The organism is Pseudodesulfovibrio alkaliphilus, from assembly GCF_009729555.1.
Classification (GTDB): domain Bacteria; phylum Desulfobacterota; class Desulfovibrionia; order Desulfovibrionales; family Desulfovibrionaceae; genus Pseudodesulfovibrio; species Pseudodesulfovibrio alkaliphilus.
The window spans coordinates 1-57,671 of sequence record NZ_WODC01000009.1; the positions used below are offsets into that span (position 1 = coordinate 1).

Sequence of the window (57,671 nt, forward strand, 5' to 3'; positions counted from 1 at the left end):
GATACTTGCAGTCCCACCGAGTGTGACATAGGCTTGAATTGCACTTCATTTAAAGCCTCTCCTGTGCTCACTCTGAGCAGCTCACCAGGGGAGGCTTTAAACTATTCCCGCAAAAGTCAAACTTTACTGGTCCCCCAGCAAAGCTGGGGGGTTTCTCATCGGACTAATGATTCCTCGTCAGCAACAGCAACGACAACTGCGGACAATCGCCCGCAGTTGTCTTGGTATCATTGTTTTTGCCGAGGGCGTCATCGCGCCATGGATCAAGTCACACAAGGTGCGCCATGAACCGATTCAACGGTGATGCCACTTGGCATCAGCCCCTTTCTCGCCCCCCTAGAATCGGTAGGCGAACTCGAAGCCGTAAGTTCCAGGGTCCGCAGTAAAGGCCAGCTTGTTTCCGGTGCTGAAGTAGCCAAGATACCTGGCGCCCAGAATGTTTTTGCCGTACACATAGACATCAAACGACTCGGACTCCCAACCGACGCGCGCGTCAACGGTGGTTACCGGGTCCCGCTTGTATGTATTGGCCCCATCCCAGTAGATAGAACTCACATAATTGACATCACCCCGAGCGAAAAATCCCGAAGCGCCTCTGTATTGCAAGCCAACCCTGCCTGTATACTCGGGAGACATAACCATACGCTTGCCAACCCCGGATGTTCCCCCGGAGGAAGAGTCGTACTTATCGTACTTGGCCTTGGTATAGCCCATGTTGGCGTCGGCCTGAATCTCAGGGGTGACAAGATACACCATGTCCAATTCGACTCCATAGGCCGTGGCCTCTTTGCCTGGGTTGGACGCAGAGAATCCAACTCCATTCCAGAGCAACTCCTGAACATCATAATATTTTGAGTAAAATACGACAGGGTTGATGCGCAGCGTATCATCAAGCCACTGCGTCTTTGCACCCATCTCATAGTTCCACGCCGTCTGAGTATCGTACTTGACCTTCTCCGTTGGCGAAAATGGCAGATAGTTGAATCCGCCAGGAATCGCGCTGCGACTCACTCCGGCGTAAAGCATCTTGTCGTCATCAATGTCATAACTGAGATTGATCCGGGGAAGGAGCTCCGACCACGTTCCCTCTGGTTTGATGTGGACATCAACGCCCATGGCCGCTATTTCGTGGTTGAGTCTCGCTTCTCTATGAAGCGTGAACCATCGAAGTCCTGCGGTCAGGGTCCACGCATCGGCAAAAGGGTATTGCACTTGACCAAAGGGCGCCACCTCAGTCGAGTATATTCTCGCAGTCCCTTCTTCATACGCGAAGCCCATGTCAAAATACCCATCATACATGTGCCAGTCGGTATAGCTTCCGTAAATACCTGTGAGCCAGCGCAGCCCCTCAGCGTCATCGTTCGAGCTGATTCTGAACTCCTGGGTTATTTCCGATCTGTCATTGGCCCTGCCAGACTCACCCATGCCGTTGATTGGTTGATAGTCCACAGTATATTTGTTGTTCTCGAAACGCTGTGTGGTAATCGTGTCAAAAGTGAAATCATCAAGAACAAAGTTTCCATTAAGGGCCAGGTTGAGTGCCTTGGTGTTTTCCTTATCGCTATCGGAAGCAAGGGAATTCATGGTGACAGTGGCTTCTGACACGCCGTATTGCGGACGGTTCATGTCCATTCGTGCGTAATCAAAATGCAGGGCCACATTCGATTTGTCGGAAGGAGTGAACAGCAATTGGCCTTTTGCCCGGTTATTCCATTTGTTTTCCCGCTTTGTATCCCCTTCTGTCCTTAGGTATCCCTTGTCGTACTCATGGGACAAGGTCAGAGAATAGAGCAGACGGTCCTCGACAATCGGCCCGCTGACTGTCCCGCCCGCATCGTACCCGCCACGAATATCCGCTCCGGCAAAAGTCTTGCCAGTTAACTCGTTGCTGGGTTTTTTCGTAATGATGCGAATGATGCCGGCAAAGGCATTCTTCCCGTAGATGACGCCTTGGGCACCTTTCAATATTTCTATGCGTTCAATGTTGGCGAGGTTGACGTCTATTGCCTGGAACGACTCCATTGGCACATCGTCAACATAGAAAACTATGGGGTTGGTTTCGGTGCTTACCGAAGAATGCACACCGCGGTACGTCATAAACGCGGCACCGCCAAGAAACTGCGTCGAAACCACAAGGTTCGGAATCCGCTTGAAGACATCATCAATGGTCTTGATGCCCGCGTCTTCAATATCCTGGGCAGTAATGACGTCCATCGTCATCGGAGTCTTTTGGGCGTCCATTTCCCTTTTTTCGGCTGTCACCTCTACAGTCGGCAACATAAAGTCTTTACTTTGACTTTCTTCATCAGCAGTGGCCTTGCTCGCCAGGAACGGCGCCACCAGAAGCGTTGCAAAGAGCGCGAAGCTGACGAATAGAACTTTTGATTGCGAAATTGACATGATAACCTCGGTTAATTTGAGCATCGCATGAAATTGATTTTCAACTTCGCTAGTCCGCAGCTCGCATTTGGACTACCCGGTTTCGTTTCGAAAATATCCAGTTTAGCTCAAAAGTCGGAATTCCCGAGCAATATGCGCAACGGCGCATCATATCAAAAACAAATACAAAAAATTTCAATACAGCCACCCTTGGACGACAAAACCTTGCCAAACCTCACGTGCGGCGAGGCATGAGCTGTATCCTCCTACTGGAGTGAGCAAATTCTGACAGCCGGGCGATCGCCTTTGGTTCCGGACAGGGTCAGTTGGTTTGGATCATTTTTTAATCGAATTCGAAAAGCATGCCCTGAGGAGTTGCCGTATGCTCGCAAATCTTCAACAGGCAGAAGCTGCTTCCAGCACTGGCAGGGGCTGAGTGCACCCCCGGCAGGTAGAAGACCAAACAAAAAGACATCAGGGAGCGAGGATGAAGGCCTTAGCGACTGTAAGAAAGATTCTCTCCAACGATAGACATGCGACCAGACTCCTTGTCAGAGCGCTGGTCTGCGCCTCCCTGGGCTCACTGATGCTGCCAATTCCCATCGTTGTGATATGGAAGATGTTCACCCTGTTTCATGCAGGTGAAACCGCCCAGTCCTTCCTTGGACTGGGAGGGGTGGCCTTTGCAGCCATCGTCGCCTATTCGGTTCTCACCGTTGGGGCCTCGGCCAATGCCCACAGGGCGGCGTTCGGCCTCTCCACCACCATAAGCACAGCTCTCGTCGAGCACATCGGCCGCGTCCCGCTGCACTGGCTGGCCAACATCAGCAACGGCGAGCTGAAGAAAAGGATGAGCCACGATGTCAACCAGATCGAGAACTTCATAGCACACAACCTGACCGACCTTGTGGCTGCCGTGACCCTCCCCTCGGTCACGATACCCATCCTTTTTTTCGTCAACTGGCAGTTGGCCCTCATCATGCTGCTCATCATCGTGGCGGCAAGTTTCGTTCAGTTTCGCGCCATGACGGCCATGCACAAGAGCAACCTGATGCAGGAATATTTCAGCGCCATGGGCACACTCCACGGCGATGCCGTGGAATACGTGCAGGGCATGCCCGACATCAAGATATTCAACAGGTCCGAGGAATCCCTCTCCCGCATGCAGGTCTCAATCAACAGGTTCAAGGAAATACAGACAAAAGGCAGGAAGCTGACCTTGCGCCCGTGGACGATCTTCACCACAGCCCTCTCCATGCCCTTTGCCGTGCTCGCTGTAGCCGGAGCCTATCTGCACAAGTACCACCAACTGCCGTTTGAGGATGTCATCCTCTTCATCGTTCTCGGCGTGGTCACCTTTGTTCCCTTCAAACGCCTGATGCGCTTCGTCACCTTTCTCTGGCGCGCGAGCACCGGCTACTCCAGCGTGAACCAGCTTCTGGCAGTGGACGTGGACCAGGTCGGGGACAGGCACCGCTCCGAAGTGCTGTCCGCAGACCTTGCCGTCAACGGGCTCAATGTCAGCTACGGGGATAAACAGGTGCTGCACGATATCAGCTTCACCGCCAAGGAAGGCACGGTCACGGCCATTGTCGGCCCGAGCGGCGCAGGCAAAAGCACTCTGGCTGCAGCCATAGCAGGTCTTGAACGGATTCAGGGCGGCACGGTCACGGTCGGGGGTATTCCATTGCGCGATTTTGCTCCGGGCGAACTGTCCAAGGTGATGTCGGTCGTCTACCAGAAGCCCTTCGTCTTTTCCGGCACGGTCCGGGAAAACATCTGCCTCGGGTCGGAGAGCTCCTCGGATGAGGCCATGCGCGAAGCGGCCGCAATGGTCCAGTGCGACACGCTCATCAACAGCTTCCCCGATGGATACGAGACACGGATCGGAGCCGGGGGATCGGTCTATCTGAGCGGCGGACAGACGCAGAGGCTGGCCCTTGCCCGCATGGCGCTGCGCAATGCCCCGGTCGTGCTGCTGGATGAGGCGACCGCCTTTGCCGACCCGGAAAGCGAAGCAACCATACAAAAGGGACTCTCCAATTTCCTCTCGGACAAGACGGTCCTGGTCATCGCCCATCGACTGCCGTCAATTGCCAGGGCTGACAATATCCTGGTCCTCGACAACGGCCGGATCGTCGAATCGGGAACTCACGAAACCCTCATGGCAAAGGGCGCACTTTATTCAAGCATGTGGAACGCCTACCACACCGCCCGCAGCTGGATGCTCACGACGGATACCGCCTCGGATATCCCCCATCACAACAATCAAGGACGCCCCGAATGCTGAAGACACTTCGCCTGACCGTGGATTCCGTATCCGCATTCATCGGCCCCACGGCTCTGAGCTTTTTTGCGCAGTTCTCACAGGGATTGGCCTATCTGGCATGCTTCTTCCTCCTTGCCTCGGTGCTGGACGGACAATTCTCCGACATGGAACTCACCCTGTACAGCGCTCTTCTGCTCCTGGCTGTCATCTCATTCTATTGTACCTTCTACGCTTTTTCTTCGCTGTCGCTGAAGCAAGGCTACGCGCTGGCAGCCGCCCTGCGCGACAAGCTGGCCAAACACATGAAAACCCTCCCGCTCGCTTCTTTCAGGAAGCACGACACCGCCACCCTCAGCGGCAACTTTCTCCACGACATGATGGAAACGGAGCTTGTCTACAGCACTTACATCTACGACATCGTCGCCACGGCCAGCATCATCGTGATCTTCGGCGGTGCCTTCCTCGGCGTTGACACCACCCTCGGGCTCGTGGTGCTGGGCACATCCCTCGCGGCATTCCCCGTTCTCCTCTATTCCATTCGCCAGGTCGAGCGCGACTCGAAAACCATGGTGCAAGGCCGCGCCCTGGCGGACAAGACCTTGCTCGAATACCTAAACGGAATAGGGGAGCTGAAGGCCACCGGGATGACCGGGACACGCTTCACTCCGTGGGTAAAGGCCAACGACAGATACAAGACGTTCAACCTCGCGGCGGAGATCAGGTTCGGGAAGCTGGGCTACTGCTATCTGGCCCTTCTCGAATTCTCGTTCGTCATCACGATGCTGGCGGCCGCCTACCTGTACATCGAATCCTCAATCAGTCTGACCGTCTTTCTGTTTTTCATGCTGCTTTGCGGACGATACTACGAACCCATGCTTGAAATCAGCATGCTGCTGTCCGAAGTCCGATATTGCTTTGCCTCGGTCAAACGAATCGCATCCACATTGGACGAAAAGCCCCTCCCCTATGCGCCGGGGTTCGCTGAGCCCAGGTCGCATGAGGTATCCTTTGACAGCGTCCACTTTGCCTACGGAGAAAGAGAGGTCCTGCACGATATTTCCTTCACCATGCCCGAAGGGACCGTGACCGCCCTGGTGGGAGAGTCCGGCAGCGGCAAGACCACGACCGCCAACCTCCTGCTCCGTTTCATGGACGTATGCTCCGGAAGCATCCGAATCGGCGGCACAGACGTTCGGACCTTTGCTCAGGAAGACCTCTACAAACGCTTCAGTGTAGTATTTCAGGACGTCTATCTGTTTAACGACACCATCATGAACAACATCCGCATCGCCAAACCAAGCGCCACAGACGAAGAGGTCATCGAGGCCGCAAAACAATCCTGCTGCCATGAGTTCATCATGGAGCTTGAGCGGCAATACGAAACCTGTGCGGGAGAAAAGGGCGCAAGACTGTCGGGAGGCGAGCGGCAACGCATAGCCATAGCCCGCGCAATTCTGAAGGATGCCCCCCTCCTCATCCTCGATGAGGCTACGGCGTCTGTGGACCCGCAGAACGAATTGCAGATACAGCAGGGGCTGACCAACCTCACCCGGGGGAAAACCTTGCTGGTCATCGCGCACAGGCTTTCAACCATCCAGAAGGCGCACCAGATACTGGTACTTAAAAGCGGCGCTGTCGCCGAAAGAGGAACGCACACAGAACTGCTGGCGCAACAAGGCATTTACGACAATTTGTGGAAGCAGCAAAACGAGCTTCGCTCATGGACACTTACCTGAGGCCGCCTTTCGCCCAGGGCGTCCGGCCCTAATCCCGGTCGCCTCATGCCGTGCCTCAAGGCAAAAGGCGCTCAATGGCGACATCGAAAAGGAGGAAGCGTGAAACAACTCATCGACTCAATGGGCGCTGCCCCAATGCCTGCGAATAGATGGATAACTCTGCCCGGGCGCAATGAGACAAAACTGCCACGCATCTACTGCTTTGCCAATGCAGGCGGCAACGCATGGGCGAAACCCTTATTTGAGTTTTCCAGGCCATGCAGCCCATGGCCGACCGATTCAAGACCAATAAGCATGCAGCCATACAGGCTCAGTTTTCGACGAGGCTAGCCCCGAACCACATCACCAAAGAGGAAGGGGTCTGTGCATCAGCCTTGCGCGCTATGAACAATAATCAAAATTAACAAGGGTGGCCTGCATGGCGATCACATCCATCCTGTCGCCTCTCGCCTTGGTGCGCCCTCCTCCCGGCTCAGGTGCGCCCCTTGGTTCTCAGGCGTGAAACGGCTTTAGGGGTTATCCCAAAATGTTTTTTGAACGCTGTGATGAAATGACTGGCATTGGAATAGCCCACTGCGAAGGTGCATTCGCTCACGTTGAGTTGCCGCTGCACCAGCACCGAGTAGGCATATGACATCTTGCACTGCTGAATGTACTGGGCTATCGAGATGGCATAGAGAGCCTTGAAAGCCTTGTTCGCCTTTGACAGGCTCATTCCGATCCCGGCGCAGAGATCAGCCACGGAACGGACGGAGCTGAAATCCTTCTCGATGGCCGACTTGAGTTCTGCCATGCGATGCCTGTCCGACTCACACAGCAAGACGGCAGGATGAGCCCCGACCTCGGCCATGTTGTGAAATAGCTTGGCAAACAGATCAAGGACCGTGCAGCGAAACCGAAGCAGGTCGCTCAAGCCCTCTCTTTGTATATCCAGTATGGATCTGGCGGTCGCGATCACATCCGGCCTTGCTATACCGGAAGCGGTATTCATGCCTCCGGGCTTTTCCTTCATGACCTTGCGCAGGCTGTTGTGCACATCACAACTCATCCCACGTCCGAAGTACTCCTCCAGCGCTGACTCCTGCGTCACGAATCCGACGAGGCTGCAACCCTTCTGGGGCGGCAAGATCACTTCAATATCCTGCCCGTACCACCTCCCCACGATGAACATGTTCTTCTCCATCGCGAAAGAAGCCCCGGTCTCCCCTTTCAGTGTATATGTGCAGGAACCCTCAAGAAAAATGACGGCAAGAACAACAGCAACGTCGCTATAGACAGTCCTTTTCAGAGATCTGTGCACAGGGGTCATCCCGCAGGCTCCGAAATGAAATCCTGGCAACGGGTTGAAGCACGTTGTGTCCCCACACCCATAATCCGTCAGAGGCTCATCAGAAATTTCATGCAAGGGATGCGGCATGAAAAATAACGGAAAATTCGAAAACGCCTCACGCTTTCCAGATGCCAGGTCAATGCCCACAACAGCCCTCACATTTTGTTGGCTTCACCTCTCATTAGGTTGAAAATGAAACTTAATATCAATTTTGCCCCTTGTAAAGGAGAAAGATATTCTCCTGCAATTACAATACTCAATCCCGTCGACAGAGGAGAATCTCGACCTGACAATTATTCTCTCAAGGCTGCGAGAACCTCCAGCCTGGCGGCCTTCCAGGCGGGATAGCCTCCGGCCAGCAGGCCGCAGATCAGGGAGAGCAGGCAGACGCCGACGGCAAGGGGGATGTTCAGGTATCCCGGAAGCAGACCCAGGGCAGCCACCGCCTGGGTCAGGGCCAGGGCCGCGACTACCCCCAGTGCTCCGCCCGCCCCGGCCATGAGCCCGGCTTCGAAGAGGAATTGCAGCAGGATGAGCCGCTTGGGAGCGCCAACCGCGCGGCGGATGCCTATTTCGGTTTTCCGGGCATGTACCATCAGGATCATGATGGAGAAAATCCCAAGCGACCCCACAAAGAAGGAAATGCCCGCCCCGATGAGACCCAGGGTGGTCATCAGTTCCGTGGCGTTGGTCACCATTTCATCCACCTGTCCGGCAAAGCTCATGCTGAAGTCGTTGCGGGCATCGCGCGTCAGACGGTGCCGTTGCCGCAGGAGCGCCTCAATGGATCGGCTGAGTACGGGAATTGCCTCCCTGCTTCGCATCTCAAGGAAGAGCCCGCTGACATGGTCCTGAGTGGAAAAACGCTGCATGGCGGTGCGCACCGGAACAAAGACCACCTCGTCCATGTTGGCACCCCCGCTGTCCGCCCCCCTCGGAGCCATGATGCCGAGCACGCGGACCGCGCTGCGGTGTATTCGGACATGGGCATCCAGCGCTGCGGCCGGGTCTCCGAAGATGCGCCGGGCAAGGGCGTCGCCAAGGACGCAGACAAGGGACGCAAGCCTCTCCTCCTCGTCATCGAAAAATCGGCCATGGGCCGGGGTTATGGCATGCAGACCGGGATAGTCCGGGGTCACGCCCATGATGGTGCAGCCGCTGGCTTCGCCGCCGTGTGAAATCCAGCCCTCGGAGACGATGAAGGGCACGCCCGCCGTGAAATACGGGATCTCGGTCATGACAACCTCAAGGTCGTCCGGCGTCAGCGTGGCGGCAGGGTCAAGGGGAGCGTATCTATCGTCTTGCCCTGCCAGGGCCGCGTCGCCAGCGGATTCTGTCCCGCTGACAAACCGGACATCCTCCCGGCGGCTGAAGGAGGGCCGCTCCGGCGTGATCGTGGCGATGTGGGAACCCAGGCTGCGCGCCTGCGCTTCCATGCTCAGGGAGATGGCGCCCAGGACGTGCGTGATGCCAACCAGGAGCAGGGCCCCCAGGAAAACCCCCAGCATCGCGAGCAGGGTGCGCAGCGGCTGGATCTTGAGAATGCGCAAGGCGGCCCGCAGACCAAAGCGCATGCCAGCTGCCCCGGACGGCGGGCGCAGGGATGCCGGTTCGCCTGCCTGCCGGGGGAAGGAGGCCCTCATGCCCCCCTCCTCAATGCCTGAACCGCGGGCATGGCCGCAGCGTTTCTGGCCGGGCGCAGGGCAAAGAAAAAGCCGATCCCGCACGCTCCGACAAAGGCCCATACGAATAGTTGCAGGGAAAGGGCAATGATCAGGAATCCGAACCGCTCAAGGATGTGGCTGATGAAAAGTCCGATCACAAGCCCAAGCGCCGCGCCCGCAATGCAGAGCAGCAGCGCCTCAAGCATGATCTGCAACAGGATGCTGAACCGATTGGCGCCAAGGGCCTTTTTCAGCCCGATCTCCTCCTGGCGCTCAGCCACGGAGAGATGAAACAGGTTGGCAAGGACAAATCCGCTGACCAGTATGGCGGCCAGCACCGTGATCCCGAGGAAGAGGACAACGCCGCCCTTGAGGATGGAGATGAACTGCAGCACATCGCCTGCCGTGTAGAGAATGAAGTCATCCACCTGGGTATCGCTCAGGCCGTGTGACTCGCGCAGCACGCTACGCACCGACTCCACACGCGACGGCATGGCCGATTCCGGGGTATGGGCCGGAAAGGTCACGCGGAGTTGAAAGAGGTGCTCGTGAGAAATGTTGAATCGTCCGGCCATGGTGGTGATGGGAACAGTGATGCGATTATCGACCTGCACTCCGTCGGAGGCCATGCCAAGGGGAGCATGCACGCCTTTGACCGTGAACGGGATGGAGTCCACCAGGACGGTTTCGCCGATGGGATCCTGGTCGCCGAAAAGCCCTTGCGCGGTGATGTCGCCGAGGAAGCAGACCCGCCTTGCAAGCCTGACATCGTCCACCGTGAAATCAAGCCCCTTGTGCAGCGGCCAGGACCAGTGCAGCCAGTGGTCCTCGCCGCTGCCGCTCAGGGAGTCCGCCACAAGCGTTTTTCCATTGGCCTGGACGATGGCGCCCACCCTGTACAGGTAGGGCGAGACGTGCTCCACATTGGGCAGATGGTCCTCCAAGGCCCGAACGTCGCTCCAGGTCAAGGTCATGGAGGACCGGCCCAGGCGCTGGCCGACGAAATCCGCCCCAAGCACGTTGACCGCCGTGGGGCCGAACATGACTGCCAGCTCATCGGCCTTGCGCTCGGCTCCCTCCATGGTGGCCACGATGATGGTCAGGGCCGTGATCGCAAGGGCAACCGCCGAAACGATGAGCACGCTCCGAAGCCTGAACCGCCACAGGGAGGAAATGGCCAGTTGCAGGGTGCGATATGCCAGGATAGGACGCATCCGCCCCGCTACCCCTGAACCGAAGCGCAGCCGGAGGCATCGTTCATGTCATCCGGCACCACAAGGCCGTCGTGAACCCGGATGCACCGCCTGGCGACCTGGGCGGTCTGGGGATCGTGGGTCACGACCACGATGCTGGTTCCCGAGGCGTTGATCTCCTGGAGCAGGGTCAATATCTCGGTGCTGGTGGCTGCGTCGAGCTGGCCGGTGGGCTCGTCAGCCAGGAGGAGGTCCGGGCCGTTGAACAAGGCCCTGGCCAGGGACACCCGTTGCTGTTGTCCCCCCGATAGCTGGGCCGGGGTGTGGTCCGCCCTGTCGGCCAGCCCCACCTGATCAAGCAGGGCCATGGCCCGCTTGCGCATGGAGGGCAGACCCTCGCCGGTATACATCCCGGGCAGCATGACGTTTTCAAGGGCCGATGCCTGGGGCATGAGGTAGAAACTCTGGAAAACGAACCCGATGAAGCGGCTGCGGACCAGGCTGGCCTCTTCGTCATCCAGCCCGGCGACATTGTGGCCGTTGAGATGGTAGGTTCCGGAATCGGGCTGGTCGAGAACGCCCAGAATGTGGAGCAGGGTGGATTTTCCCGACCCGGAGCTGCCCATCAGGGCGAGAAAGTCCCCGCGCTCCAGGGTGAGCGAGATGCCGCGCAGCACCGGAGTCTCCCGATCCGCCTGAACAAAGCTGCGGGTGATGCCGCGCAATTCGGCCAGGGGGGCGATGGGGCGCTCCTGCGTCATGGTGCGGGCTCCCATGCTCTTGGCAGGATGTCGGGCAATTCCGCCCTGGTGACGACAACCTCGCCTTCCTCCAGTCCCTCAAGCACTTCCGTGTTCGTCCGGCCCACCAGCCCGGTGACTGCCTCGCGTGGCCGGGGCTGGCCCTGCGAATCCGTCACCAGCAGGATGCGGCGCGGCCCGACCCATTTGAACGCCGCGTTGGGAACGAGCAGGGCGTTCTTCTTTTCGCCCACCACCATTTCGCAGTGGGCCGTCATCTCCGGTCGAAGCGCCCGGGCCGTGTCCGGCGTCAGGCGGACCAGCGCCCGGTAATAGACGATGTTGTTGCGGATCTCGGGGCCGGGGTGGATGAGGGCCACCTGCCCGGAGAACCATCTGTCAGGATAGGCGCCCACCCGGAAACGGACGGTATCGCCGAGCTTGACTTCGCCGATGTCGTTCTCGTCCACGTAGACGCGAAGCTCCAGGCGGGAAACATCGAGGACCGAGATCAGGTCCGCCACCTGCAACCCGGCCACCACGGTTTCCCCCTCCTGGGCGGTGATGCCACTGACCACCCCGTCGATGGGGCTGACGATGGTCGCATACGAGAGACGAATCAGCGCGGATTCGAGCTCTGCGGCCGCCACATTGATGGAATGCTCCAACCGGGCCCTTTCCAGTCCGTAGCTGGTCGCCAGCTTTTTCCGCGTCGTTTCCTGCACGACCTTGTTCTGCCTGGCCGTGATCCGATCCTTGGACTCCCTGTCCAGTTCCGCCTGGGCCACGCTTTTCGTTTTCGCCAGTTCCTCGATGCGATTGTATGTGACCTCGGCGTGCTCGACTTCGGCCCTGGCCTTGCTCACCCCGGCCACAGCCTCCTGCATCTTGAGCGGCTGCGTTTCATTCAGGAGCGCAAGTTCCATCTGCAATGCCCCCAGCTCCGACTCCAGCTTGCGGCATTCGGCCTCTTGTTCACGCTTGTCCATGACGGCGACGGTCTGGCCTTTGACCACCTCGTCGCCCAACTTCACATGCAGCGTCTCGATCACACCCGTCACGCGGGTGCCGGTTTTGACCTCGGCCCCCTCCTCGGGTTTGATGATGCCGGTGGCGGTGAGCACGCGCTCAAGGTTGCCGCGTGTGACCCGTCCTGTTTCCAGGACCTTGACCTCGTACGCCCCACTGCCGGCCATGCGGAAGCCGACCGCGAGGAAGAGCAGAATCGCCACGCCCGCCGCCAAGAGGACAAGGCGGCGCTGTCGAAGGGCCTGCCAGCGCGAAGCAACCCAGGACAACGTCGTGCCCGCATAGGCTTTCACTTTCATCATCACCTCAAGATCTTGAAGCAGCGCGGTCCAGCGGTGCCATGCCGATTTCCTTTCGCCCGCGTCAGGCATTGCTTTGGGCCGCCACGAGGTTCTCCACCGGCCCGGCCTTGCCCCAGAGCATCACGCGCATCCGCCATCCAAGCGCGGCAGTGGCGATGAAAAGGGCCACCGTGAGGGCGAGCCACCACCCGACAACCCCGAAATTCATCGGGATGGCCAGCCCGAGGGGAAGCGGCATGCCCGCAAGAACGTAGCCAAGCGGGATGCCGATGCCCCAATAGGCTATCGTCGTGTACAGGAAGGGAACCGAGACATCGCCGACCCCGCGCAGAACGCCGTTGAGGCAGACCTGCATGGAATCCGCGATCTGGAAGAAGGCGGCCACGTAAAGAATGGAAACGGCCAGCGGGATGACAAGAGCGTCACTTGTGAAGAGCGAGGCCAGTTCCTGGGCCTTGAAGATCATACCCGCCATCAGCAGGCAGCCGATCAGGGCGCTTAAGGACACGATGCCCGAAACGGCATGGCGCAGCTTCTCCTTGTCGCCGCCACCGAAGAGGTTGCCCACCCGGATGCAGGCGGCGCTTGAGAAGGCGGCGGCCATGCTGAAGAACAGGATCATGCAGTTGAAGGCAATCTGATGGGCCGCAGCCGCCACCGCACCCTCCTGGCTGATGAACATGACCATGACCGAAAAAATAAGGAACTCGGAAGTGAAGCACAGACCGATGGGCACCCCTTTCTTGGTGATTTCAAGGATGGAAGAAAAGTTGGGATGGTGCAGACGGCCAAAGAGGCGTTGTTTGGAGAACCGGGGTGCAAGGCTCACGTAGCCCACAAGCATGAGCAGGAAGGCCGTGTATTCGCAAATGGTCGCCAAACCGCACCCGGCGACACCCATGGCGGGCATTCCGAAGTTGCCGAACATGAACATGTAGTTGAATAGAATCTTGAACCCGACCGAAATGACGGCAATGATCGTGACCGGCATGACCGCCTTTTGCCCCTCGCAATAAAACCGCACGGCAAAGACCATGCAGGCCACTGGGATCGACCAGATGACCGCCTTGATGTATCGGCTCGCCGGTTCGGCAATCTCGGCCTCCACGCCGAACAGGGAAATGTTCGACGCGATCAGGTACAGAATCAGCGTGGTCAGGAGTCCCAGCGCCACCCCGAGATACATGCCCTGCTGCGTGGAGGCGTTGACGCTCTCGCTGTCCCCTGCCCCGAAAGCCTGGGAGACGAAAATGAGCAGGCCGTATAGCGTACCGAGGATAAAAGCGAAAAAAGGCACCCAGATGGCCGCCCCGACGGCGATGCTGGCCAGCTCCACGGTGCCCAGCGCTCCGGCCATGGCCGTATCGATGACGCCATTGGCGATGCCTGCGTATTGCGAGATCAGGATAGGCAGGAACAACGGCAGTATTATGGGCGTTTCCCTGCGCAGGGCACTTACGATGGACATGTCTTTCCCCGTCGGTTTCATGTTGTCAGATTTTTGTCCGAACCAATTTGGACTTTGGGCAAAAGTACATGAAACCAGTCATCGATTCTGCGTCCAATTCAGCAAAAAAATGCCCATGTTCGCTCTCCCCGCAAATAAGCCTGGCAAGGGTGCGTGCACACGGCCCGATGTGCCCCCCTTCGCAGGCACAAGAGAACGAGAGGCCAGCATGGCCATTCCCATGTGGCGCCGTGCGATAGTCATGAGTCCGCGAGGAGGAACGTGTCCGGCTATAAGGCGCCTTGCTGCTGCGCCTTCATGGTGAGGGCCGACTCTATAATGAGGTCCTCCTGGGTTCCGATGGGCTTGTACTTGAAAAGTTCCTTGCAAAGCTCAATGGGGTCCAGCTGAAACTCGCCCGCCACCTTCTTGATGTGCGCTGGCGAGCCCGGCATCCCGGCACATGGATTCGAAGCAGTGCAGGAAGTTCTCAGGAGCCGATTGGGCATCAAGCACAGCAAGTTTTTTCACGTTGCACCTCTCAAGGCCGCACACCCCATGGGCTTGCCCTCATTATCCGAATCAGAACGGGCTCACATTGCGATACCGTCCCCTGCATTCCCCCCCCCCCTGCGAGATGGGAAGCAAGCGGATAAAACACAACAGAAAGTCCGGGACATGACTGCCCGAGACATGCCATAAATTATCCGAAATCAATTTTCATTCTCAATATGTCGCCAGCTTGAACAGGGCGTCCCGGCAACGGCAACAGGCCCCCTCGGGGCAAAGCTGACCTTATGCGTCAACTCGGGGTCAGGGGCATGGAACCTGAAGTGCGCCTTTTGCGCACTGAAAAGGCAGAAATTCGGTCGATGAAAAAACCTTTGATGCGATTTCGACGAGAACCAAGGCCTCGCGGAAATATCTACTGCGGTCCATAAGGGCATTCTCGGCCAAGCCGGTGGCTTGGCTTGCCTGGCCTATACCCTGGCGCAGTTCTCCATGCCTTGAGTCAGAGGGACGTGAAGTCTGGTGACGGCCTTTGGCGTCAGGTTGTACGTTCTTTTAAACGACGTGATGAAATGGCTGATGTTGGAGTATCCAACTTCCATGGCGCATTCGGTCACATTGCACTCCCTGGCCACAAGTCTCGAATACGCATATGCCATTTTGCACCCGTGGATGTACTGGGCAATGGTGACACCATACTGGGACTTGAACAGATTATTGGCTTTGGAAAGGCTCATGCCGAATCGGGAATGCACGTCCCTGACCGTATCGACCTCCAAGAAGTTGGTATCGATGTATTCTTTCAATGCAGCTATTCGCTCCACGTCTGTCTGATTGGGCGGGTACGAGGCCAAGTTCGTCCCAAGGTGCGAAATAGCGTCCACGAGCTTGACAAAGCAATTCAGAGCGCCCCCACGCAAGGCCAGCAAGTCTGCAACCGAACCGTTCTGAATATCCACGATCGCCTTCTGGACATGGAGGACAGTATCTGAAAGGGCAGGACCGGCGACGATGTTTGCAGCATTGCCTTTCTTCCGTATGAGATCGCGAATCTGCTTGCTTGCCGCCTTGCCGAAGTATGCCTCCAGGACAGTTTGGGACACCAGGAATCCGATGTGGCTATAGGACTCCTGCTTGGGGTAAATTGTTCGCACCTCGGCGTCCTCCCAGCACCCGGCAATGACCATGTTCTTGCATAGAGAAACCGAGAACTCTTCCTTCCCTGCCACCGTGTATTTCGCCGAACCGTCGAGCACAAGCATCACCGCGAACGCATGCTCGTCAAAATACACACTTTGCAGCAGCGGGGATTCCACCCTCATTGGCCCGCACGAGCCAAAGAAAAATCCAGGAAGAGGTGCAAATAGCACCCCGCTGCCCTCCAGCACTTCACTTTTTTCGGACAGCCTCCCCATATTCTCGTTCAAGGCATTGGAATCGGCCATGCCCTGCAGCTCTGAAAAAGTTTTGCACTGATCGGTATTCACAATAGTCGTCATCGTATCCTCGCACTGCTGTAACATGCTACCATGCCATGGCCTTCTTGCCGCTACCGCCTCAACTGCCGCGAGCACATAATTCTTCCCCTCGGCACAGACTCCGGCTCAATACGTACATGCCATGGCGAGCATGGCAGATCGGAAACCGTTTGAAATATCAAGTCGCTTCATAGCCTCATGGGTATTTAAACTCAATGAACCTGATTGTCAAAATCAACAGCATTCTTCCTCGCCCCAAACTACTCGGTTCCATTCAAAAAATAGCCCATTCGTAGTCGCTCTATGAACCGAAGCAGAAAACGCTGCCAGGGGAAAACCACACTTCTGATCTTTGGCATAATGATTTGTCAGCCCGTCTTGCGAAGGTGGCCGGAAAAGGCGTCGTGGCCGAGACGGTCGGCGACCATCAGAGAGAGGCCGTTGATTGCCTTGCGCATGTCGGTGGAGCCAAGCACCAGCCAGACCCGGGTCTGCGAGCCCAGAAGGTTCATGCCAATCGCCCCAGCACCAGGAGAATCTTCTCCAGCGCTCCGGGGTGGAAGTCGTCGGGAATCTCCAGGCGAACGCCGTGCCAGGCATGGACGATGATCGGCTGATGCCCGGTTTTTGGCTCAAACGCATGGGGCATCGGCACGGCAACGACAGCCTGGACGCCGCTGGCACCCTGCTTCTGCTCAAGCCGCCGCTTCCAATAGCCAAACAATCTGCTGGAAAACCCGGCCTGCCTGCTGAACTCAGCTTGGCTCAACCCGTGGCTCGTCCGCTCCACTTTCAGCTTGCGCAAGCCATAAAACTAACATAAACATTAGTAAAAGCCTATTTGGCGAATGTATATATTAGCAATCGAGGTCCACATGGGAAACACATCACTCGCAAGCAAGGCATTGTCCATCGACGCCGCCAGGACGTTGAAACAGCTGGGTGCTGACATCAAGGAGGCGCGCGTGCGCCGGGGGATGACGCAGGTCGAGCTGGCCACACGGGCATCGACCAGCCATGCCACGTTGATCCGGTTGGAGCGCGGCGAGCCGTCTGTGGGCCTCGGCATCCTGGTGCAGGTGCTGGACGTGCTGGGCCTGGTGGAAGGGCTCGCCAGGGTGGCCGACCCGGACACGGACGAGGTGGGGAAGTCTCTCCAGCAGATGAAAAGCCCGAAACGGGTCCGCGCCAGGAAGCGTGACGACCTTGACTTCTAGGAGGCACCATGGCCACGGACAAGACCTACGTCTATCTCCACCTCGGCGGCGAGTTCGTCCCGGCAGGGCTGCTGACCATGCACCAGGATGGCCGGGAGGTGGTCTCCACCTTCGCCTATGGCCGCCGCTATCTGGAACGAAAGGATGCCGCGCCGGTTGATCCGCTCCAGTTGCCGCTGGGGCGGAACGAACACCACGCCAAGGGCGTTTTCCGGGCGTTTCAGGACGCCAGCCCGGATGGCTGGGGCCGCCATCTGCTGGATCGGGCTGCGGAACGGGACGGGGTTGTCCCCTCGGAATTCGACTACCTGACCGTCCTGAACCAGGCGGACCGCATCGGGGCCCTCGCCTTTGGCCCGGACCTGAATGGCCCGCGCCCGGCCACCCCTGCTTGGCGGCCCGAGGAAATCCCCGGCGACCGGCTCGACCTGGGCGAAATGCTCCGGGACGTGGATGCGGTCCTCAATCACGAGGACTTGCCCGCAGGTCAGCGGCGCTTCCTGATCCGAGGCTCGTCCTTGGGCGGCGCACAACCCAAGGCAGCCATCGAGTACGAGGGGCGGCCCTGGATCGCCAAGTTCTCACGCGAGTTGGAACAATGGCCGACCTGCCGCATCGAACTGGCGGCAATGCGGCTGGCCGAGAAGTGCGGCATCCGAGTTCCCGAGTGCCGGGTGGTGGACGTGGGCGGGCGGGACGTCTTCCTGACCGCACGATTCGACCGGGAAGGAGACCCGCCCATGCGCCGTCATTTCCTGTCGGCCATGACGCTCACCGGGGCAGACAGCCTGACAGACGGCACATACGGCGATATCGCCCTGGCCATCCGCCGTTTCGGGGTGGCGGACCACCTCAAGGCGGACCTTGGGGAGCTGTTCCGCCGCATGGTCTTCAACATCCTGTGCAACAACTGGGACGACCATCTCAAGAACCACGGTTTCCTGTATGATCCGGCAAGCGGCAAATGGCGACTCTCGCCCGCATACGACATAGTGCCCCAACCCCGGCGCGACGGCGACGACGCCAGCCGCCTGACCCTGGGCATCGGCAAACAGGGCCGGGTCGCCACCCTCGACAACGCGTTGTCACGGTGCGCCGATTTCGACCTCGATTTGCCCAAAGCCCGTGAGATATCCCACGGCATGGCGGCATTGGTGCGCGCAACCTGGCGGGAGCAGAACGATCGGGCGGGTGTGCCGGAGATGAAAAGTCGGTTGATCGAGGAGGCGTACCGGGACGCCATTTCAGGGCGCGAAGAGGATCTACCTTAATGGTCTGTCCAACGATATAACGCGAGCAGAGCCTGCCAATGACAAGTGCGGCATTGAAATGCCTGCCTCGATAGAGTAGAATAAGCATGGCAGAATATGTTCTCATGGCAAACATTCCTGCTTCACATTGTTTGGTTTTTTGTCTGCCTGGAGTGTCTCGCATTGAGCGTCGTCTCAACGAGGGATCTGTCGACTGAGGAGTTTTCACAACTTTGATGAAGAAGACGGTTCTTTCCTTCGCCCGAAAAACACTGACACTGACTGTGCCGGTGGTGGCTGTCTTTGCGCTTGTGCTTGGTATAACCGGAATCGCTCTTTACGACTATGGGGAGCGGCTTCTGGGGGAACCCCAATCGAGGCAGATCGAGGTGGAGGCGGCGCTCATCGCGTCCCGCCTGGAAGAGGCCGCCTCGGACATGCGTTTTCTGGCGCATAGCCACACCATGAACACCTGGCTGAATAACCCCACCTTCGATCAGTTGGAGTTGCTGGGTTTCGACTTCCTGCACCTGGTCCGAGACAAGGACCTGCTGCTTCAGGTCCGACTTCTCGGGATCAACGGGGATGAATTGATCCGGGCCGAGGTGGACGCGGCAGAGCGTGCTTTTTTGCGGCCAGTCCAAGATCTGCAGAACAAGGCGGGACGGACTTACTTTGGCTTGGCCATGGAACTGCCCCATGGCGCCCTCCATGTGTCCCGGTTTGACCTGAATATGGAAAACGGTCTCGTTGAGCGACCTTTTCGCCCCACAGTGCGTCTGTCCATGCCGCTTTTCGACGACGAGAACATCCGTCGTGGTGTACTGGTATTCAATCTGCGCGGGGCAGCCATCCTTGATTGGCTGAGTGAAATTTCCGGCCAAGAAGGCTGGCAATTTTTGGTGACCAATGACCAAGGGTATTGGTTGAAGGGGCCTGCCCCGGATCAGGAGTGGGGATTCATGCTCCCCCAAAGAGCATCTGAAAACATGGGCAACGCCTACCCGGATGCCTGGGAATCAATCAGCTGGAGTGAGTCGGGACGCATAGCCACCGAGGAAGGACTCTTTATTTTCACCAGCATCCTCCCCTCGCGGGCGATGCTTGGAATGAGGTCTCCACACCGGGGCTCCGCCGAACTGTCTGGAGTTGAATCAGGCGACACCCGGTGGGTTCTCGTTGCACATCTGCCACCCGGCGAATTGGCGAGACACACCGCTTCGCTGGGGAGTCCTCTCTTCATCTCCTTCGGTGTCGGAAGCATCATTATCATATTGTTCTCGCTACTGTTGGTCCGGGTGCACGAGCGACTGGTAAAAGCCAAAAACCATGAAGAAAACCAGTCCAAAGAGCTCGTGGAAAGCGTCATGAAGATGGGAGAGCTGGTCAAGGCCAACAGGCGTGTCATTTCCCAGCTTCACGAGGCCAACGCAAAGCTCGAAAGCGTGCTGCACGCCGCGACCCAAGTGGCCGTCATTGCCACCGATCCCCACGGGACCATAACCATGTTCAATGCCGGAGCCGAGAACCTGCTGGGCTATCCGGCCAAGGAAATGATCGGCTTGCATACGCCCGAAGCCTTTCACCTGCCCGAGGAAGTGAAGGAGCGTGGCCAAGAGTTGACCGAGGCCCTGGGCCGTGAGGTGGCAGGCTTTGAGGTGTTCGTGGAATCAGCCCGGCAGGGCGGGTTTGAAAGCCGTGAGTGGACCTTTGTGCGCAAAGACGGCTCACGGCTCGACATGGAGCTTGTGGTGACCCCGATCCGCAGTGGGATGACCACGACGGGGTATCTCGGCATCGCCGTGGACGTGACCCAGCGCAACAAGGCGCTTCGGCAGCTCGAATACAACCGGGCCAGACTCGACGGCATCGTGAGCGCTGCCGTGGACGGGATCTTCACTATGGACACCAGAGGATTCATCACCACGGCGAACAAGGCCGGGGCGGCGCTTTTTGGCTACGCGCCAGAAGAGATCGTGGGCCGCAAGGTGAACATGCTCATGGACGAGCCGCATCGAACCGAGCACGATAGGTATCTCGAAAAATACCTGACCAGCGGCGAACCCTCGGTCATCAACGTGGGCGGGCGAGAGGTGCCGGGGTGCCGCCGCGATGGCAGCATCTTTGCGTTGGAACTTGCCGTCAGCGAAGTGCGAACGGAAACCCAGCACTTCTTCACCGGCATCATGCGCGACATTACCGAGCGCAAAAAAGCCGAGAAGGCGTTGATGCAGGCCAACAAAGCCCTTGTCGAGAAACAGCGCATCCTTGACGAAGACATGGCCGCCGCGGCCCAGATTCAACTCAGTCTGCTCCCTAACAAGGCTCCCACGGCACGGGGGTTCTCCATGGACTGGCTCTTCCTGCCCAGCAATCACGTGGGCGGGGATGTCTTCAACATCCTGCCCCTGCCCGGCGGGCGGATCGGACTCTATCTCATTGACGTGAGCGGACACGGCCCGGCAGCGGCCATGGTCACGGTTTCCGTGTCCCAGATCATGCAGCCAGGGTCGGAATTCGTGCAGGACGAAAGGGGCCACCTTGAACCGGATGAGGTCCTGCGCAGGGTGGATCGGGCCATCCCCCTGGATCGTTTCGACCGCTTCTGCACCATGTTCTATATGATTTTCGACCCTGCGGTGCGTACCATTGTCTCCTCCGGTGCAGGCCACCCTCCGCCGATTCTGGCACGACCCGGACATCCCCCCATCCCGCTGTCGGCGGGTGGAACGGTGATAGGTTTGGGCGAGCCGGTGCCGTTCGTCTCGCAGCGAACCGAGGTCCGGAAGGGAGACGTGCTTCTCCTGTACACCGATGGTTGCACCGAGCACGCAAACTCCGCCGGGCAACAGTTCGGTCATACCCGACTGGAAAACGTGCTGACGGCCTCCCTCCATCTGGAACCGGACGCCATTCTGGAGCAACTGCGGCTGGAATTGGAGCGTTTCGGCGAAGGAGCCGAGCCGGAGGACGACATCTCGCTGATCTGCATCAAGTTCAACGACGACTGACCAAGGAGTAAGGAAATGGAAGAACGGACCATGGGCAATGCGGTGATCCTGCGACCCAGGGAGGAAAGGTTGGACGCAGCCAATTCCGGACTGCTCAAGAGTCGCTTTGTGGACATGGTCAACGACGGCCATCGTTCCTTCGTCATCGACCTTTCAGCAGTGGACTTCATGGACTCCACGGGGTTGGCGGCCCTCATGAGCTGTCTAAAAACTCTGGGCGGCCAGGGGGAGATCGTTCTGGCGTCGCTCACCGGGAAGGTGCGCAAGCTCTTTGCGCTGACCCGGCTCGATCAGGGCGTGTTCCGCCTCTTTGCCTCCACCGAGGAAGCCTTGGCTGCCTTGGATGGCAAAGGAGGCTGACATGCCCGGCATCTCTCTCTCCATTCCGAGCCGGGCCGATGCCGTGCGCTGGGCCTGTCTTGCAATTCGCGGTCTTTTGCAAGGTGTAACGTTGGATGACGAGGAGAAGTATCATGTGGAACTGGCCGTGAGCGAAGCGGCCACCAACTCCCTGCGTCACGCCTACAACGGCGAGCCGGGTCACGAGATCGGACTTCGGGTCTCCATTGATCGGGAAAAGGTGGTGGTTGAGATCGTCGACACCGGCAGGTCGCTTGATCCCTGCCTGCTGGAATGCGCCTGCCTTCCGCCGGAAACGGAAGCCCGTCAGGACTCCGGGGGGCGGGGCCTCTTTCTCATCCGCGAGGTCATGGACGAGGTCCGGGTCGGACGGGTGGACGGGCGCAACGTGCTGCGCATGACCAAAAGCCACAAAGGGTTGAAGTAGTCCGCTACAGGGTGCCGATGTAAAGCATGACCATTGTGTTGTAGTTGGAGAAGAGCCTGCCTTCCAGATCCTTTATGGCACGCAGATACAACGAGGCCGTCTCGTCGCCCAGCGCCGCCCGGAACAGGTCCAGATACAGCTCCGGTTCCATGGCCCGACGGAGCTCCTCAAGATCAAGGGTTTCGAATCCGGCCTTGGGCCGATCAAGGCATGCCTGTCGAAGCGTTTGGAGATAACGCATGTTTCCCCGCACGCGCTGGTCGATGTCGCCAAGGACCGTCTCTCGAAAGGCATGGTATTCCTCCGGTGTGTATTCGCCAAGACGCGAGAAGTACGCCGAGAGGTGACGCAGATAGATAAGCACACCGCGCTTGAGCAGCACGGAGTCCTTGATCACGCGCAGCAGAATGTTCTCCAGGGTTCTCATTCCACCAAGATCAATGGCGATTTCTCGACTGTCCACCTCAAAGAACACCCCGTATTTGTCCGGAGCACCACGTGTCAACTGGAGGCCGATTCTCTGCTCTTCGTCCCCGGGGTGCCACTGCTCACGAACCACCGAGCCGATGGTAAGGGTGTTGCCGTCCATGGAAAACGGTACATGCAGGTTGATCTCGTCGTCCATATGCAGCCGCTCGCGGCTGGCCAGCCAGCGGGGGATTGATATGCCCACGCCGCCCTGACTCACATCAACAAGCATATATTGGAATGGTTGAAAATCGCTGGTGCGCAACCCGATGAAGGGCAGCACCACTGAGGCGATGTCGAGTCGCTTGTACTGCCGGGAATCGGCTGCCTGGGTCATGACCGTTGCTCCCGGGCTGGCAGGTCAAGCGCATCAGAGCGAGGCGCGAATATCCCGACGAGGGGGCGCAACTTGGCCGGATCACTGCCGCTCGTAAGCCGCCAGTCGCGCTCCTTGTCCGCGTCGAACCAACAAAGCCCGGCCAATCCCCAGCTTCGGGCCGTATGCACGGCGTCCTTGATCCAGGCGGTCTTGTCGCCGCCCTGAGCAACGCTGGCAGTCTCGAAGACCACCACCGGCTTGTGCGGGGCCAGGGTGCGCAACTCCTCGTAGAGCGGGGAGAATATCTCGGCAAAGGCGGTGAACCGGCTGTTCCAGCCGTGCTCCTGCTCGGTAAAGGTCGTGCCCCAGTTGTAGCCATCCATGCCCAGCACGTCCACGGCGTCGTCCCCCGGATAGTAGGCGCTGGCAGTGTTCCAGTCCGCGCCGTCGCGCACGGGGTGCGGCAGGGATTCCGCATTGGGACAAAAGGCGAAGAGCACGTTGTCCGCTCCCTGAAGAAGAAATCGCTCGCGTATGTGGCGGAACATGGCGCGGTATCGGCCTGGACTTTGCGGGCCGTATTCGCTCCCGCTTCCGCCCCAGTGGTAACGGCTCAGGTTCATCTCGTGGGCAAAGCGCAGGATGATGCGCTCCCCGCTGTCCCTGGCCGACACGGCAAAGGCGTCGATATAGTCATTCCAATGGCCGTCAAGAATCTCGCTGGCGGCAACTGCGGTTTCCTTTCCTGATTCAACCGTCATGGGCTCCCAGGTGATGACGGGCACGGCTCCGGCGTCCCGGATGGTTTGTATGGCTTGGTCGGGGAACGCGGGCTGCCTGTCGGCTGGCCAGTGCACGAAGAAGACGACCAGGGAAACGGGCCACCCCAGCGTCTTGCGTACGCTGTCGATGGCCTCGTGTGAGGGCTCACCGTGCAGGGCCAAGCCAAACCCCGGAGGCGGAGACGACTGGCAGCCGGTGGTTATTGCAAGCAGCGCAAGCAGCGCAGCCAGGAAGCGGACACCATCCGCGCCACTGCGTCGCCTGACCGCGCTCATGAACGCTTCTCCTCCGGATAGTTGAACCAGAATATCGAGGAGAGCAACAGGAAGTGATAGAAGCACCAGAAGGCGTTGGTGAGCAGGGCCAGGGGGTTGTCTCCTTCGTACCACAGCCTCAGCCCGCCCCACCAGACGGCGGAATAGCAGGCCACGGCCAGGAGAACCTGTAACCAGAGAGCGTACAGGGGCAGGGAAGTGGCTCCGGCCTTGGGCGTGATGCCAAAGGTGCCGCGAAAGCCGAGTATGCCGAGCAGGGACGCCTTCATGTACACGGGAAAACACAATGCCTGAAGCAGGATGCCCTGGGCCAGTTCCCTGAACGAATAGCGACGCTGACTCATGGAAAACAGGAAGAGCGACAGGGTCAGCAGGATGTAAGGGACGAAAAACAGGAAGTATATCTCTGGTTTGGCAAAGTAGCTGGGCACATTGAAGAAAAGAAACAGCACCGGGCAAAGCATCATGACGAAAAGCACCCAGCCCACGAAATAGTGCGTGCCGGAAAGGAAATACTCCCACCACTTGGACGCGCTCATGCGCCGCGGGTTGCGGAAAAAGGCCCCCACGATGGTGCGGAACAGCCCGACGGTGCCGAGCGCCCAGCGAAATTGCTGTTTGAAGTATCCGCCCAGATCTTCAGGACCCATGCCGAATGCGCAGACCTTGTTCAGGTAGGCAGAGGACCAGCCCTGCTCGTGAAATTTGAGGGAGGTGGCGAAGTCCTCGGTGACGCTGGACTCCTCAAACCCACCCACGTCCCACAGCGCCTGTCTGTTGAATATGACGTTGGTGCCGCAGCAGAACATGGCGTCCTGCAGGCTCTTGCCCTCGCAGATGTACTCGTAGAACACCGCCTGCTGGAGGCCGGCGGCACGGGCCACCCGGTTGAACTCGAAGTTGGTGTAGTACTGCGGGGTCTGGATGAAGGCCAGAGTGGGGTTGTCCTCCATGAAGGCCACCAGTGGTTCCACAAAATCGGGCAGCGGATTCATGTCCGCGTCGAACACGATGATGTATTTCTCATCCTGTGCCGAGGGTTCGTCTTCAAAGCTGGTCATGGTGAACCCTTCCGGCGGATTTCCATGCAGGTAATGCAGGAAGTCGTTGATCATCCCGGCCTTGGCTCCGCGCCAGGGACGGCGGAAGAGGTTGACGCCGATGCGCTCGCACAGGTCGTCCACGCGGGCGCGATAGTCGGCCAGATCCAGACCGGGCTTGTCGTAGCGGGTGTCGTCCAGAAAATAGATGTGCTTGTTGGGGTAGGTCAGGTTGTAGAAACAGGTCAGGGTATCCTCGATGACATCCAACGGCTCGTGATAGGAGGCGACGATGATGGCGACCGGAGGGTAGCTGCGCAGGGGCGGAACGCGATCCATGGCGATGCGCCTCTCCTGCCTGGGGCTGTGCAGCACATGGAAAATGTTCAGGAAGTAACCAAAGGCATGGAGCATGGTGAAGGTCTCGGCCATGAGCAGGGCCATGGCCAACCACTTCTCGGTCCAGTGGTAGTCGGCGATGATGAAGAGCGAGGTTCGCACCATGAGGTACAGGAAGATGCAGACCATGGCCGCACCCAACAGCAGGGAAAAGGAGGTGGTGGCCATCGGGCCCCTCGGCTTTGCGCCCGGTGCCGCCCTAGAATCCATAACGAACTCCGGTCCAGAATCCGTTGGCGTTCCATTCCTGCGAACGATGCATGAGGCCGCGCGCCTCGATGCCCCAGTGGTCGGTGATATCCAGCACCCACTCCGCTTCCAGCTGGATGGAATTGTTGGCGTCCGAGCCGGTGCCGCCCGTGAGCCTGACATCCACAAAATGGCGTTTCGCCCCGCAGAAGAAGTCTTCGGCAAGATCCTGATACCATTCCAGAGTGGCCGATCCGGCCAGGTATCCCTGCGGGGTCCAGTAGGGGTGGACGATGTCGGTCACTGTCCCCGCCGTACTGATCTCCCGGCTGTTGAACCGGGTGTGGCGGTAGTCCCCGCGCAGGATGACCTTGAACATGCGTGGATGGTCTGTCAGCGCGTAGCCCACAGCCAGGTGGGCCGCTTCGCCCGAATTGTTGTCGCTGTACTCGATGTGCCGAGCCCCGGCCTCCACATCCAATCGTCGTCCGACAGGGACACGCGCATCTACCAGAAAGTGGTCCGACTGCGTCCCCTTGAGCAGGGCGAAGCGGTTCGCCACCTCGTCCACACGCTCGTAGCCGAAGCCAAGACGGGCAGCATCGCGCAGATTCAGCTCCAACCGTGTGCGGTATTGATCGGTATCCCTGGGCTCCCCGGCACCGAAGCGCTTGGCCGTCCATGACGCCTGACCACTGAACCATTCGTTGAAGACCCCGGAAAAGCCAAGTGTCCCGCCCAAGGCGCTGTACTGCTTGCTTGGGCCTTGCGGCATCTCCTGCCAGCGGTGGGCGGTCACGTCCAGCCGCAGGTTGCATTGCACCGGCAGGGAGACCTGCAGGTCATTGCGCAGCCGGACCATGTTGGCGAGATTGCCGCGTCCTTTTTCTTCCCAGAGGTCCACCCCGGCCCGGAGCCAGGGAGCGCTGCGCCGCTTGTTTCTTTCAAGTGCCTGCCCGGCCAGTGAGTGCTGGGGGTCGATCTTAAGAAGCCGCTCATAGGTGGCGGCCTCTTCCTCGCACAACCCCAACGCGCACTGGGTCTGGGCAAGGTCGAACCACGCCTCCTGATTGTCGGGCCGCAGATCGGTCAAGGCGGTCAGGTCGTTCATGGCCGGAGCGAACCGCCGGTTGAAGGCCGCCAGTTTGGCCCGTCGCTCCAGAGCCGTGGCATGCTGGATGCGGTAGAGGGGCAGGAGTTCCGCAAACACCATGGGATGCGTCCGGGCCACGTCGGTGTCGGACAGATCGGCATAGGCCAGGAAAATGCCGCCTCCATGGGCGCTTCGACGCGCAAGGGCTGCGGCTCTCGCTAGCTGGTCGTCACCCCGGCCCGCGTCCAGTTCATTTTCCAGTCGTTCGGCCAATATTTCGTCCACCGGCGGTTCGAGCATGCGGTCGAAAATCTCCGAGGCGTGCTGGGCGCGCTTGTCCCAGAAGGCGGCCCGAGCCATCTCCCGCAACGGCACCGGGTCAGCCGGGTCGGCGGCATGCAGGGCCTCGAAGGCGGTAATGGCCTCGTCGTAGCGTCGGCTCCAGGCCAGCACTCTGGCGCGGGTAAGCAGAATCTTGGAACTGTCGGGAAACTCGGTTGCCAATACGTCGAGTCCCTTGAGGGATTCATCAAAGCGGCCAGCATAGGCCAAATTTTCGGCCAGGGCCATTCGCGCCGGGAAGAACTGGGGATCATGCCCAAGGGCGGCCTCAAGACAGGCTATGGCCTCGGCATGGTATCCATCCCGCGAAAACAGATCGGCCCACAGGGTCAGATCGGCAGCGTCTTTTTCAGTATGGACCAGTTCACGGCTCAAGGCCGCCGGGTCGCAGTCGGGTCGGCAAATGACCGCGTAATAATGTGCGGGGGGATACTCCGGGTCCAGACCATAGGCGCGGTCAAAGGCGTCTTCGGCGACCTGCCGGTCACCTTCCCACTCAAGAGCCATGCCCAGTTCCACCAGCATGGCCGCATCGTCGTGGGCCAGCCGCTTCCAAATGGCGACGGCCTCGGCGTATCTTCCCAGCAACGTCAAAGCCTGGGCGCGCAATGTGTCCACCCTGGGGTCGCTCCCAGTCCTGGCAAGCGGGTCCAGCACGACCAGGGCGGCCTCCCCGTTCTTTTCCTGCAACTTGACCCGGGCCAAGGCCAGCCGGGCCGCCGTGTCATCAGGGTTCTCCGTCAGGCCAACGCGCAGGACTCCTTCGGCCTCCTCGTACCGCTGGGCGCTGGCCAATGTCTCGGCAAGGCCGAGGGCCACCTGCGGGTCCGGCCCCTGTGTCGCCAGATATTCCCGCCGGATGGACGCGGACTGCTGAAAAGCGCCCCAAAGATTCATGAACTGCGCCAGCCGCAAACGCGCCTGCGGCGTATCGTCCGCTTTCACCGCCTGCATGGCGTACTTTCGTGCCGCACTGGCGTGGCCCTGCGCAGCCTCCAGGTCGGCCAGTTCATACAGGAGCGCGGCGTTGTCTGGAGCCGATGCCGCCAACTGGTCAAGCATGGCTCGGGCACGCCGGGTGTCGCCTGTCTGGGCGAGGACTCGCGAGTAGAGCAGGGAAATTTCCACATCCGTAGGGTGCTGGGCGTGCAATTCGGCCAGCAGCGGAGCGACGCGCTCGGCCTGATCGGACCACGCCAATGCCTGAGCCAACCGCAGGCCGAGGTCCGGGCGTTGCGACCCGGCATCGCGGGCACGTTGGTAGGCTTCCGCAGCCTCGGCCATGCGCCCGGAAGCAAACAAAGCATCGCCAAGTCCGCCCGCAACGCGAGGGGCGCTCAGATCAAGGGTAAGGTAGAGTTTTTTCGCCTCGTCCTGCCTGCCCAGACGAAGAAGCACCTCGGCCAATTCCAGGGAGAGTTCGCTGTTTGCGGGACTCTGGGCGATGAGACGACGGTATTCGGCTTCAGCCTGGACCAGCGTGGCTTCCGAGTAGGAGTAAAGACGGGCCAGCAGATGCCGGGCCTCGTGATCGGAGATGGCGCTTCGCGGAGAAACGAGGCTGGCGGCCAGCGCGAGTGACGGCGCAAGACACCAGAGTACCGCCGCAAGCGTCACTGCCAGTGGCATGAGCCACCAGCCTGCGAAGCCTTGGCGCAGGCTAATCCAGCGTGCGTTTGAGCTCTCGGATGGCATCCTCGTTCCGCCCGGCCCAGGACAGCGCCTGGGCGTATTTTCGTCTGATCTGCACGTCGTCCGGATGACGCTCAAGCAGCCGTTCATACTGTTCAAAGGATTCTTCCAGCCTGTCGCTCCACGAATAGACCTCGGCCAGCTTCAGCCGGGCATTGTCATTGTCGGGGGTGCTTTTCAATACGGCCAGGAGTTGCCTGATGGCCATGTCGTATTGGCCGCTGCCGATGGCGTGATCGGCAATGAGCATCCTGTCGTCCGAGGTCATGGCCGAATCAGGGAGTGCCGTGAAAAGGCGGATGGCCTCCTCGCCCTTCCCGGTCCAGGCCAGGACCCGGGCCAGTCGGACGCGCGCGGCCTCGTTCTCCGGCTGCTGCTCCAGCACCTTGCGGTACTGAACCTCGGCCTCGCCGAAACGGCCCGCGCCCGAAAGCAGGTCGCCCAGTTCAAGCCGGGCCTGCCAGTCCGGGACGTTCCGGCTTGCCGTGGGCCTGTCGGATGTCGGCACGGGATTATTGATTTGGGCAAAGATGTTGTCAGAAGCGAAAAGCAAGACGAGAACGAATGCAACAGCAAAGAATCTGATCACTGTTCCTCCCCCAATAGCCGCCTGTATTCGGTTTCCGCCTCATCAATCCGGCCGCTCCAGCTCAGGATGCGGGCCAGAACCAGGCGGGCCGCCCGATCATCAGGCCGGGCGCGGACCAGTTCGCGGGCCAGCGGCAGAGCGGTTTCCACATCTCCGGCCCAGCCCAGGGTTTCAATTCTGCCCAAGGCGGCCTCGGCATTCGCCGGGTCTTCCGCAAGAAGCCTGTCGTATTCGACCAGAGCCTCGTCATAGCGTTTCTGGCGGCGCAAGAGATCGGCCAACTGCATACTCTCATCCCGGCTGCGACGCTCAGGGACGGTCCGTAGCAGGAGTGTCAACGCCTCGTCCTCGTATCCGTAAGCATCCATGAGCCCAGCCATTTGACCGGCCAACCCGGCCGGGGTTGGACGAATCTCCAAGAGAGTCTGGCTCAACAGTGAGAAAGCCTGTCTGCCTCGACCGGTCTCCAGCATCACTCGCGTTGCCTGTAACACTGCATCAGGCCTCCGTGCGCCTTCACTCACGGCCTGGACAATCAGCGCGTCAGACTCGGAAACGAGCCCTTCGTTTGCCAGGGTTTGTGCCCGGTGTAAAAGCACCAGCGGCCGATTGACCAAAGGGTACAAAAAAAGCATGCCCGCCGCGGAAAGGACAAGGAGCGCCGCATAAATGCTCTTGTGCCTGGTTTGCATATCCATGGCTTCGATCCGCTCACCCATGTCCGGGTTGTCTGCATGCTCTTTGAAGACGAGCTTGATCACCATTCCACCATTCTTCTGGTATACCGTTCATGTCTTTATTTCAAGCATCTCCATTCAAAAGATCAATGCGCCCACCCTTTTTGACGCAGGTTCAGGCTGAGCTGAGGGGAAAAACGGGGCTGAACCAGTTTGAGAGTGTCGAACACGAAGACAGGCCACAGGCCGGGATATCGCTTCGGCGTATGGATCAGCACCCTTTCCCCGTGGCTCGTTCACGTGGCTCGTCCGCGTGGCTCGAGCGCCACGTCAGCTTTACCGGACCAGTTTCAGGACAGGCGGTTTACGCCCCCCGTTACCACGCCAGACGGCATCCAGGGCGTCCACTGCGCCGATGCTTTTCTCAACACCCTGTCAAACTTGACCTTTTCAATGGTCGACTAGGTTCCGTAGTGGCAAAGGAAGAAATCCGCCTGCTCTTGGGCCAATGTCTGTATTTCCTGGTCTGTCAAGGGCGGGCTGCAAAAGAGAAGCCGGGGCAGAAAGGCGGTGGATTTGGCCAGCCCTGCGAGGTAGGTCAGCGCCTTTTCCGGGGCCCCCTTGCGCAGGCGGCCATCCTCCATGGCGGCCAGTATCCATTTGAACGGCAAGCTTCCCGAAAAGTCGGTCACTTCTGCCAAAACGGACCCCAGCTCCGGGGATTTGGCCGTTTCAGCGATGATAATCCTGGCCAGGCGGATGTTTTCTGCCTGATTCAGATGTGCAAGCATGGCGGCGACAACGTCGACGAGCTGCTCCCGCAACGGGGTATCCGAAGCGTATTGCGGACACCGCTCGATCCCTGCGCTGTGGCGGAGATGACTGATTATCGCCGAAAACACGGCTGTCTTGCTGGCATAGTACCGATAAAGCGTCCGCTTGGACACTCCGGCAGCCTCGGCAATGGCCTGCATGCCGGTGCCGGAGTACCCGTGCCTCTCGAATTCGTCGCACGCCGCGGAGATGATGTCTTTCTGCTTCTTGCGCATATTGCTGCAACGCCGTTGTATGTAACCGCCACCACTTCCCACTTTATATCCCTTACCCTGGCAGGAGTCCACACAGCCCGGCCCATTTCGACTTCACAAGCCTTGCTCACGGAAGTCCGCCTTCAAAAGAGGCTCTCTCACGTCAGACAAAAACCACATCGTCAGCGGCACAAAGCAGGCGTTGCCGCCACTCGCAACACCTGCCGGACTTTCCCTCCCGCGCCTGTTGACAAGATGGTTAAGCTTATTTATCATTTCTTCATGAGTGTGCAGCAAGACACCAGGGTGCGGATGTACGAACGGCTCCGAAGGATCGTGGAAAAGCATGCGGCGATGGACGAGCGACCGTTTCGCCTCAGCGACACGATGGCCCTTTCCCCGCGAGATGTCAGGACCATCGAGTTTCTCAGCCAAAAGGGGACGTTCAACGTGACCAGCGTGGCGGATCATTTCCGATTCACCAAGAGCGCGGCCTCGCAATTGGTCAACCGCCTCGTCCGGCGTGGCGTGGTCCACAAGGAAATCTCCCCGCACAGCGACAAAGAGTACCATCTCCGGCTGACCGACGCGGGCCTGGAGGCCTACCGGCTTGTGCAGGCCATGGATCAGGATCGGCTTGAAGCATTTCTTGGCAAGATCGACGGCTTTTCCCGGCAGCAAATCGAAACGGCGGGCGCCGTGCTTGAGGCGGTGGAAAAAATGATGGACGAGAGAATGGAGCAATCCGGCTGAAGAGCCGTGCGCCCGAAAGGTTAAGCTGTTTAACCTTTCTTCCCGCAGAGCGAATGGGTTCGTGGCGGACCAACCGATTGTGCCGCACAGCGACAAGGGGACCGGAGAGGCTGGCAGGCACGGCAGAACAGGCCGCTTCGCCCTCCGGGGGGCATAGGGACGACGTTTTTTTACAGCCACTTGGTTAAGCTGATTAACTTTTTGCAACCAACGGCACGGCAACTGGCCTGAACCATCCGGGGATAGGTACCCCCTCATCTCCGGCTGTTCCCGGGAATGAGAGGCGGATTTGAACAGACGGGCGGTTCACCGCCCCAGGAGACATCACCATGTACACCTTAGGCATTGACATTGGGTATTCATCGGTCAAGGCGGCTGTCCTGGATGACAGCGGGACCACCGTTCATACGGAGTATCTCCTTCACAAGGGGGATGTGGCCCGCGAACTCCTGGGTATCGTTGAGCGGATTCTTCTCCTGCCGCAAGCAGGAGACATCGCCGTGGGAGCGGTAGTGGGCAGCGGCGGGCCTCTGCTCACAGACGGAGGCCGCATCCACCATGTCAACGAGGTGGCCGCCCTGATCGAGGGGGTGCTGCTTCTGGACGGCGACTGCTCCTCCATCATCGAGATAGGCGGCCAGACCGCCAAGTTCGTCACCGGGTATTCCCGGCGCGACCGGAAGGCCCTTCAGGTCTCCATGACCTCCAATTGCTCCTCGGGAACCGGCTCCTTTCTGGAGGAGCAGGTTTCACGCCTTGGGCTGAACATCGAGGGATACTCCGCCATGGCGGCCAAGCACACCTTCATCCCCCGCATTGCGGGCCGGTGCAGCGTGTTTGCCAAGACGGATATCATCCATCACCAGCAGGAAGGCGTCTCCACGTCCGACATCCTGGCAGGACTGGCCCATGCCGTGGTGAAAAACTACCGCAGCGCGGTCATGCGCGGGCAGCCCCGCACTCCCCCGCTGTTTTTCGCGGGCGGGGTGGCAAAAAACTCGGCCATCGCCGACGCGCTGGTTTCGGAAATCGGATTGGACAAGGACAGTCTGCACAGAGACGAACGCTCCGCCCTTGCCGGAGCCATGGGCGCAGCCCGGCTGGCCGCAAGGCAAAAGATGCCCCTGGATCTTCCCGCGCTTGTCGCTTTCCTGCAGACAGACCGGCCCTGCCGTCCTGACCGGCACGAAGCCGTGCGCCTTGCCCCGCTGGGTGCGTTCGGTGAGGGGGACGGGGAAAGAAAACACGACTGCCCCGCAAGAGACCAACGGGAGAACCAATGCTGGCTCGGCATTGACGTGGGGTCCACCAGCACCAACGTGGTGCTGGCCGACTCCGCAAACCGGATTCTGGATTTTCGATACATCAGGACCGCGGGCAATCCCGTTCAGGCGGTACGAACCGGATTGGCCCAGCTGCAAGCCGCAGCGGACAGCCTACTGGTGGCCGGGGTGGGCGTTACCGGCTCGGGCAGATACATGATCGGCCGATTGGTCGGCGCGGATGTGGTTCGGGACGAGATAACGGCCCAGGCCAGGGCGGCCTCGGCCATTGATCCTGAAGTGGACACTGTTTTCGAAATAGGGGGACAGGATTCCAAGTACATCGCCATGGAAAACGGCGTTGTCACCGATTTTCAGATGAACAAGATCTGCGCGGCAGGGACGGGCTCCTTTATCGAGGAACAGGCCAGAAAACTCGGGCTCTCCCTTGGCAGCATCGGACAAGCCGCCCTTGCGGCCTCCAGTCCGACGAATCTGGGGGAGCGCTGCACCGTGTTCATTGAAAGCAGCATTGCAGCGCACCTCTCCCATGGCGCGGATCTCGGCGACCTCGTGGCCGGGCTCTGCTATTCCATCGTGAAGAACTACATGAACCGGGTGGTCAGCAGAAAGCGGGTTGGGAGCAAAATCTTCCTGCAAGGCGGAATTGCCTTCAATCAGGGCGTGGTCAACGCCTTCCGCGCCGTGACCGGCAAGCCTGTTGTTGTTCCGCCGTTCTTCAGCGTTACAGGTGCGCTGGGCGCCGCCATCCTGGCCCGCGAGGCAATGGAAGCCGAAAACAGGTCGCAAACTGAATTCAAGGGATTCAACCCGGCAGACCTCCCCGCCCCGCAGACAGCGCAACCCGTCGCGACACAGTCGGACTTTGCGCGAGAGGTTCAGGACTTCATCTTCCAGGGGTACGAACCCCGGCGCGACCCGAACCGGAAAACCGTGGGAATCCCCCGCGCCCTTTTCACCTTCGGCATGTTCCCCCTGTTCCATCCCTTTTTCAGGGAGCTGGGGTGCAACGTGCTGCTCTCGGACCCCACGTCCGAGGAAACCATCAGGCTCGCCCAAGAGTATTCGCTGGACGAGACCTGCTATCCGGTCAAACTGATCAACGGACACGCCGCCCAACTGGTGGAAAAGGGAGTGGATTTCCTCTTCTTTCCCGACCTGCATACCGTATCCCATCCCGGCTCCCGCTCCCGGCAGGATTACGGCTGCCCCTACATGCAGGCCGCATTCAAGATCATCAACAAGGCCATGGGTCTGGAATCCAGGGGCATCAAGCTCCTTGCGCCGACCATCTCCTTCAATCAGGGCCGGGAATTCATACAAAAGGCCTTCATGGACATGGCATGGGAAGTGGGAGCCAACAAGGAGCAGGCCGCCAGGGCGCTGCAGACGGCCATGCAGTCCCACAAGGCTTTCGAGGCCAGGGTGGAGGCTCGGGGAAAGCAGATGGGCGAGGTGATCCCCGGAGAAAAAACCTTTGTGCTGGTCTCCAAGATTTACGGCGTGGCCGATCCCGTGTTGAACCTGGGGATTCCCGACAAGCTGGCCGAGATGGGGTACCGCACCCTGCCGTTCTACGCCCTGCCCGAAGCCGACATCTTCGGAAAACATCCCAACATGTATTGGCCCTTTGCCCAGCATATCCTGGCGGCCGCCGTGTTTTCGGCCTCCCGGCCCGACTTGTATCCCATCCTCCTCACGCACCATGGGTGCGGTCCCGACACTGTCACCGCCCATTACTTCCGCGAAATCATGGGCGGCAAACCCTTCCTGACCATTGAGGTGGACGAGCATTCATCCGGGGTGGGCGTCCTCACCCGGGTGGAGGCGTTTGTCAACAGCCTGTCCGGGCGCAGGAGCCCTTGGGCGGCCCCCCCCTGCAGACCAACGGAAGCAACCGAAAAAGGCGGCAAGCTGCACACCGGACTGCCCACCCCCCAAGGCGGTCCGCTCCTGCTGCCCTCCCTCTTCCCCTATTCGCAGTTGATCGCCGAGGGGATGCGCGCCCATGGATACGACGTGGAACTGTTCGCGCAAAGCAGCGCGGCCTCCATCGATATGGGCCGCGAGCACACCCTGACCAACGAGTATTTCTCCCTTGCGGCGCTAACGGGAGACCTCTTCCAGACCCTGGCCCGACGGGCCGCAACCCCTATGACCGTTGTGCTCCCGCAGAACGAAGGGGCCGAGGTCGACGGGCAATACGCCCGGTTCATCCGCACCAAGCTCGATGAGAACGCGATGGACCAGGTCACGCTCTGCGCCCCGTTCCTTGAGGACCTGCTCGGCCTGGAAGATGAGTCGGCACAGGACATGTTCCTCTGCCTCCTGGCGGGCGATCTCGTCCTGCTCGCGCCCCCACAGCATCGAGAATACCTGCTGGAAACACTTCATGAAAACCAACGGGGCCATCGCCTTGACATCCAGCTTCTCCTGTCCGTTGCCCGACACGTCCGGGCCTGGAACGAAAAACCCGCAGACGGCAAGCGGATATTCGCCCTGGGCGAGCCCATGGTTCTCTTCAACGACATGCTCAACGACGGCACCTTCACCCGTCTGGAACAAGCGGGACACAGGGTCGCCCGTGCCCCGCTCAGTGAATACATGTGGAGCTTCTGGAGAGACCATGTGGTCTTGAGCGGAAAAGCCGAAACAGCACACCGCGGCCGCCGCCTCTTCGAATTCCAGCGGCTCATCCGCCTTGTCGGCGAGGAGCTGGGCCCACAAGGCCATTTTGAGTCCGACCTGGAAGCACCCATGCTCCGGGCCGATGATCGGCTCGGGTACTACGACGGGGCCTTTGGCCGGTATCGCAGCGCCAAGATCGAAGGAGCCCCCCAGGCGCTGGACGGCATCATCGCTGTTTCCTCCATGTACGAAAACACCGGAATATCCCTCGAAATCCTGCGCAAACAGCCATGCGAGGGCAAACCGTTCCTGAGCCTGACCTTTGACGGCAACCCCAACGAAAACGACCGAATCAAAACCGACTCGTTCATTCATTACCTGTGATGGCCAGGCGGGCGGCCCCGACGCCAAACCGAAAGCAAAGGGAAAGCGCGTGGTCCGCATTCAGAACATTGATACGCAGCTCAATATCCCCCTGAAGGACTGATCCGGGGCAAGAGGCGCATCTCCATCGGCAAGAGACACGCGGCGGCAGCCGCCAATGGCGGGGAATACGCCAAAGAACCGCCGGATTGGCGGAGACGCTGACCGCAGATCTAATCAAACCGTCAACCAACCATCGGAGTCGAGCAAATGGATCATGACAGGAATCACTGCCGGGGTCAGGCGGCACAAGGCAGCGGGCCCAGCAGCTTCTGGCTGCAAAACCCCGCTCCCCTCTTTGCGGCCATGGCCCTTGAGAAGGGCATGGTGTTCGTGGATGCCGGATGCGGCGCGGGTGAATACTCCCTTCATGCGGCGAAGATACTCGGGAGCGAGGGGCGCATCTTTGCCCTGGACGCCCGCAGCAGGTCTGTTGACTGGCTGAACTCCCGGCAACCGAACACCGGGGAAGCGCCCATCACCGGCCTTGTCTGCGACATCACCGAATCCCTGCCCCTGGCTGCGGGGCAGGCGGATGTCGTCATGCTGGGCACGGTGCTGCACATTCGGAGCGTTCGGGATAAAGCGGACCGCCTCTTCTCCGAAATCCGAAGGATTCTTCGCCCTGAGGGGATGCTTGCCGTGCTGGAATGCAAGAAGGAGGAGGCCGACTTCGGCCCGCCCCTCCTTGCCCGGCTCTCCCCGGAGGATGTGGCGGCAGTGGCGGGACCGCAGGGATTCAGGATGGTTTCCGAGCTTCTCCAGCCATACACCTATCTGGCCTGCTTCAGGCCCTGTTGACCATGCCCGCCGCACCAGGCAGACCCTCAGGCCCATGGGGCGGCGACGGTTCGATCAAGGGTGTGCATGGCGGCGACGGAAGCCGGAAGGCGGGCCGGATTCCAGACATCCGGCCCGCCTCGCCTGTCCGTCTGATCATAACCTGTTCGCCGCCATGACCGTTTGGCATACCGCACCCGTATTCATTTGTTCTCTCCGGCCATTGCCAGACGTGCCTTGGTGAGCATGCCGCCTTCCCCCCTGGCGAGCCGGGTTGCGACCACCGCAACCAACTGGCCGCAAAGCATAAGCACCGCAAGAAGTGAATACAGGACGGCAAATCCGAACATGTCCCCCAGCCGCCCCATAAGCGGGGCCGCGACCAACGGAAAAATGATGAACAGGCTGCTCAGCGCGGCAAACCCCGTGCCGGAATTCCGACCGGCGCACACGCGCATCATCAGGGTGAACGCCCAGACGTTGATTCCTCCCATGAGAATGTTGTCCGCAGTCAAGACCACAGCCGCAACCCATTCGGAGGCGGTCCCGGCCAGGGTCAGGCGCACGGAATACACCGCAAGCAGAACCGTGCTGAGGGAAAAAGCCACAATCACGGGCCTGGGTCCGAAACGACTGAGCATCCAGCCCGTGGCAAAGGTGCCGGCCAGCCCGAAGGGAACGGCGTAGCGCATCATCAACTGACCAATGACAGCGGAATCCAGCCCAAGATCCACGAACAGGGAGGAACGCAGCATGAAGCCGCTGAAGGCAAAGGCCGTGGGCGCGAGCAGCACGGGCAGCAACCACAAAACGTCTCGCCTGCGCAAGAAGGCCCGCATGCCTTCCGCATCGCCTTCACGACCCTCTTCAGGCCGAATCGTCGGCAGAATCTCCGTATGGAAAAGCACGGGAAGACTGAGCAGAAAAACCACGGCCGCCAGTATCATGCAAAGGATTTCCCACCCCATGGCATGTTGCAGCGTGAGCATCACCCCTCCTCCGAGGAACAGCCCGACGTAACGCGCTCCGGCCTGGATGCTGTTGCCCCACGGGCGCTCATGCACCTCCAGCATGTCCGTGGCATAGCCGTCTACCGCGATGTCGTTGGTGGCCATTACAACATTGAGAACCAGCATGACAGCGAACATGGAGTCAAAGGACGCTTCCGGCGAATACCTGGTAGCAACCAGCAGCAGCGCGGCGGCGATCCATTGCAGCGGGAATATCCAGGTGCGGCGCCTCCCAAGAGCCGGAATCCAGTGCCGATCCACCCAGGATGCGTACAGAAATTTGAAAGCCCAGGGCAGATGAAGAACAAAGAGGCCGCCGATTCGCTCCAGAGACTCGCCTTCCCCACGGAGGATCACCGGCAACGCACAAAAAACGAATCCAAGAGGTATTGCCTGGCACGAATACATCACGGCCAGCAGAAACAGCTTGTAGGGGGAGACGGCCCCCTTGCCCGCCAGTCTCGTTCTCATCTCGTCACGTCCTCAAGATTACGCTAGAAGGTATAGTCCACAGAAAGGCCAAACGTGCGAGGTCTCCCGTCCTCGGCGACACCTGCCGTGGTGTTTTCAAAGACCACGTAATGGCGGTCGAAGAGGTTCTTTGCCCACAGGCTGCACTCGAGCCCCTTGCGGCGGAACCCCAGACGCAGGCTTGCCAGCTGGTAGGCCGCCTGCCTGACCTCGTTGGCGTTGTCGAAAAACTGGGGACCAACGCCGGAGACTCCGGCCCGGCCGAACATCTCCCACTCCCCGGCGAACCGCTTTTGATAGTCCACCGCCACATCGAATGAGTATTCGGGAACGCAGAATACGCGCTTGCCCGCGTAGTCCACTCCCAGGGAGGCGTCCTCGTATTCGTCGAAACGGGCATCGATCCACGAGGCACTGCCGCTCAAGGTCCACTCCTCGGCGAGCTTGAAACGGCTCTCCAGCTCAAGCCCGGTGCGATGCGACTTCCCTGCGCTGGCGAGATACCCCTGCATGGTGGCTGCCTGGAACAGCGGGAGCTGCTCGTCGCGGATGCGGGTATGGAAGGCGGCGACGTTAAGCATCAGCCGCTTGTCGAGGAGCAAGGACTTCACGCCGACCTCGTAGAGCCAGCTATCCTCCTCGCTGTAGCTTTCGCCGTCAGCCGGGGCCGAGGCGTCATTGAACCCGCCGGCCTTGTGGGCCCTTGCCACCGTGGCGTAGGTCATGGCGTCCTCGGCGAAATGCCAGGCCAGCGACACCTTGGGAAGCAGGGCCGCATAATCATCCTGCCTGTCAAAGGACTTGACCACGGCGGCCGGGCCCCCAGCCGGGATGTTCGTCCTTGACGACCTCCCCTGGGCATGCTCGTACTCGCCCCGAAGCCCGAGGGTCAGCTCCAGACTGGGGAGCAACTCCCATGTTCCCTCGCCGAACAGGGCGGCCCCGTCGTTTTTCTGCTTTGTGTTGAAGCGCACCTCCATTCCGGGCGACGCAGAAGCAGCCCCCAAGTGGTTGGACACATCGGTCTTGGAGTCGAAATGAAAGAGGTAGGTTCCCACCAGCCACCGCATCGAGCCGGAGTCTTCGGGAGAAACCATCCGAAATTCCTGAGTAAGGGCCTTGTCGGTCTGACGATAGTTCTTGCGCATGTTGTCCAGGGGGGAAAAGTCCGCGTCGATCCATTCATCGCTGTCGTAACTGCGATACCCGGTTATTGACGACAGAATCCCCAGGTCCGTCGTCCAGTCCGAGTTCAGGGAACTGCCCCAGAAATCGACCTCCTGGCTCCCCGCGAAATCGTGAGAATAGTGATACGGGGAGTCGACCCCGTAAGTGCCAGCCATGACGTAGCCGTTTCGCTCTGTGCGCCTGGAGGAATACGCCCCGTCGTCATGATGCTGGCCGTCAACGGAAAGGGTCATGTCCCAATTGTCGGTTGCCTGCAAACGAAGCTTGACGCGGGCCGCCTTGCCATCGGTATGGCGTCCGTCGTCGCCATCGGCGTCAATGTCGTTCTTCATGAACCCCTCAGAGACCTCGGCCAGGCCGCTGACGCCGAGGAACAGCTTCTCCTCGATCAGGGGCCCGCTCCAGTCGGCCCGCAGCTTCCTTGTCCCGTAGTTGCCGAGGGTGACTCCGGCCGTGGACACAACCTCGTTGCCCGGTCGGGCGGTATAGACGTTGACAACGCCACCAGTGGTGTTTCGCCCGTACAGGGTGCCCTGGGCCCCCCGCAGCACCTCAACCCGGTCCACATTCAGCAGGGGAAACCCGAACATGTGCGACTTGTTGTAGCTCACGCCGTCCACCGTGAACCCGGTGCCAGCCTGCCCGGTGGGCAGGCTCTTGATCCCGCGCAAAAACAACAGCCCGTGCCTGCTGCTGCCGAAATCATGAAACTCCATGTTGGGGACGTGCTCCGAGAGATCGCCTATGCCCTCAATGCCCATGTCGAGCAGATCGTTGCGCTCGAACACGGTTATGCTGACCGGCACATCCTGGGACTCCTCGGCCCGTTTCTCCGCATTGACCACCACAGGCTCCAACACCAGCTCCCGCTTGCGTCCCTCCCCGTCTCCCGCGTCGGCAAAAGAAGCCGACAATGCAGCAAACAGAAGGACCACCATCACCCGGACGATACCTTTCATGACCTGAATCCTCTCTCCTTATTGCGCCCGACCGCTGCCTCGCGCAGCTGCGGCTGTTTCGACACGAAAAACTGATCGAAACACTAAGGAGATGCAGGGGTGGCTTTCTACTCGGCGAAGGAAGATAATTGCCCGAACAACCATCCCCGCCCCCAAGGAGACGGACGACGGTTACAGCACATGGGACCTATGGTCTCGACCTGCGGCAGGGCGTGTGGAGTCGCTCGCGAACGGATTGCAGATAGGCTTTGGGCAGGACGCCGAAACGCTTTCTAAAAGCCGAGGAAAAGTGGCTGAGATTGGTATATCCGATGTCCCAGGCCACTTCGCTGACGTTCATGTCCCCTTCGACAAAGAGCCTTCGAGCCCGTTGCAATCGGTACTCCTGGACAAAGGCGAATGCCGACATGCCGAAAAGCGACTTGAATCCCGCCTGTATGTTGACAACGGGAAGGTGGTATTTCGAAGAAAGCTCGGCCAAAGTCGGCGGAGATGCGTGCCTTTCCTCCAGATCGCTGCGGATGGAATGCAGGGCCTCGTTCATCCGAGGGCACAGGACGCGCTCCGTCCCCCCGTCGGCGTCGTCTGTCAGGACCAGGGCCAGAAGCTCCAGGGTCTTGCCTTCAAGATACATTTGCAGGCCCGTCGCGTTGCTGGCGCCATAGAACAGCTCGTTGGCCACGGCGCGAACCAGCGGATTCTGCCGCTTCTGCAGGACAAAGCCGACGTCGCCGCGTCCATTGAGCACCCTGCCCAGGCACGACGGAAGACGGCCCACGTCCCGGCCAAGCATGACACCCAGCGCCGAAGGAGACACATGGACGTGAACCATACGGATCCTCCGGTTGACCGGAAGCTCCACAACGCCGCTCATCTCGGGCATGTATCCCATCCCGTAATCCCCGGCTCTGTTGTGCAGCTCCCTCCTGCCAAAGGCGGGCGAATCCACCCGATTGACAAAGGAACCCTCCAGAAAGAAACCGAAATCGATCATGTGGTTGCTCTTGGCGAACTCAAGGCTGAACCCGCGGGGCAACGACGCATCGAACAGTGTCAGCGTCAGGCCCGCGTTCAGCCGCACCTCCTTCCACAACCGACCATACCAGACGGCCTTTTCCCTGCCCGCGAGCGAGGGAAAGTCGCGCACAGGCAAGTGGCGGCCGCTTTCACCGGGTGAATGGGACTTGCTGCCCGGATCCGTTGCAAGTTGACGCACACAGAACTCCAGATGATTCGATTATGACTTTCATTATCATAGTAAAGACGCTTAAGCAACTCCACCTCCCCTGTCAACCGGAAACCCCACGCCCCCTGCCCAAGGGATGGCGCCCGTGCGGACCTCGTCAAAAACTGTACCGCAATGCCATGTAGACATTGCTGTTTCTTTCAAACTGTCCGAAAAATGTCTGCCGCGATTCCCCGAAAAAAACATTGGCCCCCAGGCTCGCCGTGGTTCTGTCGGAAATCTTGTAGCTTGCACTCGGCCTGAGGAACGCATCCCGGTCGCTGGGAGAATAGTAGGCGTCCATGTTCAACGTCAGGTTCTGGTTCATCAGCAGTTGCGTCACCTGCAGGGTCAGCACGTGCCGAAATTCGTCCCTGGGCTTCCCGGCATCAACCCGGGCCCGGTACTCGCCGTAGTCCAGCATCTGCTCCAGGTAGTATTGCACCCAAACATTGCAGTCGCTCCACACCTCTCGGGCATATCCGGCCAGGTAGCGGATTTCCGAATTCCTCGCGGACGGATTTCTGCCTCCCCGGCTTTCGGGTGAATGATAATAGGAGAACTCCAGGTTGCCTATCCCGGCCCCGAGGGTTCCCCGGATGCTTGCGCCGTATGCGTTCAGCTCCGGGAATATCGAGCGTCCTTGCGCGTCGGTCCCTCCGGGGCTTTTCCAGAACCCCCTGTACAGGTAGGCAGCCAGTTCGTAATCCTCGACATTACGATACAGCCGGGCCGCGAATTCATCATCCACAAACCAGCGGTCGGGTGTGTCGGTACGAAGCAGGTCCTTGTTGCCCACGGTCTTCTGCCGAGAGGCATCCCAGTAGGATAAATACTCGCCGTTGACGAATCGGTCCGGCTCGAACTTCGGGGTATAGACAATATCCAGGTTGGCAACGTCGCTGAACAGCCCCGCCTTGGCCGAAGTGCTCGGCGCCTTGAGATACTCCGCGTCCCTGCCGATGAAAAAGGATTGCCAGTCCTTGGGGAACAGGTCGTTGAGAAAGACCAGCCCCCCTGTCCCCCAAGTCAATGTCTGCCTGCCAACCTTGATGTCCAAGGAGTCGGATGGTCGGGAAAAGGCCCAGGCTTCGCGTGTTTCGTAGGCAACGCACTCCGCCACCGCGTCGATCCGAATGTCCCCTCTGTATTTCAGGTCCAGGGAGTCCGTGCCGGTGAAAGCCTCGACCTGAAGGCGTGTTTCCGCCATGGAAAGGGCCTTCTCGTCAGGGTCGGCGCCAGTGCGGGCACCGACCCTGGACTCCACAAAGCCATACAGCTCGAGCCTCTCCCGCATCTGCTCCAGCAGGGTTTCGGCCTCCCCGGCGTAGAGGGGAAGCGGCGCGGAAAGGATTGAGAACACCGCCAGCAAGACGGCAGCCATCACGCCCCTCATCGCATGACCTCTTGGGGGGGGCGGCGCAGGTAGCGCTCGCTGAAGATCCTTTCCTCAATGGACACGCCGTAGGAGACGCCGGAAAAGGTCATGACCGTCGAACTGCCGGTTTCCAGGTTCGTCACCCTGGACCGCGTCACGGTGGGATACACCCCGCCGCTGTCGCCGGAAGGAACATCCTCCACCCTGAGGACCTCCATGATCCGGTAGACCCGGTCATCCTTGTAGTATTCCACCCGCAGGGGGATAAAGGTCAGAGGGTCGACAAAGGCCAGATAATGCGTGAATTCGACCCCGCCGGAAACTTTCGGCGTGTTCGCGACCACCAGCAGGCCGTCCCGGTCCTCCATCCGCTCATGCCTGTCTTCATCCAGATTTCGACCAGATATATCTTCATACAAAAAGTCCGACCCGGCGAAGCTTGTGCGCTTGTCTCCTGCCGCTATGCGTTTGACCAGGTCAAGGCCGGGCATGTAGAGCCACCGCGAATCGTCCTGCCCCGGCTCCACCGTCTTGTGCACCAGAAAGACCATCTTGCGGACATCTGCCGGCGATTTGAAGAAGGCCAGATACTTCTGCCCCCGGTCCTCGCCCGGCAGATTCATGCGCAGGATGTTCAACTCCCTCTGACGGTTGCGGCCCTGAGCGTCCGTAATGATCAGGTTGACGTTCCCCTTGCAGGTTTCCCCCTGATAGAAGGAAACGTGGTTTGCCCTGCGGACAATGGCATCGCCATCCATGGCGTCGGCCTGGACCGCGGCCGCAAACGACAGCAGGGAAACCACAATGGCCAAGAGCATCAATCGCTTTTTCATTCTTCACCTCTCTTGTCTGTTCAACGGTTGTTCTGATCGGCCACTGCAGTCTGCGGGACCGATTCGTCAGGGAAAAACCACCGCGTGGCCACAGTGATGACGGCAGGCACCGCCACCAAAGAAAGCGCCCCGGAAAGCAGCATGATCGAAGAGAGCAGTATGCTGGTGGTCCGGTACGGCACGAGGGACGAAACCAGCAACGGCAGAAACCCAATGGAGATCACCATCACGTTGCGGCTGATGGCGCGTGCCGGCGCCTCGAACATGCGGGTAAGGGTCAGCCGCCACGACCGCGTGACGGCATGAATGGATCGGCTCCTCTCCACGAAATGAATGGCGAAGTCCACGGACATGCCCAGGGTCAGTACGCCGAGGACGGCCACGGGCATGTCGTAGTCCTTTCCAATCAGACCTATGAATCCGTAAATGAGGAGGATTGTCGCGGTCAGGGGAACCATGCACAACAGCCCCCACTTCACGGAGCGGAAAAGGAAGACCGTCATCAGCAGCACAATGCCAAAACTGCCGATGAAGGAACGCAGCATTCCCTGCACCATCTGGTTCTGCCAAGCCACGTTGATATGGGTCAGCCCAGCCCAGTTGTGCCTCATCCCGACCGGCGGCGGATTGCTCTGGAAATATCCTTCCACAAACCGTGCCACGGCCTCCATGACCTTGTTGTCGCCGCTCGAGAGCTGGAACAGGACGCAGGCGCTGGAGTAATCCGGCGTGACGAAGTGCCAGAGGTCATGCGGACGGTGGCTCTGCTGAAACTGCATGTAGCATTCGCCGACGGCGCGCCTAAGCTCCGGCACACGATAGTTTTGCTCCCTGCCATCAAGCATCTCCTGGTTGATCTTGCTGACCACGTCTGCGGGGGAGACGCTTTTCCCCACCAGCCCCTTTTCCTGGAGCTGCCGCTGGAGGCCGACGACGTAGTGCAGCACGTCCGGGCGCTTGAAGGACTTGCGTTGCTCCTTTTCCAGGTTGAAGAAGCTTTCAAACTCCTCCCAGATATAGGCGTCGCCATCGGTGTCCGCCTTTGCGATGTACGCCCCGGCAAGCTCCACGGCCGTGTCGAGCAGGGGCGTCTCGCGCATACCGGCGGGCATGGCGGCCAGATCCCGTTTGAATCGGTCGGCCAGGCCGAGAGCCCTTTCTTCATCTTCCATCGTTCCTGAAAACTCCGTGAACCGTTGCAGCATGTTGGCCTGCTCTTCCGGCGACAACAGCCTCTGCTCCTCGCCATCCAGGATGAGATAGGCCGGGTATGTTCCCTTGAAGTGCCGGGTCAAAGCGATGTCCGCCTTGCGGATCGGGTGGTCTTCGGCAAACCATTTCACAGGATTGTCGTTGATCTGGATTCGGGAGATACCCCACCCCGATACGGCGACGAGCAGCACCAGCAGGACCAGCAAGGGTTTGGCGTTGCGAAACGAGAACCTGCCCGTGGCCTCAAGGAGCCTGGTCAGCGGGGTGTTGCTGTGCTCCTCTTTCACGGACAGCCCGAAGTTGTTGAACGCACTGCGGGGAAGAAGCATGACGTAGGCCGGAACGCACAGGATGGTCAGCAGCCAGGCGACCATAATGCCCATCCCGACAAAAACGCCGAAGACCTGGACTGGCGGTATCGGCGTCAACGCCAGGGAAATGAAGCCCGCTGCCGAGGTGAGGGAAGTATAAAGCATGGGCATGAAGAGGGTGTCCAAAGCGCTTCGCAGGGTCTCCTCGCGCCCTTTTTCCGCTGTATATGAATCAAAGAACTCCGAGAGGATGTGAATGGAATCCACCACCGCGATCGACATCAGGAAAACCGGAATCATGGAACTCATGATGTGCACTTCGAAGCCTGCGGCGATCATGGCCCCCATGGTGATGACCACCGAGAACGTGGCGATGAGCATGGGCAAGACGGTCAGGGAAAGCTTGCGGAAAAAGAAGTAGAGCAGAACAAAGATCGTTGCCATGGCCAACGGCGAAGCCACCATCATCTCGGTGAACATTTCCACCCCGATGGCGTCCTGGGCCACCGGAAGCCCTGTTATGTGCACCTCGTCCGCCATCCCCAACGCGGCCACCTTTTCGTTCATCGCGTTGTAGACCTTGTAGCTGAGGCGCTTGTTCGTCAGGGGCAGATACAGGCAAAGGGCCTTGCCGTCCTCCGAGGCCATGCGTCCCGCCAGCATGGGATTGGCCAGAATCCGCTCGCGGACCCGCAGGGCCTCCTCTCTGTTCGTCGGCGGCCCGGGCATGAGCCAGTCAAACGAGATCGTGCCCGGGCCGGCCTGGGCAATGTGTTCCACCAGGGACGGAGCGATCACGTCAACGCCGACCACGCCGCCCTCCGTCGCCGGATCGTCCGGGTCGGGCCACCGCAGCTTTTGGGCATATTGCGCAAGCTCATAGACGTTGCTCAGGGTTTCCGCGTTGAACACTCCGTCTTGGTGCGCCGTGTTGACGATCCCAAGGACCACGATGTCGGACAGGTCGAATGTCTTTTTCGCCTGGTTGTGGAACAGCCGGGAAGGCTCGTTCTCGGGGAGCATGTGCTCGGGATCGGTGTCGATCGTGACCTTCGGAAAAAACGACCCAAAGACGGCCGTCGCCACGATCACCAACAAGAGCGTTGCCCTGTAGTGCCTGATGGCAAAAGAAACCATGGATTTTTTGATCTTTTTCATCGTCCGCCTCCCAGAGGCTGGCTGACCCCCGAAGGAGCCCTGGTTGAAAATAGTAAAGCCGCTTAACTTTGTTCCCAAAAAAAATGCCCGCCAGTGGACAGCGACGAAGTCCCGTCGCATTGTCCGAGCCATGTATACGGACCCGTTTACCTGGAGTCAAGAAAAAAGTAAACTGCTGCGTTTACATGCTGGTTTCCGGGTGCCCCGGCCACCGTCCCCCTTGCCCAAGGGCGCGGGGAGGGGCAGGGGGGACGGCGGCAAGGCGGCCTCAGCCGCTCTGGGGGCAATAGCGATCCCACTGCATGAGGCTGGCCGCCGCGGCAATGGTGGTCCCGTAGAAGAGCACAGGGCGACCGACAAGGAAGCGCCCGATGGAGTCGTTGACAAGGGTGGTTCCCGTAACCACCAGCAACTCCGCCCAGTCCAGGGCCTGGGCCGCGGATTCCGGGCCTTCCACCAGCACCCCGCGCTTGACCTGCCCGATGTTGTCGGGGTCCAGATCAAGAAGCCGAATATCCAGCTCGCCCCCAAGGCGCTCGGCCATGGCCGGCTGAAAGCCGACAATGGTCACACGCCCGACGCCATAGGTCCGGCGGATGTGGTCGGGCATGGCCCGGGCGCATCTTTCCGGCCCGCAGTCCTTGCAATGGATTGTCCCCCCGACCTTGCCGAGGGCATTCATGACGGCGTTGAGGGTCGCGATGAAGACCGCCCGATGGTAGTTGGTGGTCAGCGGCAGGTTGGCTATTTCCGCAAGGGTGCCGCAGAAGTGTCCGTAGTGATCGGTGAAGGCCTGCCCCCGGAACCCGCGGAAGGATGCCTCCACCAGCCTCTCCTTGCCCTGCTGGATGGGATAGTCCCCGCCCCCCGGGTCGCCAATGGCCTGCTGCACGGTCAACGGCCCGGCGCTGACCATGACCTCTTCCTCCATGAGTCCGTGGTCCGCCCAAAGGCGCACCCCTTTGTTCCAAACGGTCTTCAATGTTGATTCCATGATTTTCTTCCTATACTGCGGACATTCGTTTCAACACGAGATAAATTGCCAGGGAAAACAGGCCTATAATGCACGAGAGAACCACTGCGCGGTCAAATTCCCCGCTGAATACGGCGTTGTAGATTTCCAGGGATAGCGTGTTCGTCCTGCCCAGGATGTTGCCGCCGAGCATAAGGGTGATGCCGACCTCTCCAAGGGACCGGCCCAGGGCCAGAAACCAGCCGGATATAACGCTGCGCCGGACGTTGGGCAGCAGAACGAGCCAGAACGTCTGCCACTCGCTCTTGCCGAGCACCCGTGAGACCTCGGCCAGTTGCGAACCTCCGCGCAGGGCGGCCTCCACGGGCTTGACCATGAGAGGCAGCCCGGCCACGAAGGACGCGATGACAAGCCCCCAAAAGCTGAACACAAGGCCGTCGGTCACGAATCTGCCTATGGGGCCGTTTCTCCCGAGCAGGAGCAACAGCGCGAATCCCGTGGCAATGGGCGGAAAGACAAGCGGCAATGTCACCAGAAAATCCACCACCGAGCGCATCACGGTCTTCCTGCCCGTCAGGTAGTAGCCCACAAGCACGCCCGCCGCCAGATGCAGTGCGCCAGCCACAGCCAGCACCCGGACCGTCAACCACAGGGGGCCGAGGGTCTGGGGTTCGGTCAGGATGCCCAGCAGGGACATGACAGTTTAGAGGCCATGGCTGATGATGATCGCCTTGGCTTGAGCCGTGCGCAGGAAGGCGATGAACTCCAGCGCGGCCTCCTGGTTCGGCGCGTCCCGAAGAACGCCCGCCATGATGCTGATGGGAGCGTACCCGGACTGGTCCAGAATCACATACCCTCCCAGTTTGTCCGCAACATCCAGCACATAGGACAGATTGAGAAACCCCATGTCCACTTCGTTGGCCACCAGATACGAGAAGACCTGGGGTACGGTGGCCACCTCGATCAGCCGCGGCGCCGCGGCAGGCATTCTCCCGGTGTTTTCGAGGAATTCCCGCGCCGCCTTGCCATAGATGGCCTTGACCGGATCAGGCATGGCGATGCGGCGGGCGGCCTCGTCGTCCAGGGCCTCCACCGCGGCAAAACCTCCCTTTGCGGGGAAGGCGAGCACCAGCTGGCCGCGCCCCAGCTCGTGCGTTTTTGCAAAGACGAGGCCGGAAGAACTCAGGAACGCCTCGTCGCCAAGCACGAGATCGACCTTTCCGCTCTCCATGGCCAGGGCTGTAACCCGACCCATGTTGCCGTAAATCAGGTCGGGTTGCTTGCCGCTCCTCTCTGCATAGGCTGCGGCAAGGGCGTTCACCATCTTTTTGTACCCTGCGCCCGCAGCCACCACCGGGCTGTGGGCAGAGGCCGCCCCGGAAGCCAGAAAACCCACGGCAAAAACACAGAATACAACTGTTTTCAACCAACGTAACGAGTGCATGACAACCTCACAATGACGCGCAGGCCAAAGCCTCGCGAGTTAACTTGTGAATGGGGGCGCTTTGTCTGCGCAGCCAGTCGGGCGCTATCTTTCCGTTTTCCACGGCCATGATCTCGTCTCCGAGGAAGGCAGCCTCCTCCAGGTCATGGGTCACATGGAGGATGGGGATGCCCAGTTCGTCCTTGAGTTCCTTGAGGTGCGCCCGCAGATTCCGCCGGGTGGCCACATCCAGGGCCGAAAACGGCTCGTCGAGGAGCAGCAGGACCGGATCGCGGGCCAGGGCCTGACAGAAGGCGGCGCGCTGCCGCTCCCCGCCGGAAATGGCGGCTGGCCTGCTCGCCGCCAGGTGCCGTATGCCGAACATGTCCATGAGCGTGTCCACCCGCTCCATGTCCGTGGCGGCAAAGGCAACATTCTTGCGGATATCGAGATGGGGAAACAGCGTGTAGTCCTGAAAAACAAGGCTCAAGCCCCGCTTGCGGGCCGGGACAAAGAGACGGGACCCGGTGTCTGCCCAAGGCTGGCCATTGAAGACGATGGTTCCCAAGTCCGGTTGTTCCAGTCCGGCCAGCAGCCGGATCATGGTGGTCTTCCCCGCACCGGACGGCCCGACAACAGCAGTAATCTGGCCGGGTGCGCAGGAAAAACACAGCTCAAGATCAAAGTGCTTGAGCTTCTTGACCATGTCTACACAGAGCATCAGGGGCGCCTCGCATTGATTTTGTTGATGATCATGAGCACCGCGAAGCTGATGGGAACCAGGGCGGCGGACAAAAGGAAAGCGTCGTTGAAGCGCATGGCCTCCACGGCCTCGAAGATGGCGATGGACGCCACCTGGGTCTTGCCCGGAATGCTGCCGCCCACCATGAGAATGACGCCGAACTCGCCCAGGCTGTGGGCAAAGACGAGGATGGAAGCCGCCGCCAGTCCTCCGATGCAATTTGGCAGGATTATTCGAAAAAACGCCTCCGTTGACGTGAGGCCGAGAATGGCCGCGCTTTCCAGAAGACGCGGGTCCATTTTCTCGAAGGAGGCGCGAAGCGGCTGGACCGCAAAGGGCAGGTTGAACACCAGCGAAGCGATGAGGATTCCGGCGAAACTGAAGACCAGCCTGCCGCCGGTCAGGTCCTCCCATGCCGCGCCCACCGGGCCGAGAGGCCCCAAGATCACGAGCAGGGCGAAGCCCAGGACCGTGGGCGGCAGGACCATGGGCAGGGTGACGACCGCGTCAAGGACGCTCTTGCCCCGAAAGCGGCCAAAGGCGAGCACATAGGCAAGAGGCGCGGCCGCCACCGGAATCAGCACCATGGTCCAAAAGGCCAGCTTGGCCGAAAGAAGCAGCGGAGTCCAGTCCATGGGCTAGTTGTATCCGTACTGCTTCTTGAACGCCTGGACTTCGGGCGAGAGCAGGAACTCGGCGAAACGGGCTGCCGCCTCGGGGTTGGGCGCACTCTTGAGGATGCAACCCGCTTGGACCACCGGGGGAGCCTCGTCCACCACCTGATAACAGCCCTTGGCCCCCTCGTCCGTAAACACCGAGGAGAAGGCGACGAAACCCGCGTCTGCAGCGCCAGTGGACGCGAACTGGAACGCGTGGGAAATGGACTGACCGAACACCAGGCGGGGCTGCACCGCATCCCAGAGTCCCGCGGCCTGCAGGGCCTGCATGGCCGAAGCGCCGTAGGGCGCGGTCTCGGTGTTGGCAATGGCAATTTTCTTGACCGCCGGATTGGTCAGAGCGGATTTCCAGCCCCCATCGCACAGGGCCTTGCTCCGGGACCACAGGACCACCTGTCCTGTGGCGTAAACAAAGGGCTCCTGCGCCAGGCCGTCGGCGTGAAGCTTTTCGGGGCGGATCTCGTCTGCGGCGAGAAGCATGTCAAAGGGGGCGCCGTTGACGATCTGGCCATACAGCTTGCCCGTGGAGGCATAGGTGGCCTGGACGGTCAGCCCCGTGGCCTTTTCAAAGGCCGGGATGATCTCGTTTTGCATGATGGCGGTGTAGTTGGCGGCCTGGGCCACGAGCAAGTCGGCGGACAGGGCCGGGGCGGGCAGGACAAGGGCAAAGGCGAGTAAAAACGCGGCTATTCGTTCCATGGTCCAATCCTTGGGTTGCGGGTTTCTTTACTTTGACCGGCAGCTGTGCAAACGTCGATGTCATATATGAACGCCCTGACACACAACGCAACCGTGTCACGCAATCCGGAAAAAACGTGACCCTGACCGGGTGCCCAAAACAGCAATGACCCCACGCCACTGCCAACGCGAACTCTTCAGCGTCTCCGACGAGGTGTCTCACCTTGATGCGCGGCAGATCCAGGCCCTTGCCGAGGCTTTTGCCGCCTGGAGACGCAGCGCCAGGCGGCCTGACAGCGTCCGGGCGCGGGAGCGGATCGGGCTGACCTTTCTCCTGCTCCGGCACACGGGCGCCCGGCTTGGCGAAGTCCTCGCCCTCGACGACCGCACCGCCTTGGACATGCAGCGCTGCGTGGTCCATCTGGGCTTGAAGGGCAACACGCGGGAAGTCCCTCTGCCAGAGGATTTCTGCTCCGAATTGCACCGGGTGTTGGAAAGCCCCATGGCCTGCGGCCTGAGGGGGCACTTCTTCCATCTGGACGCAGGGTATCTGCGGCGGATTTGCTATGAACGTGGCAAGGAGTGCGGACTGCCCAGAGAGCTGGCCAACCCTCGGGTACTGCGCAATTCCCGCGTGGTGGAGATGCTGCGGGCCGGTGTGCCTCTGGCCGTGGTCAAATCCGTGCTCGGCCAAACTTCCCTTGATTTCGCATCGGACCTGCAACACTTCACGCAGGGGGATGTCACCGCCATCGTCCGGCTTGCCCAAGCCGACATGCGCACCCGCAGCAGTGCGCGCAACGCCTTCATCGGACACGTCACCGGCCTGGATACGGACACCGTGATGGCCGGAGTAAGCATGGAGAGCCGCTCCGGCATCGCCATCCACGCCGCCATCACTGCCGACAGCATGCACACCATGCGTCTTGAGGTCGGCACCCCCATCGTGGCGACCGTCAAAGCCCCGCTGGTCAATGTCATGCGGGCCGGGCAGACGCTGTGCGGGAGCGCCAGAAACCGTCTGACCGCGACGGTTCTGCGTGTGCTGGATTCCCCGGTCATTGCCGAAATCGCCGGCCGCCTCCACGACGGAACCGAGGTGTGCGCCCTGGTTTCGAGCCAGAGCGCAAGAGACATGGCCCTTCAGCCCGGCGAAGACGTGGTGTTCTGCTTCAAAAGTCTTTCAGTGGTTCTCAATTCCATCAGATAGCCTCCGCCTGTCCCGATTGGCGGGAAAAAGCCAAGCAGGTCCGGCCCTGCTGCCAGCATACGGCGACCCGCGCCCCATTGGCAGAAACCGGGCACGAGGCAGCAACGACGGAAGTTCATCCGAGCGGTTAAACCAAAAGGATTAACCACGTGGTTGACTTTTCTCCAGGCTGCGAATATATCCCTCGCACGAACATCGGAAAAGAGAGCGAATCATGGATATTGGCAAGAACGAAAACAACGTCACCGCACCCCGCCTGATAGCCGCAGGGGCCAAGCTCTTCAGCGAGCACACAAGCCACGAGGTGAGCAACCGCGCCCTGGCCAAGGAGGCTGGCGTCAACCATGCGGCCATCAACTACTACTTCGGCAGCAGAGACGGCTTGTGCGAAGCCATATTCGGCCATTGCCTGACCCAATGGAAGGCGATCATGCTGCCCCTTGTGGAGCAGATCGACAACCGTATCGGCGAAAGCTCCGACCCCGAGGACCTGGCCCGCATCGCCCACGATCTTGTGCGTGGCATGATCTCGGCCATAACAGGAAAGGAAGGGACCCGGTTTCTGAGAGTTCTTTTCAATGAAGGACTGATCAAACCCCGCGAACTCAACCGCCGCATGTTCCAGGATGTGATCCGCCCCTTCCACGCCGTTGCCACCCGGCTGGCCGCCGCTGCCAGGGGGCTGCCCCCCGAAGACATGGAGAGCATGGTCCTCGGCCAGGCCATTGTCGCCCAATGTATGACCTTTTTCCGAGGGCGGGTTCTCCTGCGCCCGAGGCTGGATCTCAAGGCCCTGGATCAGGGCCGGGCCGAACAGATCGCGGACATCTTGTCCCGCTCCGTGTGCGCCTCCCTTGGCTTGCCGGACAATATCCGGCAGTGACCAGCCTGATCCCGGCATCCCATCACCCCGGCAAGGTATTCCTTTTTGTTGAAAATGAAAATTGATTTCACGAAAGCATTCGTGAGGGGTTCTTCATGAACACACATCCAATCAGCGGCGTTGCGGCCCAGGCTCGAGGCCGTTTCGATATTGCAACAGCCGACCAGGAGGGCCAAGGACAATGCTCCAGGCAGAATCCACCACTCTGACAGAACTCTCCGGGGAGGCTCCCCCGGCAGCCTGGGCCGAACGCAAACGGCGCCACTGGCCGGTGCGCGATCTGATCGTCATCGGCATCTTCGCCGCGGTGGTCAAAATATCCAGCCTGATCATCGCGTTGGTGGGCGGGGGCATGAACCCCCTGACCCTGATCGTCAAGAACGCCGTCTTCACCAGCCTGCTGGTGGTGCTGCTGCACAAGGTTCCCCGCCTTGGAACGCTGACCCTGTTCGTCGGGGTCTCGGCCGTGGTTTCCCTGCTGCTCTTGGGGAGCGGAGCCATTTTACTGCCCATGTCCCTGGTCGCCGCCCTCTTTGCGGAGATGGTGATCACCCTTTTTGGCGGGTATCGCCGCACCGTGGGAATTCTTGTGGGCGTGGCAGTGTACGATCTGGCGAGCAAGGGCGCGTCTCTCGGCATTTCCTGGCTGGTAATGCGCGAACAGCCCGAGCTGCTGATCACCATCAGCACCATGGTAGCCATCGGCTATCTCGGAGCCCTGGCCGGTCTTTACAGCGGACACCTCTTTGTCAAGGAGCTGCGACATGCGGGTATCGTTCATCAATGATTCAGACCTCACCGACAGCTTCCCCGCGACCCTGGATGTACGCACCAAGCTCTTCCTTTGCGTCCTCTCCTCGCTGTCGGCTATCATTTTGCAGTCGCCCCTGGCCATGACCCCGCTCCTGGCAGCCAGCGCACTGTACGCCCTGTCCACGAAAAACATAAAGAAAATCCTCATGGCCTATGTGGCGGTTTTCACCATGCTCGGCATCTCCTCGGTCTTCGTCATCCTCCTCGCCATGATTTGGCCTGAGCTGACCAAGCTGGAGTGGAGCAATTTCCTTACCCCCTTCCTGCGCATCGTCCTCATGATCAATGTTGTCCTGGCACTGTCGCTGACCTCGCGCATCCAGTCGCTGCTGACCGCGCTCAAGTCCATGCGGCTGCCCAGCCTGATCTATATCCCCACCTCGGTCATGATCCGGTTCATTCCGACCTTCTTCAACGACGCCAAGCAGGTTCTCCAGGCCCTGAAAATCCGCGGGTATCCCCTGACGCCGCGCTCCATGTTCCTGCATCCGCTCCGCAGCCTCAGGGTACTGTTTGCGCCCCTGGTATTCCGCGCTCTGCGCTCCTCGGACGACCTGGCCATGGCCGCCGAGCTCAAAGGGGTGGGCATGTCCGAGAGCATCGTTCCACACCGGCTGAACGCCTTTCACCGAAGGGATCTGGCCGTATCCGGCCTGGCCGTGGGGTTGGTTGCCGCTGCCTTTGCCATCCAGGTCCGGTGCGGCGGCCTCTCCTTTGGCATGCACTGATCGCCATCCTCTCGCCCTCCAAAGGAACAAGTATGATCCAACTGCATAACGCATCCTTCTCCTATCCGTTTCAGCCATCACCCAGCGTGATGGAAGTGGACCTTGAAGTGGCCCCCGGAGAAATCGTCCTCCTCACCGGCCCAAGCGGCTGCGGCAAATCCACCGTGGTACGCATGATAAACGGGCTGGCCCTGCATCATTTCCGGGGAAAGCTCACAGGGCAGGTGTGTGTGGGGGGCCGCTCCGTCGAGTTTCTTGAGGCCGCCGACATTTCTACCCAGGTGGGCACCCTGTTTCAGGACCCCGAAGCCCAGTTCTTCGCCCTCAATGTCCGCGACGAAATAGCCGCGGGCCACGAATGGCGACAAGTGCCGGCCCAGGAAACCGAACGGCGCGTGCATCTGGCGGCCGACATGTTCGGGCTCCACGACATACTGGACAGATCCATTCTCACTCTTTCCGAAGGCCAAAAACAGAAAGTCGCCCTGGCGGCCATCATGTCCCTCGGGCCCCGTGCGCTGGTGCTGGACGAACCCTCGGCCAACCTCGACCCTGAGTCCACCGAGGCCCTGGCCCGCATCCTGGGCGAACTCAAGGCCCAAGGCGTGGCCATCCTGATCGTGGACCACCGCCTCTACTGGCTGCGTCGCCTGGCGGACCGGGTCATGGTCATGGACAAGGGGCGCGTCGTGGCCCAAGGCCCCTTCGACATCGTTGACGACGACTCCCTGCGCCAACGCCACGGGCTGCGCCACAGTCGCGTGGCCGACCCCCGCCCGGACCTGCTGCCACCCGATGCCGCCCTCAGCCCTGCCATCCGGCTGCGCGGGCTGTGCTTCGCCCATGGCCGCCGCAACCCCATATTCGACCACGCGCATCTCGACCTCCCCATGGGCCAGGTCATCGGACTGCTCGGCCCCAACGGGACGGGCAAAACCACCCTGGCAATGCTGCTGACCGGCTTGCTCAAGGCCGACAAAGGCCAGCTCACCGTTGGCAAGCAAACACTCAAGCCGTCTGAATTGTTAAACAAGGCCAGCATCATCCTGCAAAATACCGACCACCAGCTGCACATGCAGACGGTCTTTGCAGAAGTTACCAGCTCCCTGCCCAAGGAAAACAAGGACGAAACAGCCAAACAAGTCATGGCCCTGCTTGAAAAATACAACATAGCCCATCTGGCCAGGCGACACCCTCAGTCCCTGTCTGGTGGAGAGAAGCAGCGCCTGGTCATCGCCTGCGGCGAGGCCAAGGCCCCTGAGGTGCTCATACTGGACGAGCCCACCAGCGGCCTGGACGGGGCCAACATGCGCCTCATTGCCGACTGCACCAGGGACTTCGCCCAGCGTGGCGCCTGCGTCCTGCTCATCAGCCACGACCTTGAGATGCTGGACAACGCCTGCCAGTGCGCCGTGACCATGCCCCTGAACCCTGCAACCCCCAAGGAGTGATTCCATGACCGCACAATCCTCACTCAGGCAATTGATCCGCGAAAGGATCGCTGAAAACCCGAGCACCATGACAGACGCCCTGGCCCGCGAGCTGTCCATATCCGAGGCCGAGGTGGTCCGCTGCCTGCCGGACGAGATGTGGACAGAAGCCCCGACAGAAGAGTTCCAGACCATCTGGAAAACCATGACAGGCTGGGAACGGATCACTTTCATCGCCCGCAACCCAGGCGCCGTGGTGGAAGTGTCCGGGACCTTGCCCGACGGCAGCCCAGGCCACGGCATGTTCAACCTGACAGACAGCTCCAACCCGCTTCGGGGCCACTTGATGATCAACCGTCTTGGCTCCATCCTCCTGGTGTCCAAGCCTTTTTTCAAGCTGGAAAGCCACAGCGTCCAGTTCTTCGACACCGAGGGAGAGCCCATGTTCGCCGTATACGTCGGCCGGGACGAGAAGCGGACCTTGCTCCCCTCCGTGCTGGAAGGATTCATGGCCCTTCGTGACCGCTACGCGACGCAGGAGGCCCGGTGATGTCCCTGCTCGTGGTTTATTCAAGCCGCACCGGCAATACGCGCAAGGTGGCCGAGTCAGCCCTCAGGGCCCTGCCAGAGAACGCGGTTCTGGCCTCTGTGGAGGACGCCCCGTCGCCGGAAGGATTTACTGCCGTGGCCGTGGGCTTTTGGGTGGACCGGGGAGGCCCGGACGCCAAGGCCCTGAAGTATATGGAAGGGCTCAGGAACCTGAAGGTCGGCGCCTTTGGCACCTTGGGAGCAAACCCCGATTCCCCGCATGCTGCCGAGGTCCTGCGCAGGACCGCGGAACATTTGCAGGGCAACCATCTGCTGGGAATGTTCCTGTGCCAGGGGCGCGTCGATCCCGCCGTGGTCGAGACCATGAAGCGCTCGGCCCACCACCCCATGACCCAGGAGCGGCAGGACAATCTGCGCGAGGCCGAGCGGCATCCCGATGACATTGATCTGGAAAACGCCTGTGCGTTTTTCAAGGCCGTTTATGACAGCGCCACCGCACAAGCGTAAGACGCTTCGGCCGACCTGCTCGGTCGGCTGACCCGGCCAAGCCTCCTCCTCCGTCCGGCCTGCCCGACACAGGGCAGGCCGGACAATCCATCTAGAAGCCTGTCTCGCGAAGGAAGACCGCCAGTGCGTATTGCTGAAACTGTCTGAAAAGACTTTTCTTTTCGGCAGAGATGAGAACCGTTCCGCGCACCACGCGGAGGTCCGCCTCTC

At 60.1% G+C, this 57,671-nt stretch carries 48 protein-coding genes (1 of these 48 running past the window's edge); 17 read left to right on the forward strand and 31 right to left on the reverse strand.

Features of this window, described 5'->3' with window-relative positions; all coding sequences use genetic code 11:
• Window positions 1-336: 336 nt before the first annotated feature.
• On the reverse strand, window positions 337-2,424 hold the full coding sequence (locus tag GKC30_RS12595; RefSeq protein WP_155935251.1) for a TonB-dependent receptor: 2,088 nt from the start codon (window positions 2,422-2,424) through the stop codon (window positions 337-339).
• 442 nt (window positions 2,425-2,866) lie between these two features.
• Between GKC30_RS12595 and GKC30_RS12600 the strand changes: the two genes are divergently transcribed.
• Together GKC30_RS12600 and GKC30_RS12605 are read left to right on the forward strand one after the other, a co-directional pair.
• Window positions 2,867-4,669, forward strand: a complete 1,803-nt coding sequence (locus GKC30_RS12600; RefSeq protein ID WP_155935253.1) for an ABC transporter ATP-binding protein — start codon at window positions 2,867-2,869, stop codon at window positions 4,667-4,669.
• Window positions 4,663-6,384, forward strand: coding sequence for an ABC transporter ATP-binding protein (locus tag GKC30_RS12605; protein ID WP_155935255.1), 1,722 nt, complete (start codon window positions 4,663-4,665; stop codon window positions 6,382-6,384). The genes GKC30_RS12600 and GKC30_RS12605 overlap by 7 nt, the downstream gene beginning before the upstream one ends.
• A 472-nt stretch (window positions 6,385-6,856) precedes the next feature.
• On the opposite strand, the gene GKC30_RS15235 is transcribed toward GKC30_RS12605, so the two are convergent.
• The 10 genes from GKC30_RS15235 to tnpA all read right to left on the reverse strand — a co-directional run bounded on the left by GKC30_RS15235 (window position 6,857) and on the right by tnpA (window position 16,882).
• Complete coding sequence (locus GKC30_RS15235; protein ID WP_155935257.1) at window positions 6,857-7,861, reverse strand: helix-turn-helix domain-containing protein; 1,005 nt, start codon at window positions 7,859-7,861, stop codon at window positions 6,857-6,859.
• Window positions 7,862-8,007: 146 nt separating this feature from the next.
• On the reverse strand, window positions 8,008-9,357 hold the full coding sequence (locus GKC30_RS12615; RefSeq protein ID WP_196772872.1) for an ABC transporter permease: 1,350 nt from the start codon (window positions 9,355-9,357) through the stop codon (window positions 8,008-8,010).
• Window positions 9,354-10,592 carry an ABC transporter permease gene (locus GKC30_RS12620; RefSeq protein ID WP_155935261.1) on the reverse strand — a complete coding sequence of 413 codons (1,239 nt, stop codon included), beginning with the start codon at window positions 10,590-10,592 and terminating at the stop codon, window positions 9,354-9,356. The genes GKC30_RS12615 and GKC30_RS12620 overlap by 4 nt, the downstream gene beginning before the upstream one ends.
• A gap of 8 nt (window positions 10,593-10,600) precedes the next feature.
• A complete protein-coding gene (locus GKC30_RS12625) occupies window positions 10,601-11,332 on the reverse strand; it encodes an ABC transporter ATP-binding protein (RefSeq protein ID WP_231117166.1) in 732 nt (243 codons plus the stop codon).
• A complete protein-coding gene (locus GKC30_RS12630; protein ID WP_196772873.1) occupies window positions 11,329-12,642 on the reverse strand; it encodes an HlyD family secretion protein in 1,314 nt (437 codons plus the stop codon). Before GKC30_RS12630 ends, GKC30_RS12625 begins: the two co-directional genes overlap by 4 nt.
• 61 nt (window positions 12,643-12,703) lie before the next feature.
• The gene (locus GKC30_RS12635; RefSeq protein ID WP_196772874.1) at window positions 12,704-14,110 is read right to left on the reverse strand and encodes an MATE family efflux transporter; all 1,407 of its coding nucleotides are present in this window, start codon (window positions 14,108-14,110) and stop codon (window positions 12,704-12,706) included.
• Window positions 14,111-14,379: 269 nt separating this feature from the next.
• Entirely contained in the window at window positions 14,380-14,544 is a 165-nt protein-coding gene (locus GKC30_RS12640) for a hypothetical protein (protein WP_196772875.1), read from the reverse strand.
• Window positions 14,545-15,069: 525 nt separating this feature from the next.
• Window positions 15,070-16,098 (reverse strand): helix-turn-helix transcriptional regulator, encoded by a 1,029-nt coding sequence (locus GKC30_RS12645; RefSeq protein WP_196772876.1) that lies wholly within the window; start codon window positions 16,096-16,098, stop codon window positions 15,070-15,072.
• A 347-nt stretch (window positions 16,099-16,445) separates the two neighbouring features.
• Window positions 16,446-16,589, reverse strand: a complete 144-nt coding sequence (gene tnpB, locus GKC30_RS12650; RefSeq protein ID WP_155935273.1) for an IS66 family insertion sequence element accessory protein TnpB — start codon at window positions 16,587-16,589, stop codon at window positions 16,446-16,448.
• Window positions 16,586-16,882: an IS66 family insertion sequence element accessory protein TnpA gene (tnpA, locus tag GKC30_RS12655; protein ID WP_155935275.1), complete on the reverse strand. Its 297-nt coding sequence runs from the start codon at window positions 16,880-16,882 to the stop codon at window positions 16,586-16,588. Before tnpA ends, tnpB begins: the two co-directional genes overlap by 4 nt.
• 70 nt (window positions 16,883-16,952) lie before the next feature.
• On the opposite strand from tnpA, the gene GKC30_RS12660 reads away from it, so the two are divergent.
• From GKC30_RS12660 to GKC30_RS12680, 5 genes are all read left to right on the forward strand, one after another.
• Window positions 16,953-17,294: a helix-turn-helix domain-containing protein gene (locus GKC30_RS12660; protein WP_155935277.1), complete on the forward strand. Its 342-nt coding sequence runs from the start codon at window positions 16,953-16,955 to the stop codon at window positions 17,292-17,294.
• A gap of 8 nt (window positions 17,295-17,302) precedes the next feature.
• Window positions 17,303-18,565, forward strand: coding sequence for a type II toxin-antitoxin system HipA family toxin (locus GKC30_RS12665; RefSeq protein ID WP_155935279.1), 1,263 nt, complete (start codon window positions 17,303-17,305; stop codon window positions 18,563-18,565).
• 215 nt (window positions 18,566-18,780) lie between these two features.
• On the forward strand, window positions 18,781-21,555 hold the full coding sequence (locus GKC30_RS12670) for a PAS domain S-box protein (RefSeq protein ID WP_155935281.1): 2,775 nt from the start codon (window positions 18,781-18,783) through the stop codon (window positions 21,553-21,555).
• A gap of 15 nt (window positions 21,556-21,570) precedes the next feature.
• Complete coding sequence (locus GKC30_RS12675) at window positions 21,571-21,915, forward strand: STAS domain-containing protein (RefSeq protein ID WP_155935283.1); 345 nt, start codon at window positions 21,571-21,573, stop codon at window positions 21,913-21,915.
• 1 nt (window position 21,916) lies between these two features.
• Window positions 21,917-22,342 (forward strand): ATP-binding protein, encoded by a 426-nt coding sequence (locus GKC30_RS12680; RefSeq protein WP_196772877.1) that lies wholly within the window; start codon window positions 21,917-21,919, stop codon window positions 22,340-22,342.
• A gap of 4 nt (window positions 22,343-22,346) precedes the next feature.
• Here GKC30_RS12680 and GKC30_RS12685 read toward each other — a convergent pair whose 3' ends face one another.
• From GKC30_RS12685 to GKC30_RS12715, 7 genes are all read right to left on the reverse strand, one after another.
• A complete protein-coding gene (locus GKC30_RS12685) occupies window positions 22,347-23,147 on the reverse strand; it encodes a PilZ domain-containing protein (protein ID WP_155935287.1) in 801 nt (266 codons plus the stop codon).
• Window positions 23,144-24,187: a glycoside hydrolase family 26 protein gene (locus GKC30_RS12690; protein WP_155935289.1), complete on the reverse strand. Its 1,044-nt coding sequence runs from the start codon at window positions 24,185-24,187 to the stop codon at window positions 23,144-23,146. The genes GKC30_RS12685 and GKC30_RS12690 overlap by 4 nt, the downstream gene beginning before the upstream one ends.
• Window positions 24,184-25,794, reverse strand: a complete 1,611-nt coding sequence (locus GKC30_RS12695; RefSeq protein WP_231117167.1) for a glycosyltransferase family 2 protein — start codon at window positions 25,792-25,794, stop codon at window positions 24,184-24,186. The genes GKC30_RS12690 and GKC30_RS12695 overlap by 4 nt, the downstream gene beginning before the upstream one ends.
• 31 nt (window positions 25,795-25,825) lie before the next feature.
• Complete coding sequence (locus tag GKC30_RS12700; protein ID WP_196772878.1) at window positions 25,826-28,879, reverse strand: tetratricopeptide repeat protein; 3,054 nt, start codon at window positions 28,877-28,879, stop codon at window positions 25,826-25,828.
• A 31-nt stretch (window positions 28,880-28,910) separates the two neighbouring features.
• A complete protein-coding gene (locus tag GKC30_RS12705; protein ID WP_155935295.1) occupies window positions 28,911-29,531 on the reverse strand; it encodes a tetratricopeptide repeat protein in 621 nt (206 codons plus the stop codon).
• Window positions 29,528-29,911, reverse strand: a complete 384-nt coding sequence (locus tag GKC30_RS14915; protein ID WP_196772879.1) for a tetratricopeptide repeat protein — start codon at window positions 29,909-29,911, stop codon at window positions 29,528-29,530. Before GKC30_RS14915 ends, GKC30_RS12705 begins: the two co-directional genes overlap by 4 nt.
• A gap of 758 nt (window positions 29,912-30,669) precedes the next feature.
• Entirely contained in the window at window positions 30,670-31,257 is a 588-nt protein-coding gene (locus GKC30_RS12715; protein WP_155935299.1) for a TetR/AcrR family transcriptional regulator, read from the reverse strand.
• Window positions 31,258-31,518: 261 nt separating this feature from the next.
• On the opposite strand from GKC30_RS12715, the gene GKC30_RS12720 reads away from it, so the two are divergent.
• The 3 genes from GKC30_RS12720 to GKC30_RS12730 all read left to right on the forward strand — a co-directional run bounded on the left by GKC30_RS12720 (window position 31,519) and on the right by GKC30_RS12730 (window position 37,124).
• On the forward strand, window positions 31,519-31,989 hold the full coding sequence (locus tag GKC30_RS12720; protein WP_196772880.1) for a MarR family winged helix-turn-helix transcriptional regulator: 471 nt from the start codon (window positions 31,519-31,521) through the stop codon (window positions 31,987-31,989).
• A 329-nt stretch (window positions 31,990-32,318) separates the two neighbouring features.
• A complete protein-coding gene (locus GKC30_RS12725; protein WP_155935303.1) occupies window positions 32,319-36,284 on the forward strand; it encodes an acyl-CoA dehydratase activase in 3,966 nt (1,321 codons plus the stop codon).
• A 249-nt stretch (window positions 36,285-36,533) separates the two neighbouring features.
• Entirely contained in the window at window positions 36,534-37,124 is a 591-nt protein-coding gene (locus GKC30_RS12730) for a class I SAM-dependent methyltransferase (protein ID WP_155935305.1), read from the forward strand.
• Between the two features lie 182 nt (window positions 37,125-37,306).
• Here GKC30_RS12730 and GKC30_RS12735 read toward each other — a convergent pair whose 3' ends face one another.
• The 12 genes from GKC30_RS12735 to modA (GKC30_RS12790) form a co-directional block, all read right to left on the reverse strand.
• Entirely contained in the window at window positions 37,307-38,584 is a 1,278-nt protein-coding gene (locus tag GKC30_RS12735; protein WP_155935307.1) for an MFS transporter, read from the reverse strand.
• A 23-nt stretch (window positions 38,585-38,607) separates the two neighbouring features.
• The gene (locus GKC30_RS12740) at window positions 38,608-40,731 is read right to left on the reverse strand and encodes a TonB-dependent receptor (protein ID WP_155935309.1); all 2,124 of its coding nucleotides are present in this window, start codon (window positions 40,729-40,731) and stop codon (window positions 38,608-38,610) included.
• Window positions 40,732-40,918: 187 nt separating this feature from the next.
• Complete coding sequence (locus tag GKC30_RS15240; RefSeq protein ID WP_155935311.1) at window positions 40,919-41,947, reverse strand: helix-turn-helix transcriptional regulator; 1,029 nt, start codon at window positions 41,945-41,947, stop codon at window positions 40,919-40,921.
• Window positions 41,948-42,074: 127 nt separating this feature from the next.
• Window positions 42,075-43,340, reverse strand: a complete 1,266-nt coding sequence (locus tag GKC30_RS12750) for a hypothetical protein (protein WP_196772881.1) — start codon at window positions 43,338-43,340, stop codon at window positions 42,075-42,077.
• Window positions 43,341-43,348: 8 nt separating this feature from the next.
• Complete coding sequence (locus GKC30_RS12755; protein WP_155935315.1) at window positions 43,349-44,167, reverse strand: outer membrane lipoprotein-sorting protein; 819 nt, start codon at window positions 44,165-44,167, stop codon at window positions 43,349-43,351.
• A 20-nt stretch (window positions 44,168-44,187) separates the two neighbouring features.
• Complete coding sequence (locus GKC30_RS12760) at window positions 44,188-46,848, reverse strand: efflux RND transporter permease subunit (protein WP_155935317.1); 2,661 nt, start codon at window positions 46,846-46,848, stop codon at window positions 44,188-44,190.
• A 268-nt stretch (window positions 46,849-47,116) separates the two neighbouring features.
• The gene (locus tag GKC30_RS12765; RefSeq protein ID WP_155935319.1) at window positions 47,117-47,842 is read right to left on the reverse strand and encodes a Rossmann-like domain-containing protein; all 726 of its coding nucleotides are present in this window, start codon (window positions 47,840-47,842) and stop codon (window positions 47,117-47,119) included.
• Between the two features lie 10 nt (window positions 47,843-47,852).
• Entirely contained in the window at window positions 47,853-48,518 is a 666-nt protein-coding gene (locus GKC30_RS12770) for a molybdate ABC transporter permease subunit (RefSeq protein ID WP_155935321.1), read from the reverse strand.
• Window positions 48,519-48,524: 6 nt separating this feature from the next.
• The gene (modA, locus tag GKC30_RS12775) at window positions 48,525-49,217 is read right to left on the reverse strand and encodes a molybdate ABC transporter substrate-binding protein (RefSeq protein ID WP_367614137.1); all 693 of its coding nucleotides are present in this window, start codon (window positions 49,215-49,217) and stop codon (window positions 48,525-48,527) included.
• 55 nt (window positions 49,218-49,272) lie between these two features.
• Entirely contained in the window at window positions 49,273-49,965 is a 693-nt protein-coding gene (locus GKC30_RS12780) for an ATP-binding cassette domain-containing protein (RefSeq protein WP_155935325.1), read from the reverse strand.
• On the reverse strand, window positions 49,965-50,621 hold the full coding sequence (gene modB, locus GKC30_RS12785; protein WP_155935327.1) for a molybdate ABC transporter permease subunit: 657 nt from the start codon (window positions 50,619-50,621) through the stop codon (window positions 49,965-49,967). Before modB ends, GKC30_RS12780 begins: the two co-directional genes overlap by 1 nt.
• A gap of 3 nt (window positions 50,622-50,624) precedes the next feature.
• Complete coding sequence (modA, locus tag GKC30_RS12790) at window positions 50,625-51,362, reverse strand: molybdate ABC transporter substrate-binding protein (RefSeq protein WP_155935329.1); 738 nt, start codon at window positions 51,360-51,362, stop codon at window positions 50,625-50,627.
• 145 nt (window positions 51,363-51,507) lie between these two features.
• On the opposite strand from modA (GKC30_RS12790), the gene GKC30_RS12795 reads away from it, so the two are divergent.
• The 7 genes from GKC30_RS12795 to GKC30_RS12825 all read left to right on the forward strand — a co-directional run bounded on the left by GKC30_RS12795 (window position 51,508) and on the right by GKC30_RS12825 (window position 57,461).
• Window positions 51,508-52,551, forward strand: a complete 1,044-nt coding sequence (locus GKC30_RS12795) for a TOBE domain-containing protein (protein ID WP_155935331.1) — start codon at window positions 51,508-51,510, stop codon at window positions 52,549-52,551.
• Window positions 52,552-52,765: 214 nt separating this feature from the next.
• Window positions 52,766-53,434: a CerR family C-terminal domain-containing protein gene (locus GKC30_RS12800; protein ID WP_155935333.1), complete on the forward strand. Its 669-nt coding sequence runs from the start codon at window positions 52,766-52,768 to the stop codon at window positions 53,432-53,434.
• Window positions 53,435-53,615: 181 nt separating this feature from the next.
• Window positions 53,616-54,221, forward strand: coding sequence for an MptD family putative ECF transporter S component (locus GKC30_RS12805; protein ID WP_155935335.1), 606 nt, complete (start codon window positions 53,616-53,618; stop codon window positions 54,219-54,221).
• Entirely contained in the window at window positions 54,199-54,975 is a 777-nt protein-coding gene (locus GKC30_RS12810) for an energy-coupling factor transporter transmembrane component T family protein (RefSeq protein WP_155935337.1), read from the forward strand. The genes GKC30_RS12805 and GKC30_RS12810 overlap by 23 nt, the downstream gene beginning before the upstream one ends.
• Window positions 54,976-55,007: 32 nt before the next feature.
• Window positions 55,008-56,426 carry an ABC transporter ATP-binding protein gene (locus tag GKC30_RS12815; RefSeq protein ID WP_155935339.1) on the forward strand — a complete coding sequence of 473 codons (1,419 nt, stop codon included), beginning with the start codon at window positions 55,008-55,010 and terminating at the stop codon, window positions 56,424-56,426.
• Between the two features lie 4 nt (window positions 56,427-56,430).
• Entirely contained in the window at window positions 56,431-56,955 is a 525-nt protein-coding gene (gene hutX / locus GKC30_RS12820; protein WP_155935341.1) for a heme utilization cystosolic carrier protein HutX, read from the forward strand.
• Window positions 56,955-57,461, forward strand: coding sequence for a flavodoxin family protein (locus tag GKC30_RS12825; RefSeq protein ID WP_155935343.1), 507 nt, complete (start codon window positions 56,955-56,957; stop codon window positions 57,459-57,461). Before hutX ends, GKC30_RS12825 begins: the two co-directional genes overlap by 1 nt.
• A 91-nt stretch (window positions 57,462-57,552) precedes the next feature.
• On the opposite strand, the gene GKC30_RS12830 is transcribed toward GKC30_RS12825, so the two are convergent.
• Window positions 57,553-57,671 carry the end of an RND family efflux transporter gene (locus GKC30_RS12830; RefSeq protein ID WP_155935345.1) on the reverse strand. 2,026 nt of this gene lie beyond the right edge of the window, so the window shows 119 of its 2,145 coding nt (coding positions 2,027-2,145); its start codon lies beyond the right edge, outside the window; its stop codon occupies window positions 57,553-57,555.

Bases quoted from the DNA above. Each gene is read 5' to 3' on its own strand.
- modB (WP_155935327.1), bottom strand. From the start codon at position 50,621: ATGGACTGGACTCCGCTGCTTCTTTCGGCCAAGCTGGCCTTTTGGACC.
- GKC30_RS12635 (WP_196772874.1), bottom strand. From the start codon at position 14,110: ATGTCCATCGTAAGTGCCCTGCGCAGGGAAACGCCCATAATACTGCCG.
- GKC30_RS12680 (WP_196772877.1), top strand. From the start codon at position 21,917: ATGCCCGGCATCTCTCTCTCCATTCCGAGCCGGGCCGATGCCGTGCGC.
- GKC30_RS12770 (WP_155935321.1), bottom strand. From the start codon at position 48,518: ATGTCCCTGCTGGGCATCCTGACCGAACCCCAGACCCTCGGCCCCCTG.
- GKC30_RS12740 (WP_155935309.1), bottom strand. From the start codon at position 40,731: ATGAAAGGTATCGTCCGGGTGATGGTGGTCCTTCTGTTTGCTGCATTG.
- GKC30_RS12685 (WP_155935287.1), bottom strand. From the start codon at position 23,147: ATGACCCAGGCAGCCGATTCCCGGCAGTACAAGCGACTCGACATCGCC.
- GKC30_RS12725 (WP_155935303.1), top strand. From the start codon at position 32,319: ATGTACACCTTAGGCATTGACATTGGGTATTCATCGGTCAAGGCGGCT.
- GKC30_RS12630 (WP_196772873.1), bottom strand. From the start codon at position 12,642: ATGATGAAAGTGAAAGCCTATGCGGGCACGACGTTGTCCTGGGTTGCT.
- GKC30_RS12620 (WP_155935261.1), bottom strand. From the start codon at position 10,592: ATGCGTCCTATCCTGGCATATCGCACCCTGCAACTGGCCATTTCCTCC.
- GKC30_RS12715 (WP_155935299.1), bottom strand. From the start codon at position 31,257: ATGCGCAAGAAGCAGAAAGACATCATCTCCGCGGCGTGCGACGAATTC.
- GKC30_RS12815 (WP_155935339.1), top strand. From the start codon at position 55,008: ATGATCCAACTGCATAACGCATCCTTCTCCTATCCGTTTCAGCCATCA.
- GKC30_RS12735 (WP_155935307.1), bottom strand. From the start codon at position 38,584: ATGAGAACGAGACTGGCGGGCAAGGGGGCCGTCTCCCCCTACAAGCTG.
- GKC30_RS12760 (WP_155935317.1), bottom strand. From the start codon at position 46,848: ATGAAAAAGATCAAAAAATCCATGGTTTCTTTTGCCATCAGGCACTAC.
- GKC30_RS12700 (WP_196772878.1), bottom strand. From the start codon at position 28,879: ATGCCACTGGCAGTGACGCTTGCGGCGGTACTCTGGTGTCTTGCGCCG.
- tnpB (WP_155935273.1), bottom strand. From the start codon at position 16,589: ATGAACCTTCTGGGCTCGCAGACCCGGGTCTGGCTGGTGCTTGGCTCC.
- GKC30_RS12675 (WP_155935283.1), top strand. From the start codon at position 21,571: ATGGAAGAACGGACCATGGGCAATGCGGTGATCCTGCGACCCAGGGAG.
- GKC30_RS12810 (WP_155935337.1), top strand. From the start codon at position 54,199: ATGCGGGTATCGTTCATCAATGATTCAGACCTCACCGACAGCTTCCCC.
- GKC30_RS14915 (WP_196772879.1), bottom strand. From the start codon at position 29,911: ATGGCTGGGCTCATGGATGCTTACGGATACGAGGACGAGGCGTTGACA.
- GKC30_RS12615 (WP_196772872.1), bottom strand. From the start codon at position 9,357: ATGAGGGCCTCCTTCCCCCGGCAGGCAGGCGAACCGGCATCCCTGCGC.
- GKC30_RS12720 (WP_196772880.1), top strand. From the start codon at position 31,519: ATGAGTGTGCAGCAAGACACCAGGGTGCGGATGTACGAACGGCTCCGA.
- GKC30_RS12605 (WP_155935255.1), top strand. From the start codon at position 4,663: ATGCTGAAGACACTTCGCCTGACCGTGGATTCCGTATCCGCATTCATC.
- GKC30_RS12640 (WP_196772875.1), bottom strand. From the start codon at position 14,544: ATGCCGGGCTCGCCAGCGCACATCAAGAAGGTGGCGGGCGAGTTTCAG.
- GKC30_RS12625 (WP_231117166.1), bottom strand. From the start codon at position 11,332: ATGACGCAGGAGCGCCCCATCGCCCCCCTGGCCGAATTGCGCGGCATC.
- GKC30_RS12660 (WP_155935277.1), top strand. From the start codon at position 16,953: ATGGGAAACACATCACTCGCAAGCAAGGCATTGTCCATCGACGCCGCC.
- GKC30_RS12825 (WP_155935343.1), top strand. From the start codon at position 56,955: ATGTCCCTGCTCGTGGTTTATTCAAGCCGCACCGGCAATACGCGCAAG.
- hutX (WP_155935341.1), top strand. From the start codon at position 56,431: ATGACCGCACAATCCTCACTCAGGCAATTGATCCGCGAAAGGATCGCT.
- GKC30_RS12670 (WP_155935281.1), top strand. From the start codon at position 18,781: ATGAAGAAGACGGTTCTTTCCTTCGCCCGAAAAACACTGACACTGACT.
- GKC30_RS12805 (WP_155935335.1), top strand. From the start codon at position 53,616: ATGCTCCAGGCAGAATCCACCACTCTGACAGAACTCTCCGGGGAGGCT.
- GKC30_RS12600 (WP_155935253.1), top strand. From the start codon at position 2,867: ATGAAGGCCTTAGCGACTGTAAGAAAGATTCTCTCCAACGATAGACAT.
- GKC30_RS12595 (WP_155935251.1), bottom strand. From the start codon at position 2,424: ATGCTCAAATTAACCGAGGTTATCATGTCAATTTCGCAATCAAAAGTT.
- GKC30_RS12695 (WP_231117167.1), bottom strand. From the start codon at position 25,794: ATGGCCACCACCTCCTTTTCCCTGCTGTTGGGTGCGGCCATGGTCTGC.
- GKC30_RS12765 (WP_155935319.1), bottom strand. From the start codon at position 47,842: ATGGAATCAACATTGAAGACCGTTTGGAACAAAGGGGTGCGCCTTTGG.
- GKC30_RS12750 (WP_196772881.1), bottom strand. From the start codon at position 43,340: ATGGCTGCCGTCTTGCTGGCGGTGTTCTCAATCCTTTCCGCGCCGCTT.
- modA (WP_155935329.1), bottom strand. From the start codon at position 51,362: ATGGAACGAATAGCCGCGTTTTTACTCGCCTTTGCCCTTGTCCTGCCC.
- GKC30_RS12800 (WP_155935333.1), top strand. From the start codon at position 52,766: ATGGATATTGGCAAGAACGAAAACAACGTCACCGCACCCCGCCTGATA.
- GKC30_RS12780 (WP_155935325.1), bottom strand. From the start codon at position 49,965: ATGCTCTGTGTAGACATGGTCAAGAAGCTCAAGCACTTTGATCTTGAG.
- GKC30_RS12690 (WP_155935289.1), bottom strand. From the start codon at position 24,187: ATGAGCGCGGTCAGGCGACGCAGTGGCGCGGATGGTGTCCGCTTCCTG.
- GKC30_RS12665 (WP_155935279.1), top strand. From the start codon at position 17,303: ATGGCCACGGACAAGACCTACGTCTATCTCCACCTCGGCGGCGAGTTC.
- GKC30_RS12795 (WP_155935331.1), top strand. From the start codon at position 51,508: ATGACCCCACGCCACTGCCAACGCGAACTCTTCAGCGTCTCCGACGAG.
- GKC30_RS12645 (WP_196772876.1), bottom strand. From the start codon at position 16,098: ATGACGACTATTGTGAATACCGATCAGTGCAAAACTTTTTCAGAGCTG.
- GKC30_RS12755 (WP_155935315.1), bottom strand. From the start codon at position 44,167: ATGAAAAAGCGATTGATGCTCTTGGCCATTGTGGTTTCCCTGCTGTCG.
- GKC30_RS12730 (WP_155935305.1), top strand. From the start codon at position 36,534: ATGGATCATGACAGGAATCACTGCCGGGGTCAGGCGGCACAAGGCAGC.